The organism is Streptomyces griseobrunneus (assembly GCF_046713465.1).
Classification (GTDB): domain Bacteria; phylum Actinomycetota; class Actinomycetes; order Streptomycetales; family Streptomycetaceae; genus Streptomyces; species Streptomyces microflavus.
The window spans coordinates 563,682-620,171 of the sequence record NZ_CP177080.1; the positions used below are offsets into that span (position 1 = coordinate 563,682).

At 73.6% G+C, this 56,490-nt stretch carries 49 protein-coding genes (2 of these 49 running past the window's edge); 28 read left to right on the top strand and 21 right to left on the bottom strand.

The genetic code is table 11. The features are described 5' to 3' along the window. Positions 1-649, bottom strand: the 5' portion of a protein-coding gene (locus ACK8N7_RS02760) for an ABC transporter permease (RefSeq protein WP_403218404.1). It extends 32 nt beyond the left edge of the window; the window shows 649 of its 681 coding nt (coding positions 1-649); the start codon lies at positions 647-649; its stop codon lies beyond the left edge, outside the window. Between the two features lie 280 nt (positions 650-929). Here ACK8N7_RS02760 and ACK8N7_RS02765 point away from each other — a divergent pair, with 280 nt between their 5' ends. The 13 genes from ACK8N7_RS02765 (at position 930) to ACK8N7_RS02825 (ending at position 14,658) form a co-directional block, all read left to right on the top strand. Next, positions 930-1,295, top strand: coding sequence for a VOC family protein (locus ACK8N7_RS02765; protein WP_403218451.1), 366 nt, complete (start codon positions 930-932; stop codon positions 1,293-1,295). 237 nt (positions 1,296-1,532) lie between these two features. Continuing rightward, complete coding sequence (locus tag ACK8N7_RS02770) at positions 1,533-2,591, top strand: tetratricopeptide repeat protein (protein WP_403218405.1); 1,059 nt, start codon at positions 1,533-1,535, stop codon at positions 2,589-2,591. Further along, positions 2,588-3,637 (top strand): polyprenyl synthetase family protein, encoded by a 1,050-nt coding sequence (locus ACK8N7_RS02775; RefSeq protein WP_500440723.1) that lies wholly within the window; start codon positions 2,588-2,590, stop codon positions 3,635-3,637. The genes ACK8N7_RS02770 and ACK8N7_RS02775 overlap by 4 nt, the downstream gene beginning before the upstream one ends. A 94-nt stretch (positions 3,638-3,731) precedes the next feature. Next, entirely contained in the window at positions 3,732-4,334 is a 603-nt protein-coding gene (locus tag ACK8N7_RS02780) for an isochorismatase family protein (RefSeq protein ID WP_403218407.1), read from the top strand. A gap of 317 nt (positions 4,335-4,651) precedes the next feature. After that, on the top strand, positions 4,652-5,827 hold the full coding sequence (locus ACK8N7_RS02785) for a glycosyltransferase (protein WP_403218408.1): 1,176 nt from the start codon (positions 4,652-4,654) through the stop codon (positions 5,825-5,827). Continuing rightward, complete coding sequence (locus tag ACK8N7_RS02790; protein WP_403218409.1) at positions 5,824-7,305, top strand: sugar transferase; 1,482 nt, start codon at positions 5,824-5,826, stop codon at positions 7,303-7,305. Before ACK8N7_RS02785 ends, ACK8N7_RS02790 begins: the two co-directional genes overlap by 4 nt. Before the next feature lie 2 nt (positions 7,306-7,307). Further along, on the top strand, positions 7,308-8,672 hold the full coding sequence (locus ACK8N7_RS02795; protein WP_403218410.1) for an O-antigen ligase family protein: 1,365 nt from the start codon (positions 7,308-7,310) through the stop codon (positions 8,670-8,672). After that, complete coding sequence (murJ, locus tag ACK8N7_RS02800) at positions 8,669-10,462, top strand: murein biosynthesis integral membrane protein MurJ (RefSeq protein ID WP_500440724.1); 1,794 nt, start codon at positions 8,669-8,671, stop codon at positions 10,460-10,462. Before ACK8N7_RS02795 ends, murJ begins: the two co-directional genes overlap by 4 nt. Further along, positions 10,452-11,264 carry a polysaccharide deacetylase family protein gene (locus ACK8N7_RS02805; RefSeq protein ID WP_500440725.1) on the top strand — a complete coding sequence of 271 codons (813 nt, stop codon included), beginning with the start codon at positions 10,452-10,454 and terminating at the stop codon, positions 11,262-11,264. The genes murJ and ACK8N7_RS02805 overlap by 11 nt, the downstream gene beginning before the upstream one ends. Continuing rightward, positions 11,261-12,397 (top strand): glycosyltransferase, encoded by a 1,137-nt coding sequence (locus ACK8N7_RS02810; RefSeq protein WP_403218413.1) that lies wholly within the window; start codon positions 11,261-11,263, stop codon positions 12,395-12,397. The genes ACK8N7_RS02805 and ACK8N7_RS02810 overlap by 4 nt, the downstream gene beginning before the upstream one ends. Then, the gene (locus tag ACK8N7_RS02815) at positions 12,394-13,092 is read left to right on the top strand and encodes a YveK family protein (RefSeq protein ID WP_403218414.1); all 699 of its coding nucleotides are present in this window, start codon (positions 12,394-12,396) and stop codon (positions 13,090-13,092) included. Before ACK8N7_RS02810 ends, ACK8N7_RS02815 begins: the two co-directional genes overlap by 4 nt. Then, positions 13,089-14,237 (top strand): GNAT family N-acetyltransferase, encoded by a 1,149-nt coding sequence (locus ACK8N7_RS02820; RefSeq protein WP_403218415.1) that lies wholly within the window; start codon positions 13,089-13,091, stop codon positions 14,235-14,237. The genes ACK8N7_RS02815 and ACK8N7_RS02820 overlap by 4 nt, the downstream gene beginning before the upstream one ends. A gap of 139 nt (positions 14,238-14,376) precedes the next feature. Further along, positions 14,377-14,658: a chaplin gene (locus ACK8N7_RS02825; protein WP_403218416.1), complete on the top strand. Its 282-nt coding sequence runs from the start codon at positions 14,377-14,379 to the stop codon at positions 14,656-14,658. A gap of 67 nt (positions 14,659-14,725) precedes the next feature. Here the strand turns inward: ACK8N7_RS02825 and ACK8N7_RS02830 are convergent, their stop codons facing one another. Next, positions 14,726-15,589, bottom strand: a complete 864-nt coding sequence (locus ACK8N7_RS02830) for a tyrosinase family protein (protein ID WP_403218417.1) — start codon at positions 15,587-15,589, stop codon at positions 14,726-14,728. A 55-nt stretch (positions 15,590-15,644) separates the two neighbouring features. Further along, positions 15,645-16,118, bottom strand: coding sequence for a tyrosinase family oxidase copper chaperone (locus ACK8N7_RS02835; RefSeq protein WP_403218418.1), 474 nt, complete (start codon positions 16,116-16,118; stop codon positions 15,645-15,647). A gap of 213 nt (positions 16,119-16,331) precedes the next feature. Here ACK8N7_RS02835 and ACK8N7_RS02840 point away from each other — a divergent pair, with 213 nt between their 5' ends. The 3 genes from ACK8N7_RS02840 to ACK8N7_RS02850 all read left to right on the top strand — a co-directional run bounded on the left by ACK8N7_RS02840 (position 16,332) and on the right by ACK8N7_RS02850 (position 21,746). Next, a complete protein-coding gene (locus ACK8N7_RS02840; RefSeq protein WP_403218419.1) occupies positions 16,332-17,612 on the top strand; it encodes a cytochrome P450 in 1,281 nt (426 codons plus the stop codon). A gap of 122 nt (positions 17,613-17,734) precedes the next feature. Then, the gene (locus ACK8N7_RS02845; RefSeq protein ID WP_403218420.1) at positions 17,735-18,976 is read left to right on the top strand and encodes a glycoside hydrolase family 26 protein; all 1,242 of its coding nucleotides are present in this window, start codon (positions 17,735-17,737) and stop codon (positions 18,974-18,976) included. A gap of 241 nt (positions 18,977-19,217) precedes the next feature. Next, on the top strand, positions 19,218-21,746 hold the full coding sequence (locus ACK8N7_RS02850) for a SpoIIE family protein phosphatase (RefSeq protein WP_500440727.1): 2,529 nt from the start codon (positions 19,218-19,220) through the stop codon (positions 21,744-21,746). Here the strand turns inward: ACK8N7_RS02850 and ACK8N7_RS02855 are convergent. The 11 genes from ACK8N7_RS02855 to ACK8N7_RS02905 form a co-directional block, all read right to left on the bottom strand. Further along, the gene (locus tag ACK8N7_RS02855; RefSeq protein ID WP_500445659.1) at positions 21,664-23,589 is read right to left on the bottom strand and encodes an ABC transporter ATP-binding protein; all 1,926 of its coding nucleotides are present in this window, start codon (positions 23,587-23,589) and stop codon (positions 21,664-21,666) included. The genes ACK8N7_RS02850 and ACK8N7_RS02855 overlap by 83 nt on opposite strands. Positions 23,590-23,747: 158 nt before the next feature. Continuing rightward, on the bottom strand, positions 23,748-25,487 hold the full coding sequence (locus tag ACK8N7_RS02860) for an ABC transporter ATP-binding protein/permease (RefSeq protein ID WP_500440729.1): 1,740 nt from the start codon (positions 25,485-25,487) through the stop codon (positions 23,748-23,750). Further along, positions 25,484-26,899 (bottom strand): nitroreductase family protein, encoded by a 1,416-nt coding sequence (locus tag ACK8N7_RS02865; RefSeq protein WP_500440731.1) that lies wholly within the window; start codon positions 26,897-26,899, stop codon positions 25,484-25,486. Before ACK8N7_RS02865 ends, ACK8N7_RS02860 begins: the two co-directional genes overlap by 4 nt. Positions 26,900-26,913: 14 nt before the next feature. Further along, positions 26,914-28,281 (bottom strand): YcaO-like family protein, encoded by a 1,368-nt coding sequence (locus tag ACK8N7_RS02870; RefSeq protein WP_500440733.1) that lies wholly within the window; start codon positions 28,279-28,281, stop codon positions 26,914-26,916. After that, complete coding sequence (locus ACK8N7_RS02875; protein WP_500445661.1) at positions 28,278-29,846, bottom strand: CocE/NonD family hydrolase; 1,569 nt, start codon at positions 29,844-29,846, stop codon at positions 28,278-28,280. Before ACK8N7_RS02875 ends, ACK8N7_RS02870 begins: the two co-directional genes overlap by 4 nt. Before the next feature lie 47 nt (positions 29,847-29,893). Continuing rightward, positions 29,894-30,736, bottom strand: coding sequence for a hypothetical protein (locus tag ACK8N7_RS02880; protein WP_500440735.1), 843 nt, complete (start codon positions 30,734-30,736; stop codon positions 29,894-29,896). 126 nt (positions 30,737-30,862) lie between these two features. Further along, complete coding sequence (gene amiA / locus ACK8N7_RS02885) at positions 30,863-30,997, bottom strand: streptamidine family RiPP (RefSeq protein WP_015613003.1); 135 nt, start codon at positions 30,995-30,997, stop codon at positions 30,863-30,865. Positions 30,998-31,062: 65 nt separating this feature from the next. Next, positions 31,063-31,926 (bottom strand): ABC transporter ATP-binding protein, encoded by an 864-nt coding sequence (locus ACK8N7_RS02890; RefSeq protein ID WP_403218454.1) that lies wholly within the window; start codon positions 31,924-31,926, stop codon positions 31,063-31,065. A 58-nt stretch (positions 31,927-31,984) separates the two neighbouring features. Further along, positions 31,985-33,040, bottom strand: coding sequence for a FecCD family ABC transporter permease (locus tag ACK8N7_RS02895; protein ID WP_403218426.1), 1,056 nt, complete (start codon positions 33,038-33,040; stop codon positions 31,985-31,987). Then, positions 33,037-34,074 carry a FecCD family ABC transporter permease gene (locus ACK8N7_RS02900; RefSeq protein WP_500445663.1) on the bottom strand — a complete coding sequence of 346 codons (1,038 nt, stop codon included), beginning with the start codon at positions 34,072-34,074 and terminating at the stop codon, positions 33,037-33,039. Before ACK8N7_RS02900 ends, ACK8N7_RS02895 begins: the two co-directional genes overlap by 4 nt. An 86-nt stretch (positions 34,075-34,160) precedes the next feature. Beyond that, complete coding sequence (locus ACK8N7_RS02905; RefSeq protein WP_403218427.1) at positions 34,161-35,141, bottom strand: ABC transporter substrate-binding protein; 981 nt, start codon at positions 35,139-35,141, stop codon at positions 34,161-34,163. 175 nt (positions 35,142-35,316) lie between these two features. Between ACK8N7_RS02905 and ACK8N7_RS02910 the strand changes: the two genes are divergently transcribed. Both ACK8N7_RS02910 and rpmF read left to right on the top strand, forming a co-directional pair. Continuing rightward, positions 35,317-36,582, top strand: coding sequence for a hypothetical protein (locus ACK8N7_RS02910; RefSeq protein WP_403218428.1), 1,266 nt, complete (start codon positions 35,317-35,319; stop codon positions 36,580-36,582). Positions 36,583-36,679: 97 nt separating this feature from the next. After that, entirely contained in the window at positions 36,680-36,850 is a 171-nt protein-coding gene (gene rpmF, locus ACK8N7_RS02915) for a 50S ribosomal protein L32 (protein WP_403218429.1), read from the top strand. A gap of 93 nt (positions 36,851-36,943) precedes the next feature. Here rpmF and rpsN read toward each other — a convergent pair whose 3' ends face one another. Beyond that, positions 36,944-37,249, bottom strand: a complete 306-nt coding sequence (rpsN, locus tag ACK8N7_RS02920; RefSeq protein ID WP_403218430.1) for a 30S ribosomal protein S14 — start codon at positions 37,247-37,249, stop codon at positions 36,944-36,946. Continuing rightward, positions 37,249-37,485 carry a 50S ribosomal protein L28 gene (rpmB, locus tag ACK8N7_RS02925; RefSeq protein ID WP_015612995.1) on the bottom strand — a complete coding sequence of 79 codons (237 nt, stop codon included), beginning with the start codon at positions 37,483-37,485 and terminating at the stop codon, positions 37,249-37,251. The genes rpsN and rpmB overlap by 1 nt, the downstream gene beginning before the upstream one ends. A gap of 69 nt (positions 37,486-37,554) precedes the next feature. Here rpmB and rpmG point away from each other — a divergent pair, with 69 nt between their 5' ends. The 5 genes from rpmG to ACK8N7_RS02950 all read left to right on the top strand — a co-directional run bounded on the left by rpmG (position 37,555) and on the right by ACK8N7_RS02950 (position 41,171). Beyond that, positions 37,555-37,719 (top strand): 50S ribosomal protein L33, encoded by a 165-nt coding sequence (gene rpmG, locus ACK8N7_RS02930; RefSeq protein WP_500440739.1) that lies wholly within the window; start codon positions 37,555-37,557, stop codon positions 37,717-37,719. Positions 37,720-37,768: 49 nt separating this feature from the next. Further along, the gene (locus ACK8N7_RS02935) at positions 37,769-38,023 is read left to right on the top strand and encodes a type B 50S ribosomal protein L31 (protein ID WP_500440741.1); all 255 of its coding nucleotides are present in this window, start codon (positions 37,769-37,771) and stop codon (positions 38,021-38,023) included. Further along, complete coding sequence (locus tag ACK8N7_RS02940; RefSeq protein ID WP_403218432.1) at positions 38,020-39,177, top strand: CobW family GTP-binding protein; 1,158 nt, start codon at positions 38,020-38,022, stop codon at positions 39,175-39,177. The genes ACK8N7_RS02935 and ACK8N7_RS02940 overlap by 4 nt, the downstream gene beginning before the upstream one ends. Positions 39,178-39,224: 47 nt before the next feature. Then, positions 39,225-39,467, top strand: a complete 243-nt coding sequence (gene rpsR / locus ACK8N7_RS02945; protein WP_403218433.1) for a 30S ribosomal protein S18 — start codon at positions 39,225-39,227, stop codon at positions 39,465-39,467. Positions 39,468-39,533: 66 nt separating this feature from the next. Continuing rightward, the gene (locus tag ACK8N7_RS02950; protein ID WP_500440744.1) at positions 39,534-41,171 is read left to right on the top strand and encodes an MFS transporter; all 1,638 of its coding nucleotides are present in this window, start codon (positions 39,534-39,536) and stop codon (positions 41,169-41,171) included. Here the strand turns inward: ACK8N7_RS02950 and ACK8N7_RS02955 are convergent. Then, positions 41,159-41,602, bottom strand: a complete 444-nt coding sequence (locus ACK8N7_RS02955; protein ID WP_403218435.1) for a subtilase-type protease inhibitor — start codon at positions 41,600-41,602, stop codon at positions 41,159-41,161. The two genes, ACK8N7_RS02950 and ACK8N7_RS02955, sit on opposite strands and share 13 nt — an antisense overlap. Before the next feature lie 402 nt (positions 41,603-42,004). Between ACK8N7_RS02955 and ACK8N7_RS02960 the strand changes: the two genes are divergently transcribed. The 3 genes from ACK8N7_RS02960 to ACK8N7_RS02970 are packed head-to-tail and all read left to right on the top strand — an operon-like array spanning position 42,005 to position 46,040. After that, a complete protein-coding gene (locus tag ACK8N7_RS02960; RefSeq protein ID WP_403218436.1) occupies positions 42,005-42,907 on the top strand; it encodes an ABC transporter ATP-binding protein in 903 nt (300 codons plus the stop codon). A gap of 8 nt (positions 42,908-42,915) precedes the next feature. Then, positions 42,916-43,890, top strand: coding sequence for an ABC transporter substrate-binding protein (locus ACK8N7_RS02965; RefSeq protein WP_403218437.1), 975 nt, complete (start codon positions 42,916-42,918; stop codon positions 43,888-43,890). Positions 43,891-43,892: 2 nt separating this feature from the next. After that, a complete protein-coding gene (locus ACK8N7_RS02970) occupies positions 43,893-46,040 on the top strand; it encodes an iron ABC transporter permease (RefSeq protein WP_500440747.1) in 2,148 nt (715 codons plus the stop codon). Between the two features lie 76 nt (positions 46,041-46,116). Here ACK8N7_RS02970 and ACK8N7_RS02975 read toward each other — a convergent pair whose 3' ends face one another. The 4 genes from ACK8N7_RS02975 to rhaI all read right to left on the bottom strand — a co-directional run bounded on the left by ACK8N7_RS02975 (position 46,117) and on the right by rhaI (position 54,120). Beyond that, entirely contained in the window at positions 46,117-49,329 is a 3,213-nt protein-coding gene (locus tag ACK8N7_RS02975) for an alpha-L-rhamnosidase (RefSeq protein WP_500440749.1), read from the bottom strand. Between the two features lie 45 nt (positions 49,330-49,374). Then, entirely contained in the window at positions 49,375-50,838 is a 1,464-nt protein-coding gene (locus ACK8N7_RS02980; protein WP_500440751.1) for a rhamnulokinase, read from the bottom strand. Then, the gene (locus ACK8N7_RS02985) at positions 50,835-52,874 is read right to left on the bottom strand and encodes a bifunctional aldolase/short-chain dehydrogenase (RefSeq protein WP_500440753.1); all 2,040 of its coding nucleotides are present in this window, start codon (positions 52,872-52,874) and stop codon (positions 50,835-50,837) included. The genes ACK8N7_RS02980 and ACK8N7_RS02985 overlap by 4 nt, the downstream gene beginning before the upstream one ends. A gap of 85 nt (positions 52,875-52,959) precedes the next feature. Further along, positions 52,960-54,120, bottom strand: a complete 1,161-nt coding sequence (rhaI, locus tag ACK8N7_RS02990) for an L-rhamnose isomerase (protein WP_403218442.1) — start codon at positions 54,118-54,120, stop codon at positions 52,960-52,962. Between the two features lie 292 nt (positions 54,121-54,412). Between rhaI and ACK8N7_RS02995 the strand changes: the two genes are divergently transcribed. Then, complete coding sequence (locus tag ACK8N7_RS02995; protein ID WP_500440755.1) at positions 54,413-55,930, top strand: sugar ABC transporter ATP-binding protein; 1,518 nt, start codon at positions 54,413-54,415, stop codon at positions 55,928-55,930. Then, a protein-coding gene (locus ACK8N7_RS03000) for an ABC transporter permease (protein WP_403218444.1) crosses the window boundary here: on the top strand, positions 55,927-56,490 show its 5' portion. The gene runs 477 nt beyond the window's last position; 564 of the gene's 1,041 nt are visible here — the first part of the coding sequence; it begins with the start codon at positions 55,927-55,929; its stop codon lies beyond the right edge, outside the window. The genes ACK8N7_RS02995 and ACK8N7_RS03000 overlap by 4 nt, the downstream gene beginning before the upstream one ends.

The following is a 56,490-nucleotide window of genomic DNA, read 5'->3' on the forward strand; positions in this document are numbered from 1 at the left end:
GCAGCCGTTGCGCTCCCAGGAGGAGCACGTCGGCGGCGACGGCAATGACGACGCAGAGCACGGAGGCGCTCAGCACCTGTGCCTTGAAGTAGGTGTTCATGCCGGAGTAGATGAGGTTGCCGAGTCCTCCGTAGCCGACGATCGCCCCCACGGTGACGAGGGAGACGGCGGAGACGGTGGCGATCCGCAGTCCGGCCATGGCGGCGGGCAGGGCGAGCGGGAGTTCCACGGCGAGCAGCAGGCGTACGGGTCCGTACCCCATGCCGCGCGCGGCCTGCCGGGTCTCCTCGGGGACGGCCCGCAGCCCGGCGAGGATGTTGCGGACCAGCAGGGTCAGCGAGTAGAGGACGAGCCCGGTGACGACGAGCGCGGCGGAGAGTCCGTACACGGGCAGCAGCAGCGAGAACATCGCCAGCGAGGGGATGGTGTAGAGGATCGTCGTCAGCCCCAGTACGGGACCGGCGGCCCAGCGCCAGCGGCGGGCGGCGAGGGCCAGCGGGACGGCGAGCGCGAGCCCGATGACCACGGCCAGCGCGGTCAGTTGGAGGTGCTGGAGGGCAGCGTCCCAGAGGATCTCCCGGCGGCTGGAGAGGTAGGCGCCGCAGATCCACTCGTTGCGTGCGAGGCAGTCGTCCGGGGGTGCCGTCACCCGCCCATTCCAGCGTGGCCGGGGGATCACCGCCCTTCCTGTTGGCCCGTCCGGGGGGGTGCCGGCCTACGGGCTGTTCGCCCGTCCGTGGGGTGTCGGCGTACAGGAAGAGGCCCATGGGTTGCCGGGTGCCGTCCGCCGGGCGCTGCGCGGGCCGGACAGGACCTGGCGGCCCCGCCGGGCGCTGCGCAGGCCCGTCCGCCGCCCTACCGTGGAAGGAGCGTGCGTGCACGTTCCCGCAGCGCGCGTACAGCCCCCGCAGAGACGGCAGGTGCCCGCGATGGCCGGTGAGATCTCCTTCTTCGAGCTCGGGGTGGACGACCCCGAGAAGGCCCGGACGTTCTACGGGGCGCTGTTCGGGTGGAACTTCGAGCCGGGCCCTTCCGGCGAGGGCGGCTACGCGATCGGGACGCCCAGCGGGCAGGGGGGTGTCCACGGCGGCGACCCGGGTGCCGGACCGTACCTCTTCTTCCGGGTCGACGACATGGCCGCCGCGGTGGCGCAGGTACGTGAACTGGGCGGCAGCCTGGAGGGTCCCGACCTCGGCGATGACGAGGAGTCGGCCGCCCGGTTCGGGCGGTTCCAGCTGTGCCGCGACGACCAGGGCTCCCCCTTCGGTCTGCACGAGCCGCCGGGCGTCCGCTGACAGCCGGGGTTTCGGCGGAAGCCCGGGTGACGTTCCGGAGAACGTCCTGCGCGGTCCGAGCAACCCCGGGCGCCCTGGTGCCGTCTTGATCACCGACAGAACGGTTCGCCGCCCTGGAGGGGCGGCGTCCGCCCCCACCTGTACCGGGCTCGGAGAACAGGCCAACTATGCACCCTATGTATACACATAGAGCATAGTGGACATCGGAGCGGCCCGGGCACCGCGCGGAAGGCCCCCATGCAGACCAAGGCACTGGCGCCCGAGTACCAGGGCGCGCTCACCAAGATGTCGGTGAACGCCTCTCTGACCGACGTACTGGCCGAAGGCGTACGGCATCTGAAACAGGCCGAGCTCTCCGGCTCCCAGGAGGAGGTGGCGCGGAGCGGGCTTGCCGTGGCCGAGGCGCACCGCCGGCTGGGCCAGGTCGAGGAGGCCGACCGGGCGTGGAAGGCCAGTTACCGGGCCGCGCGCTCGGCCGGGGCGACGGGGGCGATGGCCTGGGCGCTGTGGAGCGGGGGGACGCTGGCGCGTCAACGGGGTTCGCTGCGCCTCGCGTTCCGGCTGTTGGGGCTCGCCGCCGAGCTGGGCAAGCGCGGCGGGGACGTGGTCGCGCGTGGCTACTCGCTCGCCGGACTGGCCGAGACCGGACGTATCCAGGGCGACTACGCCACGGTCGCGACCCTCCATGAGCAGCTGCTCGCCGAGGCCCGCGCCCGGGGCGAGGCGCGCCACACGGTGTGGGCGCTGGAAGGCATCGCGCAGATCCACCGCAACACCGGGCAGCTCGACTCGGCGCTGGAGATGTTCGAGGAGGCGGCCGTCCTCGCGGGCGACGCCGACGACCGGCGCGGCCGGGCCTGGGCCCTGCGCGGCATCGCTGACATCGTTTCCCTCCGGGACGGGGCGACGGAGCGCGCGCTCGGCCTGCTCGCCGAGGCCGAGGTCACCTGCCGGGAGATGAAGCTCTCCAGCGCCCTCGCCTACAACCACAAGATGCGCGCCAACGTGCTCTTCCGCGCCGGGCGGTACGAGGAGGCCCGCGAGGTCTACGAGCAGGCGCTCACGGAGTTCCGCGCGATGACCGAACCCCGGGGCGAGGCACTGGCGGCCCTGGGCCTGGTCAAGGCGCGCGCCCGGCTCGGCCGGGACCGCGCGGCCACGGCCGCCGAGCTGGACGAACTGCGGGGCAGGCTGAGCCGGATCGGGCTGCTCAACGCCCGGGAGATGGTGGAGCGGGCGTACGCGGAGCTCGGCGTGGAGCCGGCCGCGGAGCACGAGGAGGCCCGGGCCCGATGACGCTGTCCACGGCCCGGCAGGCGGCCGCACCGCAGATACTGGACCGGTGCCGCGAGCTCGTGCGGCCCGCGCTGGTGGAGTCGGTGCGCCGCCTCCACCCCTGGCACGCCGAGACGGCCGCATTCTCGCTCGGCTGGAGCGGGGTCGACGGCGACCCGGTCCCCGGCTCGCAGGGCAAGGGGGTCCGCCAGGCGCTCGCGGTGCTCGGCGCGGAGGCCGCCGGGGGCAGCGGCCGGGACGGCGTGATCGGCGCGGTCGCCGTCGAGCTGATCCACACCTTCTCCCTCATCCACGACGACATCATGGACGGCGACGAGACCCGGCGCCGCCGCCCGACCGTGTGGAAGGCGTACGGCACCGGGCCCGCGGTCCTGGCGGGGGACGCGCTGTTCGCACTGGCCGTCCGGACCCTGACGGAGGTCCCCGGGCCTACGGGCACGGCCGCGGTGCGCCATCTGTCGGGGGCGCTGGGCGACCTGGTGCACGGTCAGGCGCAGGACCTGCTCTTCGAGTCCCGGCCGTGGACGGGGAGCGAGGCGGTCCTGCCGCACGAGTACCGGGCGATGGCCACGCACAAGACGGGGTCGCTGCTCGGCTGCGCCGCCGCCCTGGGCGCGGTGCTGGCCGGGGCGCCTGCGCCCGTCGCCGATGCGCTGGACCGGGCGGGACGGCACCTGGGCGTGGCGTTCCAGGCGGTGGACGACCTGCTGGGGATCTGGGGCGATCCGCAGCTCACGGGAAAGCCGGTGCACAGCGATCTGCGGCGGCTCAAGAAGACCTTCCCGGTCCTCGCGGCCCTGGCGTCCGAGCACCGGGCGGCCCGGCACCTGGAGGCCCTCCTCACCGGCCCCGGACCGCTCGACGGGGCGGGAGTGCGCCGGGCGGCCGAGCTGGTCGACGAGGCAGGCGGGCGCCGGGCCGCGGTCACCGAGGCCCGGGACCAGCTGCGGGCCGCCCGCACCTGCCTGGACGGGGTGGAGCTCGCCGAGGACGCGCGGGGTGACCTGCTCACCCTGATCCCCTTCCTCGTCGACCGGACGGACTGACCCGGGCCGGCGGCCTTCGAAGGGCCGCCGGCTGCGAGGATGGGCACCCCGGGCCGCAACCCCGCGGCCGCGGCGAACGAAGGCCGGAGCCGGTATGACCCCCCTCCCCGCGCCCGTACAGGCGCTGCTCGTCGTGGACCTCCAGTCGGCGTTCGTCGCGGGCGAGAAGCCGGTGCCGGACGCGCCCCGGCTGCTGGACCGGGTGGGCGGCCTCGTCCACCGGGCCCGGGCGGCCGGGGCGCTCGTCGTCCACCTGCAGAACGACGGGCCCGTCGGGGAGCCCGACGAACCGCACACCCCCGGGTGGGAGTTGCACCTGCCGGTCCACGGCGGCCCGGCGGAGACCGTGATCCGCAAGACCGAGGACGACGGCTTCGAGGGCACCACCCTGGGGGACGCACTGACGGCCGCGGGGGTCCGGTCGCTCGCCGTGTGCGGGGTGATGTCGGAGATGTGCGTCCTGGCCACCGCCCGCCGGGCCCTGGCGCTGGACTACCGGGTCGTACTGCCGCACGACGCCCACGCCACGTACGACATCCCCGCCGCCCCGGGAATCAGCGAGGCCGTTCCGGCGGCGATGGCATCCCGGGTCGCCGAATGGGCCCTCGGTGACGAGGTGGAGGTCATCGCCCACGCCGAGGACATCACCTTCGCGGGCACCCGCGCGGAGCCCTTTGCCGACAATAGAACTGCGTGACCGTCAGACACATGGTGCCGCCACGCACTGTGGCGAACGGCCGCCCACAAGATGCGGCGAACAGGGTGACACCTGACCGGAGCAATTCTGCCGCCGTGCCCCGGAATTCCCCTGCGGCCGCCCCCCGCGCGCCCTTTCACCGCCTGATTCCGCCGCCTTCGTAAGGACACGGAACGGCCGCGCGTACCACCTGATCAGCGGCATCGTGCGGGTAATCCCCGCGTGGTCGTATGAGCGAGTCACGCGCACGATTTCGCCACATGTCTGCCAAAGTGCACTTCGGCTTTACTCACCGGATTGAGCGAAGAGAGCCGTACGTGCTGAACATGCGTCGTACTGAAGAAAGACAATTGACGGTCCTTCATTTGGTTCAGCCCGTGGACGGCGGAGTGGCCCGGGTCGTCACCGATCTCGTCAGGGCCCAGGCCGGCGCCGGGCTGCGGCCCGTGGTGGCCTGTCCGCCCGGGAGCCCGCTGGCCCTCGGGGCGGCCGCCGCCGGGGCTCAGGTCCGGGACTGGTCCGCCACCCGGGCCCCCGGACCACGGCTGGCCGGTGAGGTCGCGGCCGCGCGGCGGATCGTCCGCGACTGCCGTCCGCACGTGGTGCACGCGCACAGCGCCAAGGCCGGTCTCGCGGGCCGGATCGCGGTCCGCGGCCGGGTGCCGACGGTCTTCCAGCCGCATGCCTGGTCCTTCGAGGCCGTGGCCGGCCGTACCGCCGAACTGGCCCTGGGCTGGGAGCGGTTCGGGGCTCGCTGGGCCGATCACATCCTGTGTGTCAGCGAGTCCGAGCGGCGCACCGGCCAGGAGGCGGGCATCACCGCCCGCTGGTCGGTGATCCACAACGGCATCGACCTCGACCGTTTCCGTCCCGGCGGGCACGCCGACCGCGCCGCGGCCCGGGGCTCGCTGCCGTTGCTGGACGGGGTGGATCCGCAGGCCCCGCTCGTCGTCTGCGTCGGCCGTCTGACCCGGCAGAAGGGCCAGGACGTCCTGCTGAGCGCCTGGCGCCGGATGCGGGTGCCGGGAGCGCGCCTGGTCCTGGTCGGCGACGGACCCGACCGGGCCGGCCTGGAGGGCGCGGCCCCGGCCGGTGTCCTGTTCACCGGGGCGAGCGGGGATGTGCGGCCGTGGATCCACGCGGCGGACGTCGTCGTCCTGCCGTCCCGCTGGGAAGGCATGGCGCTGGCCCCGCTGGAGGCGATGGCCTGCGGCCGGGCCGTGGTGATGAGCGATGTGAGCGGGGCGCGGGAGAGCGTGGCGCCGGGCGACGAGGACCACCTCCTCGTACCGCCCGAGGACCCCGCGGCGCTGGCGGCATCGCTCACCGCGCTGCTCACCGATCCCGGGCTGCGCGAGGCGGTGTCCCGCCGGGCCCTGCGCCATGCCCGGGCGGCGTTCGACGTCCGACGGACCGCGGGGGCGGTTGCCGGTCTCTACCAGGAACTTGTCACCCTGTCCGGCCCCACGATGAGGAAGCGCACCGAGCGATGACGATGGAGAGTGCACCGGTTCCCGGCGCCGGACAGGCAACAGCCGTACAGGCTCACACGGTCCATCCGCCGCGAAGAAGCGACGGCGGTACGCGGGAGCTCGGCGGTGGGCGCAGCACCGTGCGCCTCGCGCCCGCCGCGCAGCTCCTGGGCGCCGACGCGGCGGCGCTGGCCGTCACGTTCGCCCTGTGCACCCCGGCCGGCTGGCCCTGGACCGTGTTCGCCGCGCAGGCGGTGGCCCAGGTGCTGCTCCACGCCTACCGGGGGCTCTACCGGATCGGCCTCTCCCCCTCGGTGCTCTCCGAAGTGCCCGCGCTCCTCGGCCTCTCCCTGCTCCAGTGGTACGTGACCATGGAGGTCGTCGCGGTCCGGGCGCCGCACCACGAGGTCGGCTGGGCGGTCCTGGCGTACGCGGCGGCCTCGCAGACCGTGCTGTGCGCCGCCGGGCGCGCGGTGGTGCACCGGATCCGGCACCGGGCGGCGCTCCGCAACCCGCTGTCGACGCTGGTCGTGGGCCAGGGCCCGATCGCCCGGCAGGTGACGGCGGCGCTCCACGACCACCCCGAGTACGGGCTGCGCCCGGTGGGCCGGGTCGCCGCCTCCGCCGCCCCGGACGAGGAGCCCCCGGCGCGGCCGGACGGTGTACCGCTGCCGGTCCTGGTCACCCCGCAGGAGGTGGGGAGGGCCGTCGTGCAGAACAGCGTGCGGCACGCGGTGTTCACCGCCCCGCCCGAGGCCACCCCCGACGGCGCCGCCCTGTTCGCCCTGCTCACCGGGCACGGCTGCCGGGTGTGGCTGGTCACCGGCGACACCGCTGTCGCCACCCGTCCCGCCGGGGGCCGCCCCGACCACCTGTGGGGGTTCGCCGCCCACCCGCTCCAGGACGGCACGCACCGGCCCGTGAGCCACGCGGCGAAGCGGGCGATGGACGCCCTCCTCGCGGGGGCCGGCCTGGTGCTGGTGGCGCCGCTGATGGCGGGGTGCGCGCTGGCGGTGCGGCTCTCGGACGGTCCGGGCGTCATCTTCCGGCAGGAGCGGGTGGGACGGCACGGCCGCCCGTTCGTCCTGCTGAAGTTCCGTACGCTGCGGCCCGCCGACGCCAAGGAGTCGGCGACGCGCTGGAACGTGGCGTCGGACGGGCGGATGAGCCGCGTCGGCCGGCTGCTGCGCCGCAGCTCGCTGGACGAGCTGCCGCAGCTGTGGAACGTCCTGCGCGGCGACATGAGCCTGGTCGGGCCCAGGCCCGAACGCCCCTTCTTCGTAGCGCAGTTCAGCCGAACCCACCCCGGCTACCAGGACCGCCACCGGATGCCGGTGGGCATCACGGGGCTGGCGCAGGTGAACGGGTTGCGCGGTGACACCTCGATCGAGGAGCGGGCCCGGTTCGACAACCGGTACATCGAGACCTGGTCCCTTTGGCAGGACGCGTGCGTGCTGGCACGGACCGTGGGCTCCTTCTTCCGGCTCGGGGGCAGCTGACCATGGCCACCACGCTGACCGCCCCCGCGCCCGGGGCTCCCGCCGGTACCGTTGCGCACCCGTCCCCGGGCGGGTGGCGGAGCCGGTGGCCGCTGCTCCCCCTGATCGCGACCGTGCTGCTGCCCGCCCTGCCGTACGGCATGGGCGAGGGCGGCGGCCCGGCGGTGGGACCGGCCGATGTCGCCTCCGGCATCGCGGTGCTGGTCTGTGCGGGGCGGCTGCTGTACCTCCGCCGGCGCCCGCTCGGCGCGGTCGCCGCCCTGGTGCTGGGGCTGCCCGCCGTGGGCTTCGCCGTGGCGACGGTGACGGCGGCCGACCCGGCCGCCGCACTGCCGGGCCTGGTCCGCTACCTCCAGGTCTTCGTCCTCGTCCCGGCCGCCGTGTACCTCCTGCTCAGGGATGTCCACGGCTTCCGGATCGTCGCCGGGGCGCTGGTGGTCCTGGCCGCCGTCCAGGGCGTCGTGGGGGTGCATCAGTACGTCACCGGGACCGGCGCCTCGTACATGGGCGAGGAAGTCCGGGCGGTCGGCACGTTCGGGCCCAGCGACATCATGGGGATGGCCACGGTCGTCGCCTACGGGCTGCTGGCCGCCGCCGCGTGTGCGCTGCGGACCCCGCGCGACGCCCCGGCCTGGCTGCGTCCGTGCGCCGCCGTCGTCGCCGTCGCGCTGATCGTGCCGCTCGCGCTCTCCTTCAGCCGGGGTGTGTGGATCGCCACCGCCGCCGCCTTCCTCGTCGTCCTGGCCCTGACCGGCCGCAGGCAGGCGCTGACCTCGCTGGCGGTGCTCGGCGCCACTGCGGTGGTGCTGGTCGGCGGGTTCGGCATCGGCTCGGAGATGATCGCGGAACGGGCCGCCAGCGTGACACAGGTGACCCGGGCGCCCGACCGGTCGGTGAGCGACCGGTACGCGATGTGGAGCGCGGCGGGCGCCATGTGGCGCGAGCAGCCCCTGACCGGTGTCGGCCTCAAGGGGTTCCCCGCGCACCGCGACGCCCACGCCTCGATCGGCCTCTCCTCCGGCAGCGACACGGCGGGGGCGGGCCAGGCGTTCCGCCGGCAGGCGCTGCTCTCGCCGCACAACATGTATCTGCTCGTCCTCAGCGAGCAGGGCCTCATCGGTCTGACCGCGATCGTCGGGAGCTGGGCGGCGATCCTGCTCGGCGCCGTACGCCGGCTGGTACGGGCCCGCTCGCGCGGCCACGCGGCCGTCGACTGCGGGCTGGTTGCGGTCGCCCTGATGGCCTGGCAGAGCGTCAACTTCCTGTACTCCGACATCGGCGGGCCCACGACCGTGCTGAGCGGCGTGGTCCTGGGGCTCGCCGCCTGGTGGGCACTGGCCGAGCCGGAGAAGGCGGGCACCGCGTGAGCGACACCGGTACGGGGACGGAGGCCGAGGCTCCCCCTCGCGGAGAGTCTCTTCCTCGCGAGGCCACCTCCCCGGAGGCTCCCCCCGGCGAGGAAGCCGCCGCTCCCCTGCTCCCGGGACCCGGGCAGCCCCCCGGTTCCGGCCCCGGGGGGACCGCGGCCGTCGGGACCTCGCCGGAGCCCGCGGAGAGCGGCGAGGCTCCCGGTCTGGGGTCCTTCCTCGCCCGCGCGGCCGCGGCCACGGCGGTGCTGACCGTGCTGGGAGCCGTACTCGGCCTGGTGCGGGACCAGGCGATCGCCCGGTACTTCGGCGCGAGCGACGCCAGCGACGCGTTCCTGATCGCCTGGACCGTGCCGGAGATGGCGGCCACGCTGCTGATCGAGGACGGGATGGCGCTGCTCCTCGTCCCGGCGTTCAGCCTCGCCCTCACCCGCCGCGCGGACGCCGAGGCCGCGAAGGGCGCCGAGGCCGCCGGGGAGCCGGCCCCCGACCCCGTACGGGAACTGGTGGCCGCCACTCTGCCCCGGCTCTGTGTCCTGCTCATGGCCGGTGCGGCGCTGCTGATGGCGGGCGCCCCGTGGGTCGTCGGCATCCTCGCACCCGGGCTGGCCGATCCGGCCCTCGCGGTGGACTGCACCCGGCTGACCGCCGTCACCGTGCTGACCTTCGGCATCACCGGCTACTTCAGCGCCGCCCTGCGCGCCCACCGCAGCTTTCTGCCGCCCGCCGGGGTCTACGTCGCGTACAACATCGGCATCATCGGCATGACGCTGGCGCTGCACTCGGTGTGGGGAGTGCGCGCGGCCGCCGCGGGTGTCGCCGTCGGCAGCCTGCTCATGATCCTCACCCAGCTCCCCACCTTCCTGCGATTGCTTCCCCTGGCGCGCCCCCGCTTCGGGCGGCTCAGGAAGCGTGTCCGGCGCACCGCCCCCCTGCTCGGCGTGACGGTCCTCGCCCCGGTCGTGCTGTTCGTGGTGAGCCGTCAGTCGCAGGTGCTGGTGGAGCGGTTCCTGGCCTCCACGCTCCCGGCGGGCGCCATTTCGCATCTGAACTACGCGCAGAAGGTCGCGCAGATGCCGATGGTCCTCTCGCTGATGATCTGCACGGTGACGTTCCCCGTCGTCGCGCGGGCGATGGCCGACGGGAACCATATGAGGGCCCGGCAGCGGGTCGAGCGGGATCTCGCGCTGGCGGGGATGGTGGTGCTGCTCGGTACGGCGGTGGTGCTCGGTTACGCGCCCCAGATCATCGAAGTCCTCTTCCAGCGCGGCGCGTTCGACGCGGCCGACACCGCCGCCACCGCCCAGGTGATGCGGGTCTACGCGGCGGGGCTGCTCGGCCACTGCCTCGTCGGCGCCCTGAGCCGGCCGTTCTTCTCGTCCGGGCGGCCCACCTGGTTCCCGGCGTTCGCGATGGGCACCGGACTCCTCGTCACGACGGGCGCCGGGTACGCGCTCACGTACCGCTTCGGGGTCGACGGCATCGCCACGGCCAACGCCATCGGGATCAGCACGACCGCGCTGCTCCTGCTGATGGGGCTGGGCACCCGGGTGGTCCCGATCCGGGCCCGGGCGGTCGCCGTCTCGCTCGGGCGCCTCGCGGGAGCCGCGCTGGTGGCCGGGGCGGCGGGCTGGGCTGCCGCCCCCCTCCTCCCCGACGCCGTGCTGAGTCTGGCCGCCGGATGTGTCCTGGTCCCCGCCGCCTTCTTCCTGACCGGGCTGGCCCTGCGCTCGCCCGAGGTCGTCTCCCTGCTGGCACTCATCCGACGGAGGTTCACTGATGGCCGCTGATCCCTCGGCACAACGCCCCGGCACTCCCCCGCCCCGGCTCCGCCCGCACACCCGCCGTCAGCCGTGGATCCTCACGTACCACTCGGTGACCGACACCGGTGACGACCCGTACGGCATCACCGTCTCCCCCCGGCGGCTCGCCGAGCAGCTGTCGTGGCTGCGCGGCAGGGGGCTGCGGGGGGTGGGGGTCTCGGAGCTGATGCGGGCCCATGCGGCGGGGAGGCGCGGTCTGGTCGGGCTGACCTTCGACGACGGCTACGCGGACTTCCTCCAGGAGGCGCTGCCGGTGCTGCGGGTCCACGGCTGCACCGCGACGGTCTTCGTCCTGCCGGGACGGCCGGGGGGTGTGAACGAGTGGGATCCGCTGGGTCCGCGCAAGCCGCTGCTCACCCTCGACGAGATCCGGCGGGTCGCCGGAGCGGGTATGGAGGTCGGCTCGCACGGTCTGCTCCACCAGGACCTCACCAAGCTGGCGGACGAGGAGCTGCGCCACGAGACGGTCCGCAGCCGGGAGTTGATCGGTGAGCTCACCGGCGTACTCCCGGAGGGTTTCTGCTATCCGTACGGCACGTTCGACCGGCGGGTGAGCGCCGCCGTAGGCTCCGCCGGTTACGGATACGGCTGCGCGCTGGCGCCCGGGCCGCTGATCAGCCGGTTCGCGCTCCCCCGCACCCATGTCAGCCAGGCGGACCGGGGCGTGCGGCTCTGGGCGAAGGACCTGCGGCACGGGCTGCGCCACGGAGCTGTCCCGGGCGCGGGCTTGCGTACCGCGTCCCCGGTGCGGGCGGACGGCCCCCGGTGAGGGTGCTGCACGTCATCACCGGGCTCGGGGTCGGCGGCGCCGAGCAGCAGTTGCGGCTGCTGCTGCGTCATCTGCCGGCGGAGTGCGACGTGGTGACGCTCACCAACCCGGGCCCGGTGGCGGACGGGCTGCGGGCCGACGGCGTCCGGGTCGTCCACCTGGGGATGCGCGGCAACCGGGACCTGTCGGCCGTCGGGCGGCTGGCCCGGCTGATCCGCGACGGCCGCTACGACCTGGTCCACACCCATCTGTACCGGGCCTGTGTGTACGGGAGGATCGCGGCCCGCCTCGCGGGGGTCCGGGCGGCCGTCGCCACCGAACACTCCCTGGGGCGCGCCGAGATCGAGGGCCGCCCGCTGACCCGGGGTATCCGCGCCCTCTACCTCTCCACCGAACGGCTCGGCGCGGCCACCGTCGCGGTCTCCTCCACCGTCGCCGGGCGGCTGAGGGACTGGGGGGTGCCCGCCGACCGGATCCGGCTGGTGCCCAACGGCATCGACGCGGACCTCTACCGCTTCGACCCGGACCGGCGGCTCGCCGTCCGGGCGGCGCTGGGCATCCCCGACGACGCGTTCGTGGTCGGCGGGGTGGGCCGGCTGGTGCCCGGCAAGCGTTTCGACGTGGCGGTACGGGCGGTCGCCGCACTGCCGGGGGCCCGGCTGCTGCTGGCCGGCGACGGGCCGGAGGCCGGGGCGCTGCGGGCCCTGGCGGCCCGGCTCGGCGCGGCGGACCGGATCCGGCTCCTCGGGGAGTGCGGCTCCGGCGGGAGCGGCCCGGTCCCCGGTGTCCCGGCCCTGCTCAGCGCCGTCGACACCTTCGTATCGACGTCCCGCGAGGAGTCCTTCGGGCTGGCCGCCGTGGAGGCGCTCGCCGCCGGACTGCCCGTGCTCCACGACGCCTGCCCGGCCATCGACGACCTGTCGGCCGCCCACGCCCCGGGCGCCACCCGGATCGCCGGGAGCCCCGACGAGCTGACCGCCGTGCTGCGGCAGCGGATACAGGCCCGCCCCGACCGCAGGCCGCCGCCCCGGGCCGTCGGCCACTACGACATCCGGCGCAGCAGCGAGCGCCTGATGGATGTGTACGCGTACGCCCTCGACACCGCCCCACCGAACCGGAGAGCCCTTTCATGACCGAGTCTCCCGAGCAGCAGCGACCCGTCGTCCTGCGGCGCCGGCTGCGTACCTACCCCGCCCGGCTGCGCACCGCCCTCACCAGAATGCCCCCATGGTGGCCCCTGCCCGTCTGCGTGCTGCTCGGCACCGCGTCGGGGCTCTCGTACGGGCTGCTCGCGTCCCCCCAGTACGAGGCCACCAGCTACGCCATGGCCGTCGCCGAGGAGGAGACGGATCCCTCGGCCGCGCTCGGCTACGCGCAGTCCTACGGGCGTCTCGTCACCAGCGACGCGACCCTCTCCTACGCCCAGGGCGCGGCCGGTGAGCCGGTGCGCGCACTGCGCACCCAGGTGCGGTCGGAGACCTCCCCCGACTCGCCGATGATCGCGGTGACGGGCACCTCCGACGACGCGGGCAGGGCGGCCGACATCGCCAACGCGGTCATCGAGGCCGTGATCGTGAGCAGCGGCCATGTCTCCAAGGACACCGGGGTGAAGCTGATCAAGTTCACCCATGCGATGAAGCCGGACCAGCCGGTCTCGCCGTCGGTGCCGCTGGGCACCGCCGTGGGGACGGCCGCGGGCGGTCTGCTGGGCGGCCTCGTCCTGCTGGTGCGCCCCCGCCGCACCGGCTGGAGCGTCTCCGCCCAGGTGCCCGGCCCGGCCGCCGCCGAGGACGACACCACCGCCGACGAACGGGAGCTCGTACGATGACGGCCGACCGGGCGGGCAGCCTCACCGTGACGCTCTGCCGGGACTTCGGGGAGTTCGGCGCACTCGCCGGGGAGTGGGACGCGCTGCACCGGCGCTGCGCCACCGCCACCCCGTTCCAGAGCCACGCGTGGCTCCATTCGTGGTGGATCTCCTACGGTCAGGAGGGGAGGCTGCGGGTCCTTCTGGTCCGGCGTTCGGGGCGGCTGATCGGTGCGGCCCCGCTGATGCTCGTCCACCGTCCGATGCCGTTGCTGGTGCCGATGGGCGGGGCGATCTCCGACTTCTTCGACATCCTGCTGGACGAGGAGGAGGCCGGTTACGCGGTCGGGGCGCTCCAGCGCGGTCTGGACCGGGCCGCCCGGCACTCCGTGGTCGACCTGCGGGAGGTCCGGCCGGACGCGTCGGCCCAGTTGCTGTTCGGCCGGTGGCCCGGGGCCCGGAGCCGGCTCACCGACTCGACATGCATGGAGCTGCCCGCGGAGCCGCTCGACGGCCTCGTGGCCCGGCTCACCGGCTCGCGGGGCCAGCGGCTGCGGGCCAAGCTGCGCAGGGTCGAGGCCCTGGGTGTGGAGGCCCGCAAGATCCCGCAGGACGGGGTGCCCGCGGCCATCGGCACCCTGCTGCGGCTCCACGAACTCCAGTGGCGCGACCGGGGCGTCAACCCCGAGCACCTGCGGGCCCGGTTCTCGGACCACCTGGTCCGGTCGGTGAGCCGGATGGTGGGGGACGGCACGGCCGCCGTCACCGAGTTCCGGCTGGGCGGCGAGGTCGTGGCGGCCAACCTCTCGCTGCAGTCGGGTCAGCTGGCGGGCGGCTATCTGTACGGGGCGGACCCGGGGCTGCGGGAGCGGAAGGTCGATGTGTCGACCATGCTGCTGCGCGAGGTGGCGCAGCAGGCGTCGGACACCGGCCGAGAGGTGCTGAGTCTGCTGCGCGGCGCCGAGCAGTACAAGAACCACTGGCAGCCGGTCACGGTGGTCAACCAGCGGCTGCTGCTGGCCCGCCCGGGTCTGGAGCCGCTGCTGCGGCTGCGCGAGTCGCAGGTGGCGGTACGGGAGCGGGCCGTGGAGACCGTGAAGGCCCGGTTCCCCGCCGCGCGGGACTGGCACGAGCGGCTTACCACGCTTCCGGTCATCGGGCGGTGAGGCGGGCGGCGACAGGCCGTAGGACAACACCGGAGATATCGCCCGGCCGCTGATCCGTTACCGCCCGGCGTCCTACGCGTTGTCAGGGCATGCGGGCCTCGTGCTCCGCAGCAACCCCCCTTCCTCACAAGGAGTTCTGATGTCGCGTATTACGAAGGTCGCCGCTGTGATGGCCGGCACCGGTGCCCTGCTCGCCGGCGGTGCCGGCCTGGCGTCCGCGGACGCCGGTGCGCAGGGCCTCGCCGCCGGCTCCCCCGGTGTCCTCTCGGGCAACCTCGTCCAGGTCCCGGTCCACGTGCCGGTCAACGTCTGCGGCAACACCATCAACGTGATCGGCCTGCTCAACCCGGCCTTCGGCAACACCTGCGTCAACGCGGACGGGGGCCACGAGGACAAGGGCGACTACGGCTACGGCCGCTGATCTCCCCGTTCCACCGGGACGGCCGGCTCCTCCTTCGCGGAGGGGCCGGCCGTCCCGCTGTGTGCGCTCAGGCGTAGCGGTAGACCTTGCTGTGGCCGAGGAGCTTCCTGGGGGTGACGTTCCACGGGGGCATCGGGTCGTCGAGGCCGAAGACGTAGTCGCGGTCCCGGCCGGGTGCGGCGGGTTTACGGCCCGGCAGGTAGGCGGACTTGGGGTGTGCCTTCTGCCAGCGGTCCCAGAGCAGGTCGATGAACGAGTGGTGGAGCCAGAAGACCGGGTCCTCGGGGGAGGCGGCCCCGGCCATCGGGCCGCCGACCCACTGGTGGACCTGGTTGTGGTTGCCGACCGTGCGCACCCGGTGGATGCCCCAGCCCTCGATGCGGTTGCGGAACCCCTCGGTGCTGATGCTGTTCCAGGGCTCGGTGTCGTAGACCGGGTCCTTCAGCGCCCGCGCCACGTCGTCGGCGGTGGGGAGGGAGACCGGGTTGTTGCCGGGCCTGCCGAAGTTGCGGGTGAGCCAGTTCTGGTCGGTGACCCCGGCGCCCACCATCCAGTTGCCCGCGTCGAAGGCGAACGGTCCGGTGGTGACCCGCCGGTCGCCGGGCCTGCCGTTGCCGCCGAGGAAGTCCTCCGCCCACAGCGACGAGGTGGGCGAGCGGTCCTGCGTCCAGTCCCAGTAGGGGACGCTCACCCCGGGGTCGACGGCCTGGAGGGCCTGCTCGAACTCCAGCAGATAGCGGCGGTGCCAGGGGAAGAACGACGACGTCATATGGGCGGGGCGCGGCCGGTTCTCCGTGTCCATGACGTAGTACTCGCGGTGCATGACGACGAAGTCGTCGTAGCGGCCCGAGCTCTTCAGCTTCAGGATCGCGTCGACGAGGCGCCGCTTCTCGGTGCGCGTAAGGTCGCGCTGGTTCTTGCGGGTGTACACCGGTTGTGGTCCTCCTGGTTCAAGGGTGGTGCGGCGTTCATGGGTGGTGCGACGTTCACCTGTGGTGCGAGGCGGGGAGCGCGAGCCGGGCGGTGCCCAGCTCGTCGACGGCGGCGCGGGCCGTCTCGCGGAGCGTGGGGAACGACTCGTAGTGCGTGACATCGCTCAGGTAGGTGCCGTCCGCGCGCCGCATGACGTGCAGCGGGCGGCCGTCGATGCGGATCTCGGTGACCGGTTCGGCGGCCCCGCCCTCCGCGGCGCCCGGCCCGCCGGCCGGGACCAGGACGGTCACGCTCCCGCGGATCTCCCGGCCCCGGTACATCTCGGCGAACTCCTCCGTCCCGGCGGCCGGGTGCCCGGGCCCCTTCGCGGGCGCGGACGCGGTGCCCGGCTCGTGGTCCCGCAGCGGCAGGAGGATCACGGCGGTGCCGCCGGCCACGGCCGCGGTGAAGGCGGTACGCAGGACGATCCGGCGCGACGGACCGCGTGCTCCACGCGGTGCGCCGCCCGGATCCGTGGTTCGGCTCATGGGTGACTGCCTCTCGTTGACTCGTCCCAGGTGCTGTTGCTGGCGATGGTGGCAACGAGACGGCGGCGAATCGGTTGTCTCGGGCGCGGCGTCCCCCGCGTTCCGTCAAACGCGTGACCGTGCACGGCCATCCGCGCCGGAGGCCGCGTCGCGCGCCGTGCCGTGCGCGCCGGACCCGACGATGACCTGGCGAACTCGTGGAGGTGGATGGACATGACCGTTCCGAATCAGGTGTCCGGTGACCGTGCGGCACACATCGATCTCGCCGACCCGGCCTTCTGGCGGCTGCCGCGCCCGGAGCGGCTCGGCGCCTTCGCCCGGCTGCGGGAGCTGGAGGCACCCGTGCTGTTCACCCCCCGGCCGGGCACCGCCCGTACCTCCGGCAAACCGTTCTACGCCCTGGTGCGCCACGCGGATGTGCTGACCGCGAGCCGCACCCCGAAGGTCTTCGCCAGCGCTCCCGGGGTCACCACCCCGGAGCCGGCCGGCTGGGCCAAGGCGCTGTTCGGGAATTCGATGGTCAACATGGACGGGCCCGAGCACGCGGCACTGCGCCGGATGATCTCCCGTCGCTTCACCCCCCGGCTGCTCGCCGCCACCGAGGAGAACATCGGCCGGCTGGCCGGGCGTCTGGTCGACAGGATGATCGCCGAGCGCCCGGGCGACTTCATGCCGTCGGCGGCCTCACGGCTGCCGCTGGAGGTGATCTGCGACCTGATGGGCATCCCGGTGTCGTACCGGCCGCGGATCGCGGAGCAGATCGACCACGCCTCCGAGCAGGTGGGCGTCGCGCGCCGGGGCCGGGCCAGGCTCCGGATCCCCGGCCGCGGGACCGCCTCCCTCGCCCGGATGCAGCTCGTCATGGCGCGCCTGGCCCGGGAACGGCGCCGCCACCCGCAGGACGACCTCGTCTCGGCCCTGGTGTGCGCGGACATCGACGGCGACGCGCTCTCCTCTCGGGACCTCGGCGCCTTCTTCTCGCTGCTGCTCGTGGCCGGGGTGGAGACCACCCGTAACGCGATCGCGCACGGGCTGTCCCTGCTGGACCGGCACCCGGAGCAACAGGAACTCCTCCGGTCGGACTTCGACCGGTACATCGGCGGTGCCGTCGAGGAAATCGTCCGCCATTCGACGCCGATCATCCAGTTCCGCAGGACCGTCGTCTCGGAATTCCCGCTGGGCGGCCGGACCTTTCTTCCCGGCGAGAAGGTCTCACTGCTCTACGCGTCAGCCAATCGCGATGAATCAGTTTTCACCCGTCCGGATCTCTTCGACATCACCCGGTCGCCGAATCCGCACCTGGGTTACGGGGGCGGCGGCCCCCACCACTGCCTCGGCGCCCACCTGGCCCGGCTCGAAATGACGGCCCTGTTCAGGGAGCTGCTCACCCGACGGTCCGTCATCCGGCAGACGGGCGATCCCCTGCTGGTCGATTCGAATTTCGACAACCGCGTCGGTTCCCTGCCGTTCATCTTCGGCCCCACCATCACCTGAACGGACCGTTCGCAACGCCGAATACGATAAATGGACCGCTCTATTCGCGTGCGGTGCAGGATGATGAAACTCTCTCCCCATCGGGCCGATCCGGCCTGAATTCCTTGCAGCCAGGAGGAGTCATGCCGGCCAAGCGCCGACTCATCACCACGTGTATCGCCGCGGCTGTTCTCAGTCTCCTGGCGGGCGGCGGCATCGCGGGCCAGCTGCCGCCGGGCACCGATTCCGTCGACAGCGCCGCCCCGGGGCCGCAGGGCAGCAGGGACGGCGGCTCCACCGCGCACGGCGCCTATCTGGACTACGGGCCGGCCGGCGTGCGGCGGATGGCCGATCTGTCCCGCTGGCTCGGCGGCGCGGAGCTGCGGGTCGGGCACACCTACCTGCCGGGCGACCTGTGGGTGAACATCGAGGGCACCCCCGACTTCCTGGACTCCTGGGCCACCTGGCGCAAGGCGGACAAGGACCGGATGTTCGTCCTCAACGTCCCCATGCTGGAGCGGAACGAGGAGCGCGTCCCGGACGCCCAGGTCCGCCGCCTGCTGCGGTCGGGAGCCGCGGGCGACTTCGACCAGCACTTCACCAGGCTGGCGGAGCGCCTGGTCTCCCTGGGGGTGCCGGACACGGTGATCGTGCTCGGCTGGGAGATGAACGGCACCACCTACACCCACCGCTGCGGCCCTGATCCCGCGTCCTGGAAGGCGTACTGGCAGCGGATCGTGACGGCGATGCGCGAGGTGCCCGGCCAGGAGTTCCGGTTCGACTTCACGCCCAGCCGGGGACGGGACGCGGTGCCCTGGACCGAGTGCTACCCGGGTGACGACGTCGTCGACATCATCGGCATGGACTCCTACGACCAGCCGCCGGGCGAGTCCTTCGACGACCAGATCAACGATCCCTACGGGCTCCAGAAGCACGTCGACTTCGCGGCGGAGCGCGGCAAGCCGATCTCGTTCCCGGAGTGGGGGCTCTTCCGCAACGGTGACAACCCGGAGTACATGCGGCGGATGCTCGACTGGATCGACCGGCACCAGCCGCTGTACCAGACGATCACGGACTACTGCCCGCACGGTGTGTGGCAGTGCAAGAGCAATCCCCGGTCCTCACGGGTCTTCCGGACGAAGCTCGCCGAGATGGCCGCACCGGTGAAGCCCGCCCCGAGCGCGCCTCCCACCACGGCCCCGAGCCCGTCCCCGACGCCGACCCCGTCCGCCCCGCCGGCCGTACAGCCGTCGCCCACACCGTCGGTGCAGCCCACGCCCACGGCTCCCGAGCCGCCGGTCACCCGCCGGTGGTGCATCACCGTGCCGTTCGGGGACTGGCTGGGCCAGTGGCTGAAGGAACGCAGGATCTGCGTCCGCTACTGACCGCGCGTACGGAAACGGCTCCGGCTCCCCTCACGGGGGCCGGAGCCGTCCACCCACACGGGTCCAGCGCGGGGGCAGGTGGGCAAGCAACCGCTTGTCACTCCCCCAACGGGGACACCGCCTGCCGCGTCACGCCGCCGAACGGGCGAAAGCCCGTGCGGCGTCCCCGGCCGGGGAGCGGGGCGGTGCGTACTCGGGAGTGACGCGCGACCATGGAAACCTAGAGATGGTGGTGAGGTGCATGGCATCCGCCGACGAGGGCCCCCCGGCGGGGCCCGGCTCGCTGCCCTCCGCGGATCCGCGGGGCCCCGTGCAGCTGAGCGACGACGCGGTGGCGGTGATCGCCGGGGACGGCACGGTCATCGGCTGGACCCGTGGGGCGGAGGCCCTGCTCGGGTACGCGGCGGCCGAGATGGTCGGCCGGTCCGCCGCCCTGCTGGTGGCCGGGTCCCCGGATCCCCGGCGTACGGCGGCGGTCGCCGCCCGTAGTCGCGGCGGGTCGGGGTGGAGCGGGCTGATCGCCCTGCGTGCCCGGGACGACCGGCGGATCGACGTCGACGTACGGGTCTCCGCCTCGTTCCTGATCGCCGGGCGCGAGGGCTTCCTGGTCTCCGGACGGGAGCGCACCCCGCAGTGGACGGTGGACGGATCGGTACTGGAGGGGTTCCTGACCCGGTCGCCGGTGGGCATGGCGGTGCTGGATCCGGAACTGCGCTACATCTGGCTCAACGACACCCTGGAGCGGTTCGGCGGAGTCCCCCGGGAGCAGCGGCTGGGGCGCAGGCCCGTGGATGTGCTGCCCGGGCTGCTCGCGGCACCCATCGAGCGGCTGATGCGGCAGGTCCTGGCGACCGGTGTGCCGGTCACCGACTACGAGTACCTGGGCTGGAGCTGGTCCGACCCGAACCGCAGGCGGGCCTATTCGAGCTCGTTCTTCCCGCTGGCGGACACCGAGGAGAACCGGATCGGCATCGGCTACATGGTGCTGGACGTGACCGACCGGTGGAACGCGCGCAGGCTGCTGGCGCTCGTCAACGAGGCGGGGGCCAGTATCGGCTCCACCCTGGACGTCCAGCGCACGGCCCAGGAACTGGCCGATTTCGCGGTGCCCCGCTTCGCCGACTTCGTCTTCGTCGATCTGCTGGAGACGCCGCTGGGCCGGGACCGGCCGGGCGTCCCGCTGCTCGGCGCGGAGCTGCGGGGCGGCAGGCCGCCGATGCGCCGGATGGGGATGAGTTCGGTGCGCGAGGGATGTCCGGAGGCGGTGGTACGGGTCGGGGAGAGCGTCGACTTCGTACCGCCGCCGCACGACACCCACTTCCTTCTCGACGGTGACCCGGTCCTCCTTCCGCTGCTCGACCCGGACAGCCGCACGTGGGCCGTGGAGCAGCCGGCGCGGGCCGCCCGGATCCGTGAGTTCGGGCTGCACTCGCTCATCTCCGTACCGATGCGGGCGCGGGACACCGTTCTCGGGCTCACCACGTTCATGCGGTCGCAGAACCCGGTCCCCTTCCACGAGGACGATGTGGCGCCGGCCCGGGAGCTGGTGGCCCGGGCCACGGTGTGCGTGGACAACGCCCGCCGCTACACCCGGGAGCACACGGCGGCGCTGGTCCTCCAGGAGAGCCTGCTGCCGCACACCTTGCGCGGCGGGACGGCGCTGGACGTGGCCTCCTCCTACCTCCCGGCGGACGCGAAGGACGGGGTCGGGGGCGACTGGTTCGATGTGATCCCGCTGTCCGGGGCCCGGGTCGGCCTGGTCATCGGTGATGTGGTGGGGCACGGCATCAGCGCCGCCGCGACCATGGGCCGGTTGCGGACCGCCGTGCAGACGCTGGCCGACATGGACCTCGCCCCCGACGAGCTGCTGGCCCGTCTGGACGATCTCGTCATGCGGCTGAGCGAGGAGGAGCCGAAGGGTGGGAAGGCGGACCGGGGCGGCACGACGGTGCTGGGCGCCACCTGTCTCTACGCCGTCTACGATCCGGCGAGCCGGTGCTGCACGATGGCCCGGGCCGGGCATCCGCCGCCGGTGGTCGTCACCCCGGAGGGCGCGGTCAGCTTCCCCGACCTTCCTTCCGGTCCGCCGCTGGGGCTGGGCGGGCTCCCCTTCGAGTCCATCGATGTGGAGCTGGCCGAGGGGAGCCTGCTCGGTCTCTACACCGACGGTCTCATCGAGGGCCCCGAGAAGGACGTCGAGCAGGGGATGGTCCGGCTGGGCCGGGCCGTGTCGCGGGAAGGGCTGCCGCTGGACGAGCTGTGCGCGGCGGTGGTCAAGGAACTGCTGCCCGTTCCGCAGCCGGACGACATCGCGCTCCTGCTCGCCCGGACCCACGCGCTGAGCCCCGACCGGCTGGTCTCGTGGGACGTGCCCGTGGACCCGGCGGCGGTCGGCGCGACCCGGAACAAGGTGGCCCGCCAGCTGGAGGTGTGGGGTCTTGACGAGCTGACGATGACGACGGAGCTGATCGTCAGCGAGCTGGTGACCAACGCGATCCGGTACGCCTCCGGTCCCGTACGGCTGCGGCTGCTGCTGCAGTCCGTGCTGACCTGCGAGGTGTCCGACGCCAGCAGCACCACCCCGCGGCTGCGGCACGCCCGCACGACGGACGAGGGAGGGCGCGGTCTCTTTCTCGTCGCCCAGCTCGCCCGCCGCTGGGGCACCCGGTACACACACCGGGGGAAGATCATCTGGGCGGAGCAGAGTCTCCCGTCGCCGCCGTCCGTGCCTCCTGCCGGGTCTCCTGCCGTGCCTCCCCCTTCCGGCTGAGCAGCCGGGTCAGCGCGCCGCCCGCCCGGATCAGTTCGTCCCAGGTGCCCTCCTCGACGATGCGTCCGCCCTCCAGGACCGCGATGCGGTCGGCCCTGCGTACGGTTGCGGGGCGGTGGGCGATGATCAGTGTGGTACGGGTACGGGCCCGGGAGTCCGCCGTGAGCGCCCGCGCCAGTTCCGCGTCGCCCCGGTGGTCCAGGTGGGCCGTGGTTTCGTCGAGGACGAGGATCCGGGGGCGGGCGAGCAGCCCCCTGGCCAGGGCGACCCGGGCGCGCTGGCCGCCGGAGAGGGTCGCACCGCGTTCGCCGACGGGGGTGTCCAGGCCCTGGGGCAGGGCGTCGGCGACGGGGGTGAGGCCGCAGATGCGGACGACGGCGGCCAGTTCCCGGTCGGTGGCGTGGGGGGCGCCGAGGCGGAGGTTCTCGGCGAGGGTCCCGTGGAAGAGCGGGGCCTCCTGGCCGACCACGCACACGGCGGCCCGCAGGTCGTCCTCGGCGAGGTCCCGCAGATCGACGGGGTCGGCGGCGGCCTGGGGTACCAGCTCCACCGTGCCGTCCTGCGGGTCCCAGTAGCGGGCGAGGAGGTGGGCGCAGCTCGTCTTACCGGCCCCCGAGGCGCCGACGAGGGCCACCGTCTCGCCCGGCCGCACGGTCAGGTGGAGCCCGTCCAGGACGGGGGCGCCACCGTAGCCGAACCGTACGCCGCTCAGCCGCAGGCCGAGCGGGCCCGCCGGGGCGGGGAGCGGGGTGGCTGGTGCGGGGGCTCCGGCGGGGGCGTTGACGGCCGCGCGGACCCGGGCGGCGGCGGCGCGCAGGCTGCCCGCCCGGCCCAGCGCGGCCGCCGATTCGGCCACCGGGGCCAGGGCGCCGAGGGCGAGAGCCATGGCCGCCGGGGTCCAGGCCCCGTCGAGCCGGCCGCCGGCCGCCGCGTGGGCGGCGGCCGCGACCACCCCGATGACGGCGGCGACGACGAGCAGGTCGCGGGCCGCGCCTGCCCCCGTCTCCCAGGACTGCTCGGCGCGCTGGGCACGGGCGAGGCGCCGGCCGCCGGAGCGCAGCCGGGCCCGTGTGCGGTCCAGGGCGCCCGCCATCAGCAGCTCACGGAGACCGTCGACGGTCTCCACGCTCTCCGCCGAGAGTTCGGCGAGCGCGGCCCGGGTCCGCGCCCCGCGCTCGGCCCGCCCCCGTGCCTCCAGCAACGGCGACCACAGGAGCAGCAGGGCGGCGGGCACGACGGCGAGGAGCAGCCACGGCCCGAGGACGCCCAGCACGGTCGCGGCCGCCGCGAACACGAGCCCGGAGGCGAGGAGTTGGGCGATGGCGTGGGCGTAGAAGAACTCCAGCGCCTCCACGTCGCCGAGGGCGGTCGCCGCGAGGTCACCGCTGCGGCGCCCCGCGATCCGGGCGGGGGCGGAGCGGGCGAGCCCGTCGAAGACCCGGACCCGCAGTTCGGCCAGGACCCGGTAGGCGAGGTCGTGCGAGAGGTCCATCTCCCGCCAGGTGGCGAGCGCCCTGAGCAGGACGAGCCCGATGAGGACGGCGACGGTGCCGGGCGACGGGGGCCGGTGATCGATGGCCGCCGTGCCCACGGTGTGCGCGGCGAGGGCGACTAGGGCGACGAGAGCTGCCTGGTCGGCGAGGGCGGCGAGGCAGGTGCGCAGGACGGTGGCGCGGTGGGCGCCGAGGACGGGGAGGAGTGAGCGGAGGGCGCCGGTGTCGTAGGGGGCTGGGGGCTTTCCGGGCGAGGACAGGGGGGTGCGGCCCTCGTAGGGGGTGGGCTCCGGTGCGGACAGGGGCGTGCGGCCCCCGGAGGGGGCGGGCTCGGGCGCGGACAGGGACATGCGGCCCCCGGAAGGCGTGGACTCCGGTGCGGACAGGGACATGCGGCCCCCGGAAGGCGCGGACTCCGGTACGGACAGGGACATGCGGCCCCCGGAAGGCGCGGACTCCGGTACGGACAACGGAGTACGGCCCCCGGCGGAGGTGGGCTCGGGTGGTGTCATGCGGCGTGCTCCTCCTGGGCGGGGCGGCCCGCCGCGACGAGCGAGGCGTAGACCCCGCCGTCCGCCAGCAGTCCTCTGTGGTCGCCGGATTCCTCGACCCGGCCGCCGTCGAGGACGACGATGTGGTCGGCGTGGCGCACGGCGTCGAGCCGATGGGCGACGACGAGGCAGGTTCGGCCCCGGCTCGCCGCGAGCAGTTCCCGTACGATCCGGGCCTCGCCCCGCTCGTCCACCGCGCTGGTGGCCTCGTCCAGGATCAGGACCGGTGCGTCGGCGAGGAGGGCGCGGGCGAGGGCGAGCCGTTGGCGCTGACCGCCGGAGAGCGTGGCGCCGCGTTCGCCGACGAGGGTGGCGTACCCCTGGGGGAACGCGCTGATCTCCTGGTCGATGCCCGCCGTCCGGGCGGCGGCGCGCAGCTGTTCGTCGGTGGCGGCGGGCCGGACGATGCGCAGGTTCTCGGCGATCGTGGCGTGGAAGAGGTACGTCTCCTGGGAGACGACGGCGATCCCCCGGCGCAGCGAGGCGAGGCTGTACGCGGCGGTCCCGGTCCCGGCGATCGTGACGCGGCCGCTGTCGGGGTCGCGCTGGCGCAGCAGCAGGCTCACCAGGGTCGACTTCCCGGCACCGGAGGGCCCGACGATCGCGGTGGTGCGCCCGGCGGGTGCGGTGAACGTGATGCCGTCCAGGGCGGGTCGCTCGCTCGACGGGTGGGTGAAGTGGACGTCCGTGAAACGGATTTCGGGGGCGGTGTCCCAGCGCGCCTCCACCGTGCCCCGGTCGGCGACGGCGGGTTCGGCGGTGCGCAGGGCGGCGATGCCGTCGGCGGCCGAGACCCCCAGGTAGCCCGCGTGCCATTCGCGGGAGAGGTCACGGACGGGGCGGAAGCACTCGGAGGCGAGCATGAGCAGGAGGTACGTCCCGGTGGCGGCGGTGCGCCCGGTGGCCGCCGAGGAGCACGCCACCAGGACGGCGGCCACGGTGCCGCCCTGCACGGCGAGGTCGGTGAGGCCGGTGTCGACGAGCGAGACCCGCAGTTTGGCGACGGTCGCGCGGTGGAGCGCCGCCGAACGCTTCTCCAGCCTGTCCCGTACCCGGCCCACGGCCCCGGCCGCGCGCAGGGTGGCCATGCCTTGCAGGGCCTCCAGGTAGTCGGCGGCGAGGGCTTCGTAGGAGTCCCAGTGCTCCTTGCCGCGTCGGGCGAGCAGCCGGTCCCACCAGCGCGGTCCGAAGAGCGCGAGCACCAGGGCGAGGCCGAGGGCGAGGGCGGCGTACGGCTGAATGAGCGCGACGGCGACGAGCAGCAGCGGCGGGACGGCGGAGGTGATGAGCGCCTGGGGGAGGTAGCGGGAGACGTACGCGTCCACCCCTTCGACGCCGTCCACGAGCGTGGCGCGTACGGCTCCGGCCCGCGCACCGGTGACCGCGGTGGGCCCGAGTTCACCGAGGCGGGCCAGCAGGGTGTCACGGAGCCGGATCCGGACGGCGGCGCCCGCCGTGACGGCGGTCAGGCGCTGGGCGCGGCCGAGCGCGGCACGGACGAGGACGACGGCGAGCACGGACAGGAGGAGCGGTGCGAGGCCGGAGGCGTCGCCCTGGGCGATCCGGGAGAGGACGACGGCGAGCAGGACGGCCTGGGCGAGGTGGGTGAGAGTGACAGCGGCGAGCAACGCGGTCGCCCGGCCGAGGGGGCGGCGGGCGGTCCGGGCGGCGCGCAGGAGTTCGGGGTGGAGCATCATGGGCGTTCTTCCTTGCCCGACAGGGTCGTTGGGGCCGATGGGGCCGGTGGTGCGGACGGGGCCGGAGGGGTGTGGCCTGGTGGGCCGCCCTTCCCCGGGGGGCCGGCGAGGGCGAGGCCGTGGACGATCCAGTCGTGTCCGGGGGCGTCGCCGAGTGCGGCACCGAGGTCGGCCTGTTGCCAGGAGCCGATGGGGCGCGAGCCGAGGCCGAGGGCGGTGGCGTGGGCCTGGGCGACGCCGGCGGCGTAACCGGCGGCGAGGTGGCTGCCGCGGATCAGGGCCGGTGGGGCGTCGGCGGGGCAGCCGTGGGCGACCAGCACCGCGCCCGCTTTGCCGATCCACTGCTGGCCCGCCGCCCAGCGGGCGAGGGTGGGGCGCGCGTCACCGGAGGCCAGGGTGCCGGCGGTCGTCAGGAGCCCCGGGGCGTCGCCGCCGACCGCCGCGGCCCAGGCCGGGCCGTCCGGCCGGGCGCCCCCGGCGGTGGCCAGGACCCGGGCGAGCAGGTCAGGGGCGGGTGGCTGCGCCAGGCCGGAGGGGGCCGCGCTCCTTCGTGTACGGAGGGTCTCGTCCGTCACCGGGGCCGGGCGGCGGGCCGGGTACCAGGTGGAGCCTGGCTCTGCCGTGACGTACGCCAACAGGCTGCGGACAGAGTCGAGTTCACGCGGCGAGACGGTCCCTGCGACCGGTTGCGGCACCGGGGCGAAGGCGCAGGGCAGCGGGGCCCATGCGGCCAGTGCGGCAGTCGGGGGGACGAGCCCCGGCGCGGGCCGCAACCAGAGCGCTGCGAGGGGAAGTTCGGGTTCGGTCCCGGGCCGACGCGCCTGCCATTCGGCCGCGCGGGGCAGCCCCGCCGCCGCGGAGAGCTCGGCGCCTTCCGCGTCGAGCGAGACCCGTACACCGGCCGGGGCGGCGGCGATCGCCAGGGCGGCTGCGGCATGGCCCGCGTCCAGCAGGAGCAGCGGCCAGGCCCGGTGTCCGTAGTGCGCGACGGTTCGGGCGGCGGTGACGGTGAGGACGACGACGGCTCCCGGGGGCGCGTCGGCGGGGCCCGGGCCGCGCGGGTGGGCGCGGTGGGTGTGCGGATCGTAGGCGTACCGTCCGGGCGGCAGCGAGCAGCCCGGGCCGAGGAGCAGATGAGCCCGCACGGGGTGGAGGGCGCCTGCCGAGGCCACGGGCCGCAGTCGGCCCGGCGTCCCGTGGGGCACGGCGAGCGACAGCCGCAGGGCACGTTCCAGGTCCACCGTCTTTCCGTCCCCGGCCCCGCCCCCGCTCTCGTTCAGGGAGAGCGCCGGGCCGCCCCAGGGGAAGGGATGCTCCGGTTGGTAGGGGGCGGTGCTCGGCACGCGGGGTGACCTGGCGTCCGCGAGGGCGCGGGGCAGGAAGTCGGTGGCTGCCGGAGGAGCCTGGGACATGCGGGCACGCTCCTTCACATGTGCGGCGGTGGTGCGAGGGTGAAGTCCGCAGGGCCGGTGGGAGGTTGGGCGCGCCAGCCCCGGTCGAGCGCGGCCCGGGCGAAGCGCGGGCAGCCGAAGTAGCCGAAGGCGGCAGGGGCGTTGGGGACCAGGCCGGAGACCAGGACGCGGGCGACACGGAGGGCGGTTTCGGCGACGTCCTCGGTCGTCAGGTCCACGGTGATCACGCGGTGGCCGCCTGCGCCCAGCGCCGCGTCAAGCGCGGACCTGTTGCCGGGGGTGACCTCGGTGACGGGGACGGTTCCCCCGGCGGGTTCGGTGAAGCGTCGGGACAGGGGGGTCATCCGGTCGTCGAGCCAGACCTGCACATGGGCGCCGAGGTCGCGAACGGCGGCGAACTGCGGCCCGCAGTCGTCGAGGTAGCGCCGGTCGGCCCGGTGGTCCAGGTAGAGGCCACGGGCGAAGAGACCGGCCTCCACGGAGCGGTGGACCCAGCCGTCGGCGTCCACCGCGCCCTGCGTGAACACCCAGGTGTGCACGGCCTCCAGGACCGCCTTGCGGGCCGCCTCCGCCGGGTCGTACCGGCAGGCGAACCCGGCGGCGTGGATGCCCCGCCGGGGGTCGTGGACCAGGGCGGCCACGCAGGGGGCGAACTCGGAGGGCATCTCCACGATGTGGACGTCCAGTTCGGCGCCGGCCAGGTCCTCGGTGAGGCCGGGAACGCTCGCCGGGTCGATGCCCCGGGTCGGTCCGTCCAGGTGCCACCAGAGCTCCAGGGCGTCGCGCTCCACGACTTCGAGCAGCCCTCGCTCGACGGCGTCGTGGAAGCCCTGACCGGTGGCTATGCCCGCGTAGTTGAGGTGGTGGGTGCGGGGAAGCGAACGCAGCTCGCCCTGGCGCCAGTTGAGATGGGTGAGGGCTACGGGTGCCCAGCAGGGTTGTCCGTCCTCGGTGCCCGGCGTCCAGAGTGCCGTTGTGTCGGGGGTGAGTTCGGCGTACGGGAAGCCTGGGCGCTCGTGCTGCCAGGAGGCGTACGAGGGCACCGCCCCGGGCCCGTACAGCCGCAGTCCCTCCGCCGTCAGTTCGGCTGCCGTGGCCCTGCGGGGCGCGTCGGGGTGGTTGGGTGGCGGGACGCGGTTGCCGCAGTAGCGTTCCACGGCCTCGGCGACGGCGGCGATCCTGGCGCCTTCGGGGTCCCCGAAGGTGGTGCCGAGCGAGACCCGGTCGGCCGGCCAGGCCCCGAGGCGTCGGGCGTCGGCGACCTCGGCGGTTACGGCGGTGTAGCGGGGCGGCGCGCCGGCCGGGTGCTCGACGGGCTCGACACCGCGGATCAACCCGCAGACCGGGTCGACCAGGGCTTCGATGGGCAAGGTGCTGGTCAACGGCATATCTCCGGTACGGGCTCGACGTAACGACGCCGGGCGACGACGGTCAGGTGCAGGGCGCTCCCCCGGGCCGTGACGGCTCTGCGGGACGGGGCGAGTCGGGTGGCGGTCACCGGGTTCTCGCCGGTGTGCGGGTTGCGGGCGTGGGCGGGGAAGTGGTGTCCGGCGATCTCCGCGCGCAGCCGGGTCCCGGCGGGAAGCCGGCGGCCCAGCGTGCCGAGCGGCACGGTGATCTCCACGGCTTCCCCGGGCGGGTCGGCGCGCCGGACGATGCCGAAGGCGAGCGGCTCCGCACGCCCGGCCGGGTCGAGCGCGGTGAGGCGTACGGCCCAGTCGGCGCCGGGGGTGTCGGCGGCGGCGTGGATCCGGGCGGTGGCGGGCCCGGCCAGGTCCAGTGGGCGGGGCAGGGGCGGGGAGAGGAGGAGGCAGCGGTCGGCGGGGTCGCTGCCGCCCGGGACGGCCAGGTCGTCGGAGCGCACGGGGTGGGCCGGGTCGGCGGTGAACTCGGCTCCGTGCAGCAGCCGCAGGCCGGTCGGGGCGTCGAAGGCCCAGGTGGTGGTGCGGGTGGAGGCCTCCCCCGGCCCGCGTGCGGTGTCATGCCGTACGCGGTGCCACCGGCCGCTGCCGCCGAGGGTGATCACGCCGCGGCGCTCGGGCTCCAGCGCCCCCGCGAGGGCGGCGCGGGCCCACCGTACGTACAGCGTACCGAGGTTGATGCGGTCCGCCGCGATCTCGGGCCGGTCCGCGGTGAGGCGGTGGCCCCACGGGCCGAGGAGCAGGCGGGCGGGTCCGCCCCAGCCGCTCCACAGTGCCACGGTGTCCTCGGCGAAGGGGTCGCGGGTGCCGCCGACGGCGAGAAGCGGGAGGCGGGAGGCGGCGCCGCGCAGGACGATCCGGCCGCGCGGGCACTCGTCCCAGAGGCCGGGCCAGGAGGGCAGGGCGCGGCCGAGACGGTCGGCGAGCCGGGTGACCGGGAGGTGTTCCAGGAGCCGGGGATCGTCGGCGAGGGCGTGGGCCAGGGCGTCGGGTGCGGAGTCCGGGCGGTCGCCGTGCGCGGCCCACCAGCCCGCCCGGGCCCGGAGCCGTTCGGGGCCCGCTGGTTCGCGGGCGGTCTCGGCGAGGCCGAGGGCGGGGACGGCGGCGATGACGGCGTCGGGCCGTCCGTCGCCGGGGGCGCCGAGCGCGGTGACGAGGGCGCAGTGGGCGGCGTAGGAGGAACCGGCGGCGACGACCGGGCCGCCGTCGCTCCACACCTGCTCGCGCACCCAGGCCACGGTCGCGGCGCCGTCGCCCTCCTCGTGATTCCCGTAGGGGTGCCACGCTCCCGGTGAGCCGTGCCGGCCGCGTACGTCCTGGGCGAGGGCGGCGAATCCGTGGGCCGCCCAGCCGCGCAGCTCGGCGTGGTGGGCGGTGCGGCCGTAGGGGGTTCTGATCACCACGGTGGGGTGGGGGCCGGGTGTGTCCGGCAGGCGGAGGTCGGTGGCGAGCGGGGTGCCGTCCGGGGCGGGGACGTACACGGTCGCGGTGTTCGCGCGGTGGCCGTAGTGGTGGGGGGTGTTCATGCGGCCGCCCTCGGTGCTCACGTGGCCGCCCTCGCGGTGGGCGGTGTTCATGCGGTGGCCCTTGCGGTGGGGGCGGGCAGCGGGGCGACCTCCGGTACGGGGAGCACGGGGTGCTCGGTGACGGTCAGGTCGCGCAGGTCGATCCGGCGCAGTCGGCGGCGGGCGGGAAGGGCGGCTCCCCGGGGCTGCTCGCCGTTCGCCCAGGTGATCAGGTCGGCGGTGAGCAGCGCCGCGATCAGGGCCGCGGACGCCTCGGTGGGGTGCGGTCCGGTGTCGGGGGTGCGGTGGCCGGCCCAGTAGGCGGCGAGTTCACGGTGGGCGGCGGTCGCCGCGAGTCTGCGCCGGCGGACGTGGGCGGCGGTGACGTCGCCGGGGGTTGAGGCGAGGGGCTCGATCCAGGTGTGGGCGCCTTCGCGGTGGCAGCGCAGCCAGGCGGTGTAACGGGCGGGCAGCCGGTCGGCTTCGTCCCACAGCCCTTCGGGTACGGGCGAGTCGAGGCACCAGACGAGGGCGGTGTCCCGGCGCCCCGCGAGCCCGGCCACGTCGGCGGCGGTGGCGGGGTGGACCTCGGCCCCTTCCGCAGCGGCGAACCGGGAAAGCGGTCCGGTGAGTACGGGGTCGCCCAGGAGGTGGAGGGTCCGCCCGGTGAGCGGTGGGCGGCGGGGTTCGGTCACCGCGTGCCCGGCCTCCTCGAACGCCGCCACCAAACGGCCGAGTTCGGCTGAATCCGCGTGCTCCCCCTCCCCCGGTGTCAGCCGGGCGACGAGCTCCCCCGCGTCCGTGCGGCCGGTGTCGATACGCAGGAACTCCCCTCCAGAGGTGCGGAGTACGGGCAGGCCACCGGGGACGGTGACGATCCCGGCGCCGGGAGCGAGTCGACTGCGGTTCACGGGGGGCCTCCGAGGGGCGTGGTACGGGGGTGAGCAGGTGGTGCGAACGGGACGGGCCCGTCCGGGGGTTGCCCGGACGGGCCCGCCACGCGAGGTGCGGGAGCCTGCCTCAGCGGCAGGTGCCGCCTACTTCTCGTCCGCGGTGTCGGCCTCGACGGCGTCGTCGAAGGGGTTCTCGACGAGGGCGTTCGAGTGGGTGGCGGAGAGGTGGGCGAGCTGGCCCTGGTCGGCGATCGGGCTGAACACCTTGTTGTGCTCCATGAGTTGAAGCCTCCATTCGGATCGGTTGGGTGGTTGCGACGCCGTTCTTTGCCGCACCACAGACACTAATGAATATGATTTTCATTCCGCAATAGCTGGAGCGGATCGAGAGGGTGATCTGGGTAACAGACGGGCCAGCCGCCCTCGGCATCGGCCCCCACCCGCCCCCGCACGCCCAGGACTTCGGCAAGCAGCCGCTCCGTGACCACCTCCCCGGGAGGGCCGTCCGCCGCGACGCGTCCCTCGCGCAGTGCGACGATCCGGTCGGCGAACCGCGCCGCGTGGTTGAGGTCGTGCAGCACCATCACGACCGTGAGCCGCCGCTCGGCGCGCAGCCGTACGACGGTCTGGAGCACCTCCAGTTGGTGCCGCAGGTCGAGATAGGTGGTGGGCTCGTCCAGGAAGAGGACGGGGGCGTCCTGGGCCAGCGCCATGGCAAGCCGGACCCGTTGCCGCTCACCGCCGGACAGCGCGTCCACCGGCCGGTCCGCCCAGCCGGTGACGCCGACGTCGGCGAGCGCCCGGGCCGTCACCTCGTCGTCGCCGTCCCGCAGCATCCCGAGCGGCCCCCTGGTGGCGTAACGGCCCTGGCGGACCAATTGCCGTACGGTCAGCGCCGGTACGGCGGGAGCCGACTGGTGGAGCAGCGCCACCCGGCGGGCCGCGGCCCGTCTGGGCAGGCGCGCCGCGTCATCCCCTTCGAGCAGGACCCGGCCCGCGCTCGGGGTGAGCAGTCCGGCGGCGAGCTTGAGGAAGGTGCTCTTGCCGCAGCCGTTCAGGCCGATGAGGGCGACGAGTTCGCCCGCTCCGATACTCAGGTCGATCCCGCGCAGCACCTCGCGCCCCGGATATCCGAAGCTGAGCCGCTCCGCCCGGACCACGTCAGGTGATCCCGCCACTCGGTCCATCCCGTCCGGTGCCTCCGTCATGCCGTTCTTCCCGTCCGCCGTGACATCTCTCGTACGCGCCATGCCGGCCTCCTCCCCATCACCGTTCGTCCGTCCGTCGTCGCGCCACGACCAGCAGCAGCCCGGCCCCGACGAAGGTGGTCAGCGCGCCGACCGGCAGGGTCAGCCGGTCCGCGTCGAGCGCCACCACCAGCAGCCGGGAGACCAGTTGGGCCGCCGCGTCCGCCCCGCACACCACCACCGCGCCGAGCAGCGCGGCGCCGGGCAGGGCGATGCGCAGGTCGGCCCCGAAGACGGCCAGCGCCAGATGCGGCACCAGCAGGCCCACGAAGCCGAGCGCCCCCACCGCCGAGACCGCCCCGGCCGTCAGGGCCACCGCACACACGAGCGCGGCGGCGCGGCCCCGCCCGGCGTCCAGCCCGGCGGCGGCGGCCTGTTCGTCGCCGCAGCGCAGCAGGGTCAGCGGCGCGGAGAGCAGCCAGGCGGCGGCTCCCCACGCCGCCGCCCACGGCCACAGCAGGTTCCAGTGGGGCCAGACCCGCCCCTCGGTGGAGCCGATCAACCACTGGACGACGCTGCCGAGTTCGCCCGGGGCCACCAGGAGGACGACGGCGGTGAGACCGGCGAGGACCGCCGACACCAGTACGCCGTACACGGCGGTCTGCTCGGGGTCCCCCTTCTCCCGCCCCGCGAGCAGCCACAGCAGCCCCGCGCCCGCGAAGCCCCCGAGACAGGCCGCCACGACGACCGCCGTCGGTGAGTCCCACCCGGCGAGGCCGAGACCGGTGGCGGCGACCGCTCCGAGGACAGCGCCGGGTGTGACGCCGGTGACCTCGGGCCCGGCCAGCGGATTACGCAGGGCCGACTGGAGAACGAGCCCCGCGACGCCCAGGCTCGCACCGGCGACCAGCGCCACCAGCAGCCGGGGCAGCCGGAGTTGGAGGACGATGTGTTCGGCAAGTGGATCGTCGGCACCGAGGAGCACGGCCCGTACCCCCTCGCCCGTGACACCCCGCCCCGCGAACAGGTCCGCGCAGGCGACCAGTGCGGCCAGCGCCGCCAGGGCGCCCATCCGGACGGCCGGTGAGCGCCATGCCCGCCGGGCCGGGCCGGGCGCGGTTTCCAGGACGCTCATCGCTGCGCCTTCCGCAGGAGGGGCACGGGCCCGTCGACCGGCGGTGCGGCCCCGGTGGGTCTCCGGTCCGCCACCGCCCGCCGCCCCCGTTTGAGCAGCACCACCCCGACCGGCACGCCGACCAGGGCCGTCCACGCCCCGACGGGTGTTTCGACGGGGGCGAGCGCCAGCCGAGCGGGCTGGTCGGCGCAGAGCACCACGACCGCCCCGCACAGGGCGGACCGGACGAGCCAGCCCGCGGCCCCGCCGTCGGGGCGCAGCCGCCGGGCGAGGTGGGGGGCGAGGAAGCCGACCCAGGCGACCGGGCCGCAGACCGCCACGACGGGGGCGATCAGGACGACGGCGATGCCGAGCGCGGCGACCCGCGCGCGTTCGACGCGTACGCCGAGCGCACGGGCGTCGTCGTCGCCGAGCCGCAGCACACCGAGCACCGGCACACAGAGCACGAGCGCCGGCACTGCCACGGCGAGCCAGGGCAGCAGACCGGTGACGTCGTCCCAGGTGCGGGCGGAGAGACTGCCCAGCAGATAGCGGTAGATGAGCTGGAGGTCGAGCTGGTCGGCCATCACCATGAGCACCAGCAGTCCGGCCTGGAGCGCGGCGGCGACGGCGGCCCCGGTCAGCAGCACGGACGACGGGCTGCGCCCGAACCCGGCGGCGACCAGGGTGAGCAGCCCACCGAACGCGGCCCCGGCCAGGGCCAGGAAGGGCTGGAGGCCGAGCGGTACGGAGAGGGCGAGCACCAGCGGTGCCGCCACCCCCAGCGCGGCCCCGGAGGAGACTCCGAGCATCTCGGGGACGGCGAGCGGATTGCGCAGCGCCTCCTGGAGGACCAGTCCGGCGGCGCCCAGACAGGCGCCGGCGATCAGGGCCAACACCAGGCGGGGCAGCCTCAGTTCGGTGACGACGAGCCCGGCGAGGCCGTCGGACCCTAGGGTGGCGGGGAGCCGGCCGGGCGGGACGTACGGCGTGCCGAGGCTGAGGGCGCACACCGCGCTCACCACCGCCGCCACCGTCAGGCAGACCGGCGCCACGGGCAGCCGCCGAACCGCGGTGCGGCCGGCTCCTGCCCCATGACCGGTCACCGCGGTGCGGCCGGTCGCCGCCGTGGTGCGGCCCCTCACCGCAGTGCGGCCGTCGCCTCGTCGAGGACGAGGCCCAGGGACCGGGTGCCGCGCCCCTTGGCCCAGACCTCGGAATCGACCTCGATGACCTTGCCGTTCTTCACCGCCGGGATCCGCGACCAGAGCGGGTTGTCGGCGAGCTTGTCGGAGAGCTTGCCGTCCGGTGCGCCGAAGGAGAGCGTCTCGACGAAGAGGACGTCGACGTCCCGCGCGAGGATCTCCTCCAGGCTGTAGGAGCCGTCGACTCCCCTGCTCTTCCAGGGGTAGTGGGAGATCTTCGGGAAGAGCCCGGCCGCCACGTCGGTCTCGGGGGTGGCCACGCCGAAGTTCTCGTCGCTGCCGAAGATGATGAGCGCGGTCTTGTCGCTCCTGGCCTGCTCGGCCCGGGCCAGCCGGGTACGGAAGGTCTTCTCGGCCTTCTCCCCCTCCTCCGTACGGCCGGTGAGCGCGGCCAGGTCCCGCAGGTAGCCGACGCTGTCCTGCCAGGAGCCGGGCTGTACGGGCCAGAAGGTGGTGGCGCCCTTCAGTGCGGGGGCGAGCTTGCCGTGGGTGTCCTCCAGGCCGATCACCAGGTCGGGCCGGTGGGAGAGGATCGCCTCGACCTCGGGGCTGAGGAAGCCGCCGGGCACGACGGGGACCTTCGCCGCCTTCTCCTTGCCCAGGAACCCGGGGCTCGCGAGCACCGCGGAGTTGGTGGCGGTGGGGGTCATGCCCAGCTCGACGAGGATGTCGTCGCAGAGGGCGACCAGGCAGACGATCTTCTGCGGGGACTTCTCCAGGGAGACCGTGACGCCCTTGGTGTCGGTGATCCGGGTGGCCGCCTCGATGGGCCGCACCTCGGTGCTGGTGCTCGGCCCGGCCCCGGCGGCCGGTTCGGCGCCCCCGGACGCGTCGCCCGTGGTGCCGCAGCCGGCCAGCAGCCCTCCCAGTACGGCGATCGCGGCCCAGCGGCGGACTCTCAGTGCGGTTCGTGGCATCGGCTGTCTCTCAGATTCTGTACGGCCCCGGGGAGGAGGCAGATGCGACGGCGGGGCCCCGGGAGCCGTCCCCACCACAGAGCGGAACCTTACACATGATTATCATTTCCAATAAAGCGGGCCAAGGCTTCCCGCCGTACCTCCGGACCCGACCGACCGTTCTCAGGAGATCGCCATGCCCCACCCGCCCCACCTGCCGCCCCGCCTCCTGGTCGCCGACCAAGTCGCGGGCCGGATCAGCCTGCTGGACCTCCCGGACGGTGACGAGCGGGCTGTGCTCCACCACCGGCACCTCGCCGAACACGCAGGGTTCCTCGCCCTCCCGGACGACCTGGTCGCCTGCGTGGACGACCGGGCGGGCGAGCTGCTGGTCCTCGATCCGTACGGCCCCGACACGGGCCGGCCCCTGATCCGGCGCCGGATACCGGTCGCCGTACCCGCCGAGCATCTGGCGGCCGCGCCGGGCGGCCGGCACCTCGCGGTGACCACCGGCCTCGGGCGCAACGAGGAGGCCTGGACCGGGCTCCTGACCGCCGTCGACCTCGACGCACCGGACGGTGCCGTCGCCGTACGCGTACGGGGGCGCACCGGCGAGCCGGGGGTGACGGTCCTCGGCGGGCCGTCGCCGCTCGTGGTGCTGCGCCACCGGGAGCCCGGCGAACTCCTGGTCCACCGGCACCGCGACCTGATGGCCGCACCCCCTTCGTGCCCGCCCGCACAGCCCGTCCGGCGCATCGGGCTGCCGGATGCCGACGGGCACGGGGACGCCTACGACCCGGTCACCGGGCGGGTGTTCGCGGCGGCGGGCTCGGGGGTGCACCGGGTCCGGCACGACGGCGAGGAGCTCGCGGCGGAGCCGCCCCTGCCGTGGGCCGCCGACGGGCGCACGGGCGGCCGGGGCTACTACCTGCGGCTCGATCCCGTACGGCGCACCCTCTGGTCCTGCGTGCGCGGCGGGCCCACCGCGCCGGGGCAGTGGCCGGAGTGGACCAACGACGCCTGGTGGCACCGGCTCGACACCGACACCACGGGGAGGCTGGAGCTGGGCCCCGGACTGGTGTTCCGGCTCGCGGTGACCGCCCGCCACATCGCGTACTCCCGCGTCCACCCGGACGGCGACGAGCTGATTCTGCTGGCCGCACCGGCCACCCCCGGGGCCCGGCCGCACATCGCCGCCCGCCTCCCGCTCCCCGCGATGGCGGGGGCGCCCCGGCGCGGCGGAACCCCGTGGGACGGTGTCCAGCGGCGGGCGGTCGCCGCCTCCCCCGGCGCCGGCCTGGTCGCGGTGAGCCGGGGAGGCCACGGGGAGGTCCACGTCTTCGACGCCGACCGGGCGGAGCCGGTCACCACCCTCACGCTCCCCACCCCGCTGGACGACGGCGGTCACCTCGCCCTGGTCACCCCGGGCGACGGCGCGCACGCCGACCCGGTGGGACGGTGACCGGCCACCCTGCGGATTACAACTTGGAAACGACTTCCATTTCCATATACGGTCGACGGCAGTCGGCAGCACCGGACCCCATACCCAGGAGAGACCCATGGCAGTTCCGAAGCGGAAGATGTCCCGCAGCAACACCCGCCACCGGCGCGCCCAGTGGAAGGCGACGACACCCCAGCTCGTCCCGGTGACGATCGAGGGCACCGTGCACCAGGTGCCGCAGCGGCTGGTGAAGGCGTACGAACGCGGCCTGCTGCGGCCGGAGAGCTGAGCCCGCACAGCAAACGGCCCGCACAGCAGAGGGGTGGGTGGTGACACGGCGATCGCCGTGTCACCACCCACCCCTCGCGCGCTCAGACCCCTGTCACCAGGAGGACTTGGTCACCCCGGGCAGGAATCCGGCGTGCGCCTGTTCGCGCATCCGGACCCGGGAGAGGCCGAAGGTGCGCAGATACCCCCGGGGCCTGCCGTCGACGCTGTCCCGGTTGCGCACCCGCGTCGCACTGGCATCGCGCGGCTGGCGCCTCAACTCCGCGACAGCGGCCGCACGTTCGGCCTCCGGCGTACCGGGGCGGCGGACGATCTCCTTCAGCTGCACCCGACGGGCGGCGTACCGCTCGACGATCGCCTTGCGCTTCTCGTTCTGCGCGATCTTGCTCTTCTTCGCCATCAGACCTTCCCTCCCCTCGCGCGGATGCGCGCGACCGCGGCTTCGATGCCGATCACGTCGATCGTCTTGATCGCCCGGGCGCTGAGGGTCAGCCGCACATGACGTCCCTCACCGGGGAGCCAGTAACGCTTGCGCTGGACGTTCGGGTCGAACCGGCGCGATGTGCGGCGGTGCGAGTGGGAGATGGCGTTGCCGAATCCCGGCTGCGAGCCGGTCAGTTGGCAGTGGGCGGACACGGAAGTTACCTGCCTCTCATCGATGCGTCCATTATTGAAAATGGAAACCATTGCCATATAGTAGCGCTCATGGCTCGCAACGAAGTACGCCCGGTCATCAAGCTCCGCTCCACCGAGGGGACCGGCTACACCTACGTCACCCGCAAGAACCGCAGGAACGACCCCGACCGCATGGTGCTGCGCAAGTACGACCCGGTCGCCCGCCGCCATGTCGACTTCCGCGAGGAGCGCTGAGGCCGCCCGGCCCGGCCCCCGCAGCAACCCCCAACCGCTAGGACCCCTCATGAAGCCCGGAATCCACCCCGCCTACGGCCCCGTCGTCTTCCGCGACAAGGCCGCCGACTTCGCGTTCCTCACCCGCTCCACCCTGACCGGCGACAGGACCGTCGAGTGGGAGGACGGCAACACCTATCCCGTGGTCGACGTGGAGATCTCCTCCGCGAGCCACCCCTTCTGCACCGGTACCGCACGCGTCATGGACACCGCGGGCCGCGTCGAGCGCTTCGAGCGCCGGTACGGACGCGGTGAGGCCCGGTGACGGAGGAACAGCGGCAGAAGCTGCCCGTCGTCATCGTCAGCGGGCTGCACTCCGAGGCCCGCCGCGAGGTCGTGGAAGGGCTGCTCTCCAGGGTTCCGCACAGCGTCGGGCTGCACCACGACCTGTCCACGGCGACCGACGGGACCGTACGCCGGACCCTGCGGGACGCCACCGGGGAACTGTCCGCCGGCGAGACGCCCCTGGTCAACGACTGCGCGTGCTGTGCGCTGCGGGAGGACCTGGTCCCCGAGCTGCAACGGCTGGCGGACAGCGGGCTCACGCGGCTGGCCGTCCTGGAGCTCTGGGACTCCGTCGAGCCGAAGTCGATGGCCGAGGTCATCGCGGTCCATGGGGCGGACAGCTTCGAGGTGACCAATGTGATCACCGCGATCGATCCCACCCTCGTCCTGCCGTGCCTCGCCAACGGTGACGACCTGGCGGAGGCCGGTCTCGCGGCGGCACCCGCCGACCGGCGGACCATCGGGGACACGTGGGCCCGGCAGGTGGAGTACGCCCCCGTCCTGGCCCTGGCCGACAACCCGGCCGCCGACGACGAGGACCGTGCGCTGATACGCCAGTTGAACCCGACGGCCCGTCAGGTCGCGGTGGACGCACCCGTGCTGGTGCGTCTCGCGGTCGCCGGTTTCGATGTGGAGGCGGCGGCCGCGGGCCAGCATCCGGCCTGTGCGCTGCTGCCCCAGGAGGCGGACGAGGCCGGGGTCTCCACGCTCGTCTGGCGTCGTCACCGCCCGTTCCACCCCGAGCGCCTCTTCCACGCGCTGGAGGATCTGAGCTGTGCGGCGGCCCGCAGCCGGGGCCGGTTCTGGCTCGCGGACCGGCCCGACACCCTGCTCTCCTGGGACGCGGCGGGGGGTGCGCTCTGTGTGGAGAACACCGGCCCCTGGCTCGCCTCCCTCCCCGACGCCGCCTGGGCCATGGTGGAGCCCTACCGGCGGGCAGCGGCCGCGCTGGACTGGCACCCCGAGCACGGCGACCGCTGCCAGCACCTGGTCTTCGTCTCCCCCGGCCTCGACCGCGACGGGCTGACCGCCCTGCTGGATTCGTGCCTGCTCGACGACGAGGAGTACCGGGCGGGCCGGGAGGCGTGGAAGAGCCTGCCCGCCGCGTTCGACGCGCTCCTCGACCCGGTGTGAACCGGAAGCCACCCCCGTACCCCCGACCGCTCGCACAAGGAACCCCGATGGCACAGAAGCAGGATCCCCGCAAGCCGCTCAAGGCCCGCCCCAACCCGCTGGACGCGGCGAGGATCACGTACATCGACTACAAGGACACCGATCTGCTGCGGAAGTTCATCTCCGACCGCGGCAAGATCCGCAGCCGCAGGGTGAGCCGGGTGAGCGCCCAGCAGCAGCGGCAGCTCGCCGCTGCCATCAAGAACGCCCGGGAGATGGCGCTGCTGCCGTACTCCGGTTCCGGCAAGTAGCCCGGCGCGGCGGCGGCCGGGCCCGCTCGGGATGCAGCACCCCGACAGGCCCCGCACCATGAACGTATGGGCATAGACACCTCCAAAGAGGACGGCCCGGAGCCGGCACCGTCAGGCCCGGCGGCCAACGGCCGCCGGGCCGGGTCCCCGAACCAGAGCCTCGCTCTCGCGGCCATGCTGTTCGCCGTGTCGATGACCTTCATCGACCAGACGATCGTCGCCATCGCCGCCCCGGACATCATCGACGAACTGGGCCTCACCTCCACGCAGATGCAGTGGGTCATCAACTCCTATCTGCTCACCCTGGCCGCGTTCTTCGCGCTGGGCGGGCGGCTGTCCGACATCTTCGGGCACCGCCGCGTGATGCTGATCGGCACGCTCGTCTTCGTCATCGCCTCGGCGATGTGCGGCGCCGTGCCGGCCGGGGACTTCGCCCAGGCCTGGCTGATCGGGTTCCGGGCCGTACAGGGCATCGGTGCGGCCCTGATGTTCCCGGCCGCGCTGGCCGTGGTCATCGCGGTGTTCCCGGTGGAGCGGCGGGGGCGGGCGCTCGCGCTGTTCTTCGGGCTCTCCGGGGCCCTCACGGCGGTGGGGCCGCTGCTCGGCGGCTGGCTCACCTCGTGGACCTGGCGTGCGATCTTCTGGGTCAACGTGCCCGTCGCCGTCATCGCCATCGTGCTGACGGTGCTGGCGCACATCCCGAACCGATCCCGGCGCGAGCGGCTGGATCTGCCCGGTGCCGTGCTCGTGGCGGTCGGTATGGGTCTGACGGTCCTGGGCCTGCAACAGGCGTCCACCTGGGGCTGGAGCTCCGTCGCCACCTGGGCGTGCATCGTGGTCGGGCTGCTGGTGCTGGCGTTCTTCTGCTGGTTCGAACTGCGCGCGCGGTTCCCGCTCATCAAGCTCGAGGTGTTCCGGGACCGGGCGTTCCGGATCGACAACCTGGTGCTGTTCTTCTCGATGATGGCCTTCGTCCCGGTCTTCTTCTTCGCCTCGGTGTACGCGCAGGTCTCGCTGAGTGCCTCGCCGAACCAGGCGGCGCTCTACCTCCTCTACTTCTTCATCGGCTTCGGTATCGCCTCCCAGTGGGGCGGCCGCATCCTGGACAAGCGCGGTGCCCGTCCGGCGCTGAAGCTGGGCACCGCGCTCGGCGCGGTCGGATTCTTCCTGTGGGCCCAGAAGCTGACGACGCTCTCCATGCACGACCAGTGGCTGTACGCGGCCATGGCCGGCGCCGGGATCGGGCTGTTGCTGGCGCCGGCCTCGACCGATGCCGTGAACCGGGCGATCGGTGCTTCGTACGGGGAGGTCACCGGGATCACCCAGACCGTGCGGAACTTCGCGGCCAGCATCGGACTCGCCGTCTTCGGCACGGTGCTGACGCACCGGACGATCACCAACGTGGAGGGCACGCTGGTCGGCAAGGGTGTGCCGGAGGGTGCGGCGGGCGATGCAGCGGAGTCGGTCGCGCAGGCGGTGACCGGCCAGGCGGACACCCGCGGACCCTCCGGGAGCGGCCCGGTGGCCGATGCGGTGAAGGACTCGATGCAGGCGATCCGGATGGACTTCGCCCAGGCCAACCAGTGGGTGTTCTACGGGATGGCGATCGCGCTGGCCGTCGCCTTCCTGTTCGCGCTGCGTCACCCGGGAACCCGGGTGACGCAGGATTCCCCCAAGGATGCCGAACAGGCTCAGAACGAGTAGACGGCGCTGTCGTTCATGCTGCCGGCCAGCTCGCAGGCGTTGCCGTACGTGGTCGAGAAAGTGACGCGCTTGCCGTGCCAGACGCCGTGGGCGGTGATCACCACGGGGTTCCACTGCCGGGTACACATGCGGTCGGGCGAGGTCCGGGCCAGCTGGGTGAACTGGCCGCCGACCGACTCCAGTTCCTTGCAGGCGGCTTCGGGGGCGGGGTGTGTGCCCTCGGCGCTCGGGGCGCAGGTGAGTGTGACCGCCCGCTGGACCGTCGCGGTGAGCGGGTCCTCGCCCTGGGCCACGGTGAGGACGAGCGCGGAGGGCGCGTAGAGGCTCTCCGCCTTCGCCGGTGCCGCATGGGCGGAGGTGGCGGCGAGGCCGCCGAAGACCAGGGTGCTCGCGGCGATGGTTGCGAAGATTACGTGACGGTTGTGTCGCATGGGTGAAAACTCCTCGGTCGAGTGCTGATTGCGGTCAGGAGTCTTACGTATGCGGAAAGTAGGCGCACATCGACAGCCCGCTTCCAGCCGCAGACGTTCGTTCGAACCGACCGGATGGTCGTTCGGGCAGCTCACGCAGGGCGCGGAGCTCGTCCAGCATATGGACAGCTGTCGACAGTTCAACGGAAAACGACCGCCTGAGCTGCGATGATCCCGGAGCGGCCGGAAACCTCCACGAGCCGCTTCGACTGGAAACCAACGCCGTTCGGGCCTGTCCGCACCCTCACGGCCACGGCCGCCGACCTCCAGGAGCGGACAGCGGCGACCACCCACGGCCCCCGGGACTGAACCTTCCGTATACCGGGTGATACGTCGAATGAAGGTTAGGCTACCCTCACCTTCGTGATCGCTCCTGCCCACGACCTCGAAGACAGCCCGCCGCTCCGGCGCACCGCGCCCGGCCCCGCCGCGGGACCCGACAGCCGCGTCGGCCTCGACGCCCGCGACCTGACCGTCGCGTACGACCGGACCGACGTCGTCCACGGGGCCGACCTCCGGCTGCCGGGCGGTCGTGTCACCGCCCTGATCGGGCCCAACGGCAGCGGGAAGTCCACCCTGCTGCGCGCCGTCGCCCGGCTGCACAAGGCGCGCACCGGCACGGTGACGGTGTCGGCCCCGGACGACGCCGAGCCGGTCGACGCCCTCGCCCTGTCGCGCAACGACTTCGCCCGCCGCATCACCCTGCTCGCCCAGAGCCGCAACGCCCCGGCGGGGCTCAGCGTGCGGGACGTGGTGGGGTTCGGCCGCCACCCCTACCGCGGGCGGCTGCGCGGGAGCGACCCCGACGGGGCCCGGTCGATCGACCACGCTCTCGCCGTCACCAACCTCACCGACTTCGCCGACCGCGGCGTCGAGAGCCTCTCCGGCGGTCAACTGCAGCGCGTCTGGTTCGCCTGCTGTCTCGCGCAGGACACCGATGTGCTGCTGCTCGACGAACCGACGACCTACCTCGACCTGCGCTACCAGGTGGAGATCCTCGATCTCGTACGCGATCTCGCCGACACCCACGGTGTGACCGTCGGGGTCGTCCTGCACGACCTGGACCAGGCCGCCGCCGTGGCGGACCAGGTCGTTCTTCTCTCGTCGGGGCGGATCACCGCCGCCGGCACCCCCGCGGAGGTCTACGACTCCGAGCGGCTGACCCAGACCTACGGCATCCGGATCGACGTCGAACCGGATCCCTCCACCGGCATCCCGCGCACCCGCGCGGTGGGCCGCCATCACCTCCGTACCGAAAGGCCCTGAACCCCGTCATGAAGAACCCGTACATGAAGTGGCCCGCCCTCGCCGCGACGGCCGCACTCGCTCTCGCGGGCTGCGGCACCACCGAGGCCCCGAAGAAGGAGTCCGCCAAGGAGACCGCGGTGACGGTCACCGACTCGCGCGGCAAGAAGGTCACGCTCGACGGTCCGGCCAAGCGGGTCGTCGGCACCGAGTGGAACGTGGTCGAGACGCTCGTCACGCTCGGTGTGCAGCCGGTCGGCGTGGCCGACGTCAAGGGCTACACGGCGTACGACACCTCCGCGCCGCTCACCAAGGACGTCAAGGACATAGGCACCCGGGGCGAGCCCAGCGTCGCCACCGTGGCCGGTCTGAAGCCCGACCTCATCGTCGCGACCACCGACCTGTCCGACTCGGCCATCGCGCAGCTGTCCAAGGCCGCGCCGGTCGTCGTGGTCCGCTCGGCCGACGCGAGCCGGCAGATCGACCAGATGGTCGACAACGTCAACCTCATCGCCGAGGCCACCGGCACCGAGGAGAAGGCGAAGGCGGAGGTCGCCTCGTTCCGCAAGGCGGTCGCCGACGGCAAGAAGAAGCTCGCCGCTGCCGGGCTCGGCGGCAAGGAAGTCGCCTTCGCCGACGGCTGGCAGGAGGGCAACCAGGTCTCGGTGCGCCCTTACGTCGAGGGCTCGCTGCTCGCCGACGTGAACACCGAACTCGGCCTGGTCGACCCGTGGAAGCTGGAGGGCGACAAGGCCTACGGCCTCGCGGCCACCGACGTCGAGGGCCTGACGAAGATCGGCGACGCGCGGTTCACGTACATCGCCAACGACGCCGACGGCGGCGACCCGTTCGCCGACGGGCTCAAGGGCAACGCGGTCTGGAAGTCGCTGCCGTTCGTGAAGAACGACCAGGTCCACCGACTGCCGGACGGCATCTGGATGTTCGGCGGAACCGCGTCCATGCGCGATTACATCGACGCACTCGTCGGCGCTCTGACCGCCTGACCATGAGCACCCGCACCACACCCGCCCCGCCCGCCTCCGTGAACACGGTGGCGGGCGCGGCCGGCCCGACCGGGGCACCGCCCCCGGCCGCGCCCGGCCGCCCGGCCCGCCGCGGCCGGATGTTCCTCCTCGCGCTCGCCGCGCTCCTGGCCCTCGCCGCCCTCGCGGTCGTCCATGTGGGCCAGGGCACGGCCGCCGTCGACCTGCACACACTGTGGCAACTGCTGACGGGTACCGCGGCGGACCGCACCGCCGACGAGCAGACGGCCGCCGTGGTCCTGGACTCCCGGCTGCCCCGGCTCGCGGCTGGGCTCCTCGTCGGCTGCGCGCTCGGCGCGGCGGGCGCCGCCCTCCAGTCGGTGTCGCGCAACATGCTGGCCTCCCCCGACACGCTCGCCGTGAACGCGGGGGCGTACCTCGCGGTCGTCGCCGTCGCCGCGTTCGGCATCGCGCTGCCCGCTCTCCCGGCCGGCGGTACGGCGTTCCTCGGCGGGCTGCTGGCGGCGGGCGTCGTGCTCGGCCTGTCGCGGGCGGGTGCCGGTCCGATCCGGCTGGTGCTGGCGGGTTCGGCGCTCACCCTCGCCCTCTCCGGGCTCAGCGGGATGCTGCTGCTCCTGCGCTCCCAGCAGACGACCGGGCTGTTCGCCTGGGGCAACGGTTCGCTCGCCCAGATCGGCATGGAGTCCATCGACCGGCTCACCCCGGTCGCGGTCCTGGCGTTCACCGGGCTGCTGCTGATGGGCCGGAAGCTGGACATCCTCGCCCTCGGCGACGACGGTGCGGCGGTCGTGGGCGTCAGCCCCCGGCTGACGCGCTCCGTCGCCGTGGTCCTCGCCGTGCTGCTGGCGGCGGTCTCCGTGACGGTGGCGGGGCCGGTCGGCTTCGTCGGCCTGTGCGCACCGGCCATCGTCCGCCTGCTCAGCACGTGGGTCCCGGGTCTGGTGCGCCACCACGCGTTCATCCCGGCCTCCGCGCTCGCCGGTGTGCTCGTGGTGCTCGGTGCGGACGTAGCGCTGCGGGCGGTGTTCGGGGCGCAGGCGGGGGCCGAGGTACCCACCGGCATCGTCACGACCTGCCTCGGCGCGCTCGTCCTGGTCTTCCTGGCCCACCGGTCGCGCGACATGGGGTCGGACAGCGGCTCGACCGCGTTCGCCCGGCTGCGCAGCCGCCGCGCGTTCGTCCTGACCCTGGTGGCGACGGCCGTGGGGCTGCTGGGCGCGGTGGTGGCGGCGACGCTCTTCGGCGATGCCACGCTGCTCCTGGGCGATGTGGCGAACTGGCTCGGCGGCCGGTCGGGGCAGTTCGTGACGTACGTCCTCGACACCCGTGTCCCCCGGGTCGCCGCCGCCCTGCTGGCCGGTGCGGCGCTGGCGGTGGCGGGTGCCGTCGTCCAGGCGGTGTCGCGCAACCCGCTCGCCGAGCCGGGCATCCTCGGTGTCGTCAGCGGGGCGGGGGTCGGGGCGGTCACCGTCCTCACCGTCGTACCGCTGGCGAGCTTCTGGCTGATAAGTGGCTCCGCGCTGGCCGGTGCGGGCGCGGCGGCCGCGCTGGTGTTCGGTCTTGCCGCTCGCCGCGGGCTGGAGCAGAACCGCCTGGTGCTGATCGGTATGGGGGTCCACGCGGGCGCGGGTGCCTTCGTGAGCCTGTTGATCGTGCTCACCGACCCGTACAACGCGACGAAGGCGCTGGCCTGGCTCGGCGGGTCGACCTACGGGCGCACCTTCCCGGAGCTGCTCCCGGTGCTGGTGGCGCTCGTCGCCGCCCTTCCGGTGCTGGCCGTGATGCGCCGTGACCTCGATCTGATCGGGCTGGACGGCGACACACCGCGTCTGCTCGGCATCCGCCTGGGTACCACCCGGCTGACCTTGCTGACCATCGCCGTCGTCCTGACCGCCGGTGCCGTGGCGGCGGTCGGCGTGATCGGTTTCGTCGGCCTCGTCGCGCCGCACGCGGCACGGGCGCTGGTGGGCCGCCGGCATGTGCGGGTCGTCCCGGTGAGCGCGCTGCTCGGTGCGCTGCTCGTGGTCGTCTCCGACACCGTCGGCCGGACGGTCATCGCCCCGGCGCAGATCCCGGTGGGCCTTCTCACCGCGGTGATCGGCGCCCCGTACTTCATCTGGCTGCTCTGGAGGTCCCGCAGGGAGGGGTGACGTTCGTGGGGCCGCTGGGCCCGGTGCGTACGGAACGCACCGGGCCAAGCGGCGATTTCATGCCGGACGGAGGGGGTCAGACCGTGAAGCGGTGGTCCCCGGAGCCGACGGCGAAGACGGCGCAGCCGTCCTCCATCCGCAGGTGCCGGGCGCCGCTGTGCGTGACGGCCCCGGCGGTAGCGGCCGGTATCCACACCTCCGCGGTGGTGTTCACCGGGAGGCTCACCGCCAGCCGGAAGCGGCCCCGCTCCGCCGCCCACTCGGTGGCGACGGTGCCGTACCGGGCCTGGAAGGCCCCGCGCGCCCGGGTGACGCCGCCGCCCGGGCGGGGGCGGACGGTGACCTTGCGGAAGCCCGGCGCCGCAGGCACGATCCCGGCGATGTGGGCGTACATCCACTCCCCGACGGAGCCGTACGCGTAGTGGTTGAAGGAGTTCATCCCGGCGTCCTGGAAGCTGCCGTCCGGCCTGATGGAGTCCCAGCGCTCCCACATCGTCGTGGCGCCCCGGTCGATCTGGTATCCCCAGCTGGGGAAGGTCCGCCGGAGCAGCAGCCGGTAGGCCACTTCGGTGTGCCCGGTCTCCGTGAGCACGGGGAGCAGGCGCGGGGTGCCGAGGAAGCCCGTGGACAGGTGCCAGTCCTTCGCCTCGATGAGGGCGACGAGCCGGTCGGCCGCCGTGCCGCGTTCCTGGTCGCTCAGCAGGTCCATGGAGAGGGCCAGGACGTAAGCCGTCTGGGTGTCGCCCTTCACCCTGCCGCCGCCGGTGACGTACGCGGCGCGGAAGGCGTCGCGGATCTCGCCGAACAGGGCGGTGTACGGGGCGGGGTCCTTGCCCAGGGCCCCGGCGATGCGGGCGACGAGGTCGGCGCTGTGGGCGTAGTAGGCGGTGGCGATGACGTCCTTGGGGGTGTCGTCCTCGATGTTCAGCCAGTCGCCGTAGCCGGTGGCGGGCCTCAGCCGGCCGCTGCTGTGGGCGTCCAGATGGTCCAGCCACTTCAGCATCGAGGGCCAGGACCGCTCCAGTACGCGGGTGTCCCCGTAGGCCTGGTACAGCGCCCAGGGGACGGTGACTCCGGCGTCGCCCCAGCCGGCGGAGCCCGCGCCGAGGCCGCCGGCCTGCGGGGCGACGTCTGTGAAGGCGCCGTCCGCCGTCTGGTCGTCCTGGAGGTCCCAGAGCCACTTGGAGAGGAAGCGGGCCGACTCCATGGTGTAGGCGGCGGTGGGGGCGAAGACGTTGATGTCGCCGGTCCAGCCGAGGCGTTCGTCGCGGGCGGGGGTGTCGGTGGGGACGGAGAGGAAGTTGCCGCGCTGGCCCCAGGTGATGTTGCTGTGGAGCTGGTTGAGCATCGGGACGTTCGTCTCGAACTCCATGGTGAAGGGCGCGTCGGTGTGGATGACGCGCCCGACGACGGCGTCACGGGGCGGCCTGCCCGGGTAGCCGGTCACCTCGACGTACCGGAACCCGTGGAACGTGAAGCGCGGCTCGTAGGTCTCCCGGCCGCCGCCCTTGAGGGTGTAGTGGTCGGTCGCGGCCGCGGTACGGAGGTTGGTGGTGTAGATCGTGCCGTCGGGGTTCAGAACCTCGGCGTGGCGCAGGCGTACGGTGGTGCCGGCGCGGCCGGAGACGTGGAGCCGGACGGCCCCGACCATGTTCTGTCCGAGGTCGAAGACGAAGACGCCGGGCCTGGGTTCGGTGACCGTGCGGGCCTTGAGCCATGAGACGACGCGGGAGGGGGCGTCGACCGCCGCGACGAGTTCGGCGGTGACCGCCTCCGCGGGCTCCTCGGCCCGCGACCACGCCCGGTCGTCGAATCCGGCGCGGAGCCAGCCGGCCGTCTCCAGGCGGGCGTCGTAGTTCTCACCGGTGAGCAGGTCCGCCAGGGTGACCGGCCCGGTGGCGGCCCGCCAGTCAGGCCCGGACAGCACCCGCTCGGTCGACCCGTCCCGGTAGGTGACCTCCAACTGGCCCAGAAAGGAGGGGATTTCCCCGTACTGGTGCGGGCCGAACATGCCTACGTTGCCCGCGTACCAGCCCGCCGCGAGCTCCACGCCGAGGGCGTTGGCGCCCGCCTTGAGAAGGCCGGTGACATCGTACGTCTGGTACTGGACGCGTTTGTCGTAGTCGGTCCAGCCCGGGGCGAGGGAGTCCGTGCCGACCTTCTTGCCGTTGAGGTGCGCCTCGTACACGCCGAGCGCCGTGGAGTACAGGCGGGCCCGCACGACGGGCGTGCTGCGCAGCCGGAACTCGTGGCGCAGTTGCGCGACGGGGGCGTGGACGACGGAGACCTTGCCCCAGGGGCCGCCGCCCCACGGGGCGAGGACCTTCGCGGCGGGCCAGGCGCCGTCGTCGAACTCCGGCGCCTGCCAGTCGTCTCCGGGTTCCTCGTCGGTGGCCTTCCAGCCGGCTCCGGTGGTGATGGTGCGTACGCCGTCGGCGGTGGTCAGCTCCAGGAGTCCGAGGAGTCCGGCCGGGCCCGCCACCCCGTTGGTCGCGGAGATCGCGAGGAGGTGGCGGCCGGGGCTCAGGCGCTGGGTGACATCGGTGAGGGAGGGGCGGCGCCAGGCGTCGGCGGCGTGGTCGGCGGCGGCCGACGCGACCTCGCTGCCGTCCAGGTGGGCGGTGTATCCGTCGTCGGCGGTGAGCACCAGCCGGGCCCGGGTCACACCCTCGGGAACCTCGAAGGCGGAACGGAACCAGCGGGTCGCGGCGGGGGCGCTGCTCGCCGGGTCGCCCTCGGGGAACCAGATCCAGGAGGCGTCGTCGAGTGCGGGTGCGCCGACGAGGGCGGCCGGGGCGCCGACCCAGCGGGCGGACCAGTCGGCGGGGTCGGTGAGGCCGGTCTCCCACCAGGTGGGTGCGGACCAGGCGGACACCTTGCCCTCGCCGTCCCAGACCCGTACGGACCAGTGGTAGCGGGTACGGGAGCGGAGCGCGGGGCCGCCGTACGTCACGTGCACCGACTGTCCGGAGACGACCTTGCCGCTGTCCCAGACGTCGGGCTTCTCCAGCGCCCGCTCGCTGAGGGCGACCCGCACCTGGTAGGCGCTCTGGGTGCGGCCCGATCCGGTGGCGGCCAGCGGCCAGCTGAGCCGGGGGCGGTCGGGGCCCAGGCCGAGGGGCTGCCGTACGTACTCGGCCGTCGGGCGGCCCACCCGGAGGGCCTCGGCTGCCGCGCCCGCCGGTCCGGTGGGCTGCGTGGGGTGCGCGGCGGCCGGCACGGCTCCGGCGATGAGGGAGGTTCCCAGGGTGGTGGCGGTGGTGCTGAGCAGTCGTCGTCTGCTGATCACGTCGGCTCCTTGGGGACGAGGGGTGTCACGGTCGGGTGGATCGGTTCAGGAGGGGCCGGACCACCCCCCGGTCCTTCGTGCCGCCGACTCCCACACGGCCCGGTCGCCCGAGGGCTCGTAGCGGGTCAACGGCTGTGTTTTGGCGACGAGTTCACGCATCGCCGTACTGTCGCCGGCCGATCCGTGGGCGCGCGCCTGCACGAGTACGTTGCCGAGCGCGGCCGCCTCGGCGGGCCCGGCGACCACCGGCAGACCGCAGGCGTCCGCGGTGAGCTGGCACAGCAGCGCGTTGCGCGCGCCGCCGCCGACGATGTGCACGACATCGACCGCGCGGTCCGCCAGTCGCTGCGCCTCGCGGATCGCGCGCCGGTGGGCGAGGGCCAGCGAGTCGAGGATGCAGCGGGTGGTCTCGCCGCGCGTCTCGGGTGCCCGCTGCCCGGTGGCCCGGCAGGCCGCGGCGATGCGCCGGGGCATGGATCCCGGGGCGAGGAAGGCCGGGTCGGCGGAGTCCACGACGGACCGCAGCGCCGGAACCCCGGCGGCCTCGGCCAGCAGGGGCGCGATGTCGCTCTCGCCCCAGGTGCGCATGCACTCCTGGAGCAGCCACATGCCCATGATGTTGCGCAGGAAGCGGATGGTGCCGTCCACGCCCAGCTCGTTGGTGAAGTTCGCGGCGCGGCTCGCGTCGGTGGTGACGGGAGCGTCGAGTTCGAGCCCGGCCAGGGACCAGGTTCCGGTGCAGAGGTAGGCGAACCGCTCGCCCGGTCGCGCGGGAACGGCGGCCACCGCCGACGCGGTGTCGTGCGACCCGACCGTCGTGACCGGAACCGGGCCGCGCAGTCCGGTCGCCTCCAGGACGTGCGGGAGCAGAAGCCCGGCGGGGTCCCCCGGGCGGCGCAGGGGCGCGAAGAGGCCGAGGTCGATGGAGAGACGGCCGGCCGGGCCCGGAGCCCAGTCGCGGGTGCGGGGGTCGATGAGCTGGGTGGTGGAGGCGTTGGTGAGCTCGGTGCCCTGTTCACCGGTCAGCCAGTAGGCGATCAGGTCGGGGATCAGCAACAGCCGCTTCGCTGCCGCGAGTTGCGGAGTCCCCTGAGCGGCGACGAGTTGGTGGAGGGTGTTGAAGGGGGCGTGCTGGATGCCTGTGGCCCGGTAGAGCTCGTCGGGCGGGACGGTGGACCACACCTTCTCGGCGACGGCGTCCGTCCTGGGGTCGCGGTAATGGACGGGGTTGCCGAGGAGGGACCCCTCCGCGTCCAGGAGCCCGTAGTCCACGGCCCAGCTGTCGATGCCGAGGGAGTCCACCGGGCCCGCCGCGCGGAGCCCGTCGAGGACTCCGCCGTACAAGCCCAGGATGTCCCAGCGCAGCCCCTCCGGCAGCCGCACCGGACGGTTGGGGAAGCGGTGGGCCCGGGTGAGGTGCAGGGTGCCGGGGCCGACCCGGCCGACCATGACGCGCCCGTTGGAGGCGCCCAGGTCGACGGCGGCGAACGTCTTCGTGCCCTCGCTCATCGCAGGAAGGCTCCCGCGACCCCCGCGTCGACGGGGATGTGGAGGCCGGTGGTGTGGGTGAGGTCGCCGCCGGTCAGGGCGAAGACGGCGCCCGCGACATGCTCGGGGAGGACTTCCCGCTTGAGGAGGGTGCGCCGGGCGTAGAACTCTCCGAGCTTCTCCTCCTCGATGCCGTAGGTCGCTGCGCGCTGGGCGCCCCACCCGCCGGCGAAGATGCCCGACCCCCGGACGACACCGTCCGGGTTGACGCCGTTGACCCGGATGCCGTGCTCCCCCAGCTCTGCTGCGAGGAGCCGAACCTGGTGGGCCTGGTCGGCCTTGGTGGCGGCGTAGGCGATGTTGTTCGGACCGGCGAAGACGGCGTTCTTGGAAGCGATGTAGACGATGTCGCCGCCGAGCTTCTGGGCCCTCATCATCCGGGCCGCCTCGCGGGAGACCAGGAAGGAACCGCGGGCCATGATGTCGTGCTGGAGGTCCCAGTCCCTGACCGTGGTCTCCAGCAGGGGCTTGGAGATGGAGATGCCCGCGTTGTTGACGACGAGGTCGACGCCTCCGAAGGCGAGGGCCGCCGCCTTGAACGCGTCCACCACCTGCGCCTCGCTGGTGACGTCGACGGGGACGGCGACCGCCCGGTCGGGCCCGCCGAGCTCCTCGGCGACGGCCGCCCCGCTCGCCGCGTCCAGGTCCGCGACGACCACGCAGGCGCCCTCCGCGACCAGGCGGTGGGCGATGGCCCGGCCGATGCCGCTGCCCGCCCCCGTGACGAGGGCGACCCTGGTCGCCAGCGGCTTCGCCTTCGCCATCCGCCGGAGCTTGGCCTCCTCCAGCTCCCAGTACTCGATACGGAACTTCTCCGCCTCCTCGATCGGCGCATAGGCCGAGACGGCCTCGGCACCGCGCATCACGTTGATCGCGTTGAGGTAGAACTCACCGGCCACCCGGGCGGTCTGCTTGTCCTTGCCGAAGCTGAACATGCCGACGCCGGGGATCAGCACGATCGCCGGATCGGCGCCCCGCATCGGGGGCGAGCCGGGCTCCGCGTGGCGCGCGTAGTAGGCGGCGTACTCCTCCCGGTAGGCGGTGTGCAGCTCACCCAATCGCCTCACGGTCCCGTCGAGTTCGGTGGCCGGCGGCAGGTCGAGCAGCAGTGGCCCGACCTTCGTACGGAGGAAGTGGTCGGGGCAGGAGGTGCCCAGCGCCGCCAGCCTCGGGTGCTCGGTGCGGGCGAGGAAGTCCAGGACCGCCGGGGAGTCGTCGAAGTGCCCGACCTGGGGGCGGTCCTGTGAGGCGAGGGCCCGTATGTGGGGGGCCAGGGCGGCGGCACGCTCGCGGCGCTCCGCCTCGGGCAGCGCCCCGTACCCCTCGATCAGCGGCCCGAACGGCTCGGCCTTCCCGTGCTCGGTGAGGAACGTCTCGGCGGTGCGGATGATGCGGAGCGCGTTGGCCTCGCACTCCTCGGAGGTCTCACCCCAGGCGGTGATGCCGTGGCCGCCGAGGACGCAGCCGATCGCCTGCGGGTTGGCCTCCTTGACCGCGGCGATGTCCAGGCCGAGCTGGAACCCTGGGCGGCGCCACGGGACCCAGGCGACGGTGTCACCGAAGCAGTCGGCGGTCAGCTTCTCGCCGCCGGCGGCGCAGGCGAGCGCGATGCCGGAGTCGGGGTGCAGATGGTCGACGTGCGGGGCGTCGACGAGCCCGTGCATGGCGGTGTCGATGGAGGGGGCCGCGCCGCCCTTCCCGTACAGGCAGTGGTCGAACGCGGCGACCATCTCGTCCTCGCACTCCACGCCCGGGTAGACGTCCCGGAGCGCGCGCAGCCGGTCGAGCCGGAGGACCGCGAGACCTTCGGCGGTGAGGGTGCCCAGGTCGCCGCCGGAGCCCTTGACCCACATCAGCTCGACGTCGTGGCCGGTCACGGGGTCGGGAGCGGCCCCCTTGGCGGAGGCGTTGCCGCCGGCGTAGTTCGTGTTGCGGGGGTCGGAGCCGAGGCGGTGGGAGCGGGCCAGGAGGGCCTGGGCGCGGGGGTGGAGTGCCATGGTGTCCTTCGCGAGGAGGAGGGGGTTCGAGGGCGACGACGAAGGGGTTACGCGGTCCGGGCCTGCGGGGATTCCCGGGGCGTGCTCACGCCCCCCAGCCCGCCTGCTGCCCGCCGGCCCGTTCGGCCGCGGTCTTCTCCGCCCAGCCCGAGCGCCGGTACGCGCCCATCGGGTCCCCGTCGAGTCCCTGCTCCTCGCGGACCTCGGCGAGCAGCGGCCGTACATCGGTGTTGTACGCGTCCATCAGCACGGCGTTGGCCTCCAGCACATCGCCGGAGCGCTGGGCCGCGGCGAGGGCGTGCCGGTCGACGAGGAGCGCCTTCGCGGTGGCCTCCTGGACGTTCATCACCGAGCGGATGATCGCGGGGATCTTCGCCTCGATGTTGTGGCACTGGTCGAGCATGAACGCCACGCCGTCCGTGAGCCCGCCGCCGCGGACGACCTCGTACATGATCCGGAAGAGCTGGAAGGGGTCGGCGGCGCCCACCATCAGGTCGTCGTCCGCGTAGAAGCGGGAGTTGAAGTCGAATCCGCCGAGCTTCTTCTTCCTCAGCAGGGTCGCGACGATGAACTCGATGTTGGTGCCGGGTGCGTGGTGGCCGGTGTCCACCACGACCTGGGCCCGCGAGCCGAGTTCGAGGCAGTGGGCGTAGGCCGTGCCCCAGTCGGGGACGTCGGTCGCGTAGAAGGCCGGCTCGAAGAACTTGTACTCCAGCAGCAGGCGTTGGCCGTCGCCGAGCCGTCCGTACACCGTGGCGAGGGCTTCGGCGAGCCGGTCCTGCCGCTCGTGGATGTCGTCCTGGCCCGGGTAGTTCGTGCCGTCCGCGAACCAGAGCTTGAGGTCCCGGGAGCCCGTCGCGTCCATGACGTCGACGCAGGCGAGGAGGTGGTCGACCGCCTTGCGGCGGACGGCGGGTTCCGGGTGGCAGACGCTGCCGAGCCTGAAGTCGTCGTCCTGGAAGGTGTTGGAGTTGATGGCGCCGAGCGTCAGCCCCCGGTCCTGGGCGTGCCGGGCGAGCGCCGCGTAGTCGTCGACCGTGTCCCAGGGGATGTGCAGCGCCACGGTCGGCGCGGCGCCGGTGAACTCGTGCACCTTGGCCGCGTCGTCCAGTTTCTCCTGGGGGGTGCGGGGAACGCCGGGCTGGGTGAACACCTTGAAGCGGGTTCCCGAGTTCCCGTACGCCCAGGAAGGCGTCTCCACCGCCTGGGACGTGAGGGCGGCCTTCACTGCGGCGAGTTCGGTCACTGCGGCGCTCCTGTGACTTCGGGTACGGACGGCTGACTCCGGGTGCGCACACGAGGAGTGTGAGCACGCGAATCTGAAACGATTCACGCCGTGAAGCTATGAGCCCCTCCGAGGGCTGTCAACCCCTCGAACACCGTGCCGCACAAGGCAGTTGGGGCTTCAAGGAGAGCTGGTCGGAGAATTTCGGTCCGCTCCATTGACGCGACCTGCGTCACGTGTCTAACGTCCCGGCAACTCATTTGAAACCTTTCACGATGGAGTGAGGATCCCTCCGCGTCGTTGAGGAGCCCCCATGACCCACCGGTCCGCCAAGGATCCGGCCCCCGTGCTGGCCCTGCGGGACATCTCCAAGTCCTTCGGTGCCGTGCGTGCCCTGCGGGACGTGTCCCTCGACCTGTTCCCCGGCGAGGTGCACGCCCTCGCCGGGGAGAACGGCGCGGGCAAGTCGACGCTGATCAAGACGCTCGCCGGGGTGCACCGGCCCGATGCGGGCCGGGTCCTGCTGGACGGTGAGCCCACCGTGTTCGCCGGGCCCGCCGACGCCCGGGACGCCGGGATCGCCGTCATCCACCAGGAGCCCACGCTCTTCCCCGACCTGTCGATCGCCGAGAACATCTTCATGGGCCGCCGGCCGCGTCGCGCGCTGGGCCGCATCGACCACCGGGCCACCCGTACCGCCACGGCCGCGCTGATGCGGCGGCTCGGTGTCGCGCTCGACCCCGACCGGCCGGCGCGCGGACTGTCCATCGCGGACCAGCAGATCGTCGAGATCGCCAAGGCCCTCTCCTTCGACGCCCGCGTCCTGGTCATGGACGAGCCCACGGCGGCGCTGACCGGCAGCGAGGTGGCCCGGCTCTTCGGAGTGGTCCGCACCCTGCGCGATCAGGGTGCGGCCGTCCTGTTCATCTCGCACCGGCTGGAGGAGATCTTCCGCATCTGCGGACGGGTGACCACCCTGCGGGACGGCGCCCTGATCTCCAGTGAACCGCTGGAGGGCATGACCCAGGAGGATCTCGTACGCCGGATGGTCGGCCGGGACCTGGACGAGCTGTACCCGAAGCAGGAGGTCGCGGCGGGCCCGGTCGCGCTGAGCGTGCGGCGGCTGACCCGCGAGGGCGTCTTCACCGATGTCTCCTTCGACGTCCGGTGCGGCGAGATCGTGGGCCTGGCTGGACTGGTCGGGGCCGGGCGTACGGAGGTGGCCCGGGCGGTCTTCGGCGTCGACCGGTGGGACGCCGGTGAGGTGGAGGTCGCCGGGCGGGCGCTGACCAACGGCGCCCCCTCCACCGCCATGGCCGCCGGCCTCGCCCTCGTACCGGAGGACCGCAGGGCGCAGGGGCTGGTGATGGACCTGTCCATCGAGCGGAACATCGGCCTGACCGGGCTGCGCACCACGGTGCGGGCCGGGCTGATGGACCGGGGCGCCGAGCGCAGCCGGTCGCTGGACTGGGCGGTGAAGCTCCAGGTGAAGTACGCCCGCATGGCCGACACCGTCGCCACGCTGTCGGGCGGCAACCAGCAGAAGGTGGTGCTCGCCAAGTGGCTCGCCACCGGCCCTTCCGTGCTGATCGTCGACGAGCCGACGCGCGGCATCGACGTCGGGACCAAGGCCGAAGTGCACCGGCTGCTCAGCCAGTTGGCGGCCGACGGGGTGGCCGTCCTGATGATCTCCTCCGACCTCCCCGAGATCCTCGGCATGGCCGACCGGGTCCTCGTCATGCACGAGGGCCGCCTCACCACCGAGATCCCCCGCTCCGAGGCCACCGAGGAGACGGTGATGGCAGCGGCCACCGGGAGGGCCGCCGCATGACGGTGACCGCACCCGGCCAGGCGCCCGCCGCCGCGATCCCCGGGTCGAGCTCGACCCGGCTCGTCGACCGTGTCTTCAGAATGCGCGAACTCGCCATCCTGCTGGTCCTCCTGGTGATGATCGGCGTCACCCAGCTGGGCAACAGCCAGTTCCTCTCCGAGCAGGGCATCAAGGACCTGCTGCTCAACGCGACGATCCTGGTGCTGGTCGCCACCGGCCAGTCGCTGGTCGTCATCACGAGGAACGTCGACCTCTCCGTGGGCTCGACGCTCGGCATCAGCGCCTTCGCGACCGGCACCTACCTCCAGGGTGGCGGGAACCCGGTCGTGGCCGTGGCCCTGGCCGTGCTCCTCGGGGTCGGCTTCGGTCTGCTGAACGGCCTTCTCGTCAGCCTCGGCCAGGTCCCCGCACTCGTCGTCACCCTGGGCACGCTCTACGTCATCCGGGGCATCGACTCCATCTGGGTCGGCTCCCGGCAGATCACGGCGGCCGATCTCCCGGACGGGTTCGTCGACTTCGGCTCCGGCGGAATCTCGGCCGTGCCGTGGCTCGCCCTGATC

Excerpts from the sequence above, each read along its gene's own strand:
- ACK8N7_RS02835 (WP_403218418.1), bottom strand. The coding sequence starts at position 16,118 with ATGAGCCGAACCACGGATCCGGGCGGCGCACCGCGTGGAGCACGCGGT.
- amiA (WP_015613003.1), bottom strand. The coding sequence starts at position 30,997 with ATGGAGCACAACAAGGTGTTCAGCCCGATCGCCGACCAGGGCCAGCTC.
- ACK8N7_RS02790 (WP_403218409.1), top strand. The coding sequence starts at position 5,824 with ATGACGATGGAGAGTGCACCGGTTCCCGGCGCCGGACAGGCAACAGCC.
- ACK8N7_RS02860 (WP_500440729.1), bottom strand. The coding sequence starts at position 25,487 with ATGATGCTCCACCCCGAACTCCTGCGCGCCGCCCGGACCGCCCGCCGC.
- rpmF (WP_403218429.1), top strand. The coding sequence starts at position 36,680 with ATGGCAGTTCCGAAGCGGAAGATGTCCCGCAGCAACACCCGCCACCGG.
- ACK8N7_RS02935 (WP_500440741.1), top strand. The coding sequence starts at position 37,769 with ATGAAGCCCGGAATCCACCCCGCCTACGGCCCCGTCGTCTTCCGCGAC.
- ACK8N7_RS02890 (WP_403218454.1), bottom strand. The coding sequence starts at position 31,926 with ATGACGGAGGCACCGGACGGGATGGACCGAGTGGCGGGATCACCTGAC.
- ACK8N7_RS02770 (WP_403218405.1), top strand. The coding sequence starts at position 1,533 with ATGCAGACCAAGGCACTGGCGCCCGAGTACCAGGGCGCGCTCACCAAG.
- ACK8N7_RS02855 (WP_500445659.1), bottom strand. The coding sequence starts at position 23,589 with ATGTCCCTGTCCGCGCCCGAGCCCGCCCCCTCCGGGGGCCGCACGCCC.
- ACK8N7_RS02995 (WP_500440755.1), top strand. The coding sequence starts at position 54,413 with ATGACCCACCGGTCCGCCAAGGATCCGGCCCCCGTGCTGGCCCTGCGG.
- ACK8N7_RS02815 (WP_403218414.1), top strand. The coding sequence starts at position 12,394 with ATGACCGAGTCTCCCGAGCAGCAGCGACCCGTCGTCCTGCGGCGCCGG.
- ACK8N7_RS02950 (WP_500440744.1), top strand. The coding sequence starts at position 39,534 with ATGGGCATAGACACCTCCAAAGAGGACGGCCCGGAGCCGGCACCGTCA.
- rpsN (WP_403218430.1), bottom strand. The coding sequence starts at position 37,249 with ATGGCGAAGAAGAGCAAGATCGCGCAGAACGAGAAGCGCAAGGCGATC.
- ACK8N7_RS02795 (WP_403218410.1), top strand. The coding sequence starts at position 7,308 with ATGGCCACCACGCTGACCGCCCCCGCGCCCGGGGCTCCCGCCGGTACC.
- ACK8N7_RS02895 (WP_403218426.1), bottom strand. The coding sequence starts at position 33,040 with ATGAGCGTCCTGGAAACCGCGCCCGGCCCGGCCCGGCGGGCATGGCGC.
- ACK8N7_RS02845 (WP_403218420.1), top strand. The coding sequence starts at position 17,735 with ATGCCGGCCAAGCGCCGACTCATCACCACGTGTATCGCCGCGGCTGTT.
- ACK8N7_RS02820 (WP_403218415.1), top strand. The coding sequence starts at position 13,089 with ATGACGGCCGACCGGGCGGGCAGCCTCACCGTGACGCTCTGCCGGGAC.
- ACK8N7_RS02825 (WP_403218416.1), top strand. The coding sequence starts at position 14,377 with ATGTCGCGTATTACGAAGGTCGCCGCTGTGATGGCCGGCACCGGTGCC.
- ACK8N7_RS02775 (WP_500440723.1), top strand. The coding sequence starts at position 2,588 with ATGACGCTGTCCACGGCCCGGCAGGCGGCCGCACCGCAGATACTGGAC.
- ACK8N7_RS02875 (WP_500445661.1), bottom strand. The coding sequence starts at position 29,846 with ATGAACACCCCCCACCACTACGGCCACCGCGCGAACACCGCGACCGTG.
- ACK8N7_RS02955 (WP_403218435.1), bottom strand. The coding sequence starts at position 41,602 with ATGCGACACAACCGTCACGTAATCTTCGCAACCATCGCCGCGAGCACC.
- ACK8N7_RS02965 (WP_403218437.1), top strand. The coding sequence starts at position 42,916 with ATGAAGAACCCGTACATGAAGTGGCCCGCCCTCGCCGCGACGGCCGCA.
- rpsR (WP_403218433.1), top strand. The coding sequence starts at position 39,225 with ATGGCACAGAAGCAGGATCCCCGCAAGCCGCTCAAGGCCCGCCCCAAC.
- ACK8N7_RS02805 (WP_500440725.1), top strand. The coding sequence starts at position 10,452 with ATGGCCGCTGATCCCTCGGCACAACGCCCCGGCACTCCCCCGCCCCGG.
- ACK8N7_RS02840 (WP_403218419.1), top strand. The coding sequence starts at position 16,332 with ATGACCGTTCCGAATCAGGTGTCCGGTGACCGTGCGGCACACATCGAT.
- ACK8N7_RS02905 (WP_403218427.1), bottom strand. The coding sequence starts at position 35,141 with ATGCCACGAACCGCACTGAGAGTCCGCCGCTGGGCCGCGATCGCCGTA.
- ACK8N7_RS02765 (WP_403218451.1), top strand. The coding sequence starts at position 930 with ATGGCCGGTGAGATCTCCTTCTTCGAGCTCGGGGTGGACGACCCCGAG.
- ACK8N7_RS02980 (WP_500440751.1), bottom strand. The coding sequence starts at position 50,838 with ATGAGCGAGGGCACGAAGACGTTCGCCGCCGTCGACCTGGGCGCCTCC.
- ACK8N7_RS02865 (WP_500440731.1), bottom strand. The coding sequence starts at position 26,899 with ATGTCCCAGGCTCCTCCGGCAGCCACCGACTTCCTGCCCCGCGCCCTC.
- ACK8N7_RS02780 (WP_403218407.1), top strand. The coding sequence starts at position 3,732 with ATGACCCCCCTCCCCGCGCCCGTACAGGCGCTGCTCGTCGTGGACCTC.
- ACK8N7_RS02910 (WP_403218428.1), top strand. The coding sequence starts at position 35,317 with ATGCCCCACCCGCCCCACCTGCCGCCCCGCCTCCTGGTCGCCGACCAA.
- rpmG (WP_500440739.1), top strand. The coding sequence starts at position 37,555 with ATGGCTCGCAACGAAGTACGCCCGGTCATCAAGCTCCGCTCCACCGAG.
- ACK8N7_RS02970 (WP_500440747.1), top strand. The coding sequence starts at position 43,893 with ATGAGCACCCGCACCACACCCGCCCCGCCCGCCTCCGTGAACACGGTG.
- ACK8N7_RS02850 (WP_500440727.1), top strand. The coding sequence starts at position 19,218 with ATGGCATCCGCCGACGAGGGCCCCCCGGCGGGGCCCGGCTCGCTGCCC.
- ACK8N7_RS02985 (WP_500440753.1), bottom strand. The coding sequence starts at position 52,874 with ATGGCACTCCACCCCCGCGCCCAGGCCCTCCTGGCCCGCTCCCACCGC.